The following is a 57,671-nucleotide window of genomic DNA, read 5'->3' as shown; positions in this document are numbered from 1 at the left end:
CAGCGTCGACCACGTCTCCACCGGCACCGGGGTCAGCGCCGCCGACCGCGCCGCGACGATGCGGGCCCTCGCCGACGAGACCACCGCCCCCGCCGATCTGCGGCGCCCCGGACACGTCTTTCCACTGCGCGCCCGCGAGGGCGGGGTCCTCGCCCGCGCCGGGCACACCGAGGCCGCCGTGGACCTGCTGCGCCTGGCCGGGGCCGGCGAGGTGGGGGTGATCGGCGAGATCGTCGCCGAGGACGGCTCCATGCGCCGCGGCGACGACCTGGCCGAGTTCGCCCGCATCCACGGGCTGCCGCTCCTGCGCATCGCCGACCTGGTGCACTACCGGGCAGCGACCGAACCGTTCGTCGAGTACGTCGCCGAGGCGCAGATGCCTACCGAGTTCGGGACGTTCCGCGCGGTGGCGTTCCGGTCGGTGCTCGACGACAGCGAACACCTGGCACTGGTGATGGGTGACATCGCCGCAGCCGGCCGCAGCCGCGAGGGGGTGCTGGTGCGGGTACACAGCGAATGCCTCACCGGCGACATCCTCGGCTCGCTGCGATGTGACTGCGGCGCCCAACTCGAACGCGCCCTCGAAGAGATTGCTCGCGAGGGCTGCGGGGTGCTGGTCTACCTCCGCGGCCACGAGGGGCGCGGTATCGGGCTCGCCCACAAGATCCGCGCCTACTCGCTTCAGGAGCAAGGCCTGGACACCGTCGATGCCAACCGCGCCCTGGGGCTGCCGGACGATTCGCGTAGCTACGGGGTGGGCGCCCGCATCCTCGCCGACCTGGGGGTACGGCGCATGCGGCTGATCACCAACAACCCGAGCAAGCTCGGCGGGCTGGAGGGCTACTCGATCGAAATCGTCGGCCGGGTGTCGCTGCCGACCGCCGTCACTGCCCATAACCTGCGCTATCTGCGGGCCAAGCGGGACCGGATGGGGCACGTGCTCGACACTTCTCTCCCCGATGTGATCGCGACCTGACCATCGACTATTTTGTGATGTTGCACAACATCGTGGATGCCGAGTGACCGCGACCACGACGAGGAGGCGAGAGGACGGCATGACCCTGCTGCCGAGCACCGGAACCGGAACCACCCCGCTCCGTCCTCCGGGCACGGCCACCGTCCCCCGTCACCGCGAACGCGACGTCATCACCGCCTTCGCCGAGATCACCGGGGAGGCGATCAAGGACACCGACCTCGAGGAACTACTGCGCGCAGTGTGCCTCAAGCTGTGCGAGGTGATCGGGGTCTGCCGCTCCTCCCTCTACCTCAAGCGCCCCGACGGACGCTTCCGCGGCGCCGCCGGGCACTGCGCCGAGCAGGGCGACATCACCGAAGCCGTCAAACGCCAGGAATCCGGGATCGAGGGCGACCGGTTCAGCCGGGAGATCATCGACACCGCCCGCCCGGTGCTCATCGAGGACGTGCGCAACGACCCGCGACCACACCGGCGCACCATGGAGCACTGGCAGGTACGGGCCATGCTCGGCGTCCCCCTGGTATTCGACGGCGAGGTCATCGGGCTGCTGTTCGTCGACGACCGCGACGGCGACCACGCCTACACCCAGGAAGACATCGAGATCGCCGAGATGTTCGCGCAACTCAGTGCGCTGTTCATCAGCCAGGCCATGCTCAACGTGCGGCTGCGCACCCAGGCCTCGGAGATCGCCCGCAGCCGCAACACCCTCGCCTATCTCGCCGACGTGCACCGCAAACTCACCAACGCCGTGCTCGAAGGCGCCGACATCCACACCGTCGTCGCGCTGCTGTCGGACCTGTCCGGCAAACCCGTCGTGCTCTACGACGAGGACTTCCGGGTCCTGGCCTGGTCCACGCCCGCCGCCCTCGGCCTCGACCGACCACCGGTGATCTCCGAGAAGATCCGGGGCATGCCATCGGTGAAGGCCGAACTCGCCGGTCTGAGCCCCGCGCGCCCGTCCGCAGTGGTGCCACCGACCCTGTCGGTCGGGCTCGGCCGCCGGCACCTGATGTGCCGGCTCGTCATCGAGGGCCGCCCCAACGGCTATCTCGGCATCGTCGAGGTCGGCCGGTCGCTCGAAGCGGTCGACGCGAACATCGCCGAGCACGGCGCGACCGTGCTGTCGCTGCAGATTCTGTCCGAACGCCGCCAGATCGAGACGCAAGGGCAGGCGCGCGACGACTACCTGTCCGACCTGCTGCGCAACACCCGCGACAAAGAACACCTGATCCGCCGCGGCCCGCAGTTCGGCATCGACCTGACCAACCCGCACGTGCTGGTGCGGTTCACCCTGTCCGCGAACCCGCGCCTGACCGCCTCGGCCGCGCAGCGCCTGGTCACCCGCCGTTTCCGGGAGATCTTCGGCATCGACGAGCCCGCCGCGGTGAAACTGCCCGGCCACATCATCGTGCTGGTCCCACTCCGCGAGGGCGGCTCCGCCGACGAGCTGGCGGCGGTGCGCGAGAAGGTGCAGCAGGTGCGCGCGTCGCTGCAATCTGATCTGGCCACCGGCGCCACCGTCATCTCCGGGGTGTGCCGGGAGGTCACCGACTTCCCGCACGCCTCGCGCGAGATGCGGGAGGTCGCCGAGATCGCCCACTCCTTCGACCGGTCCGAGGACGTCCTCGACGTCACCGAACTCGGTCTGCTGCGTGTCGTCGTGAGCTCCGGCCGGGTCAAGGAGGCCGTGCGGTTCGCGCACGAGTACGTGCACACCGTGCGCGCCACCGACGACGGGATCCTGCTGGCGACCTGGCGCGCCTTCGTCGCCGCGGAAGGGCGGGTCCAAGGCGCCGCCGCGATGCTGGACGTGCACGAGAACACCGTTCGCTACCGGATGGGCAAAATCAAGGAGCTGACCGGGCTGGACCCGAGCAGCCTCGACGCCCTGCTCTCGGCGCGCCTGGCCTTCCAGATCCTCGAATTCTCGGCCCGCTGACCAGCGCCGATCCCGGCCCATCAGGTGTTGTAGGAATCCACAATCGGTCCCGAAAACCGCAGTGCCCCCATAGGTGTCGGCCGATACGTTCGATACATGCCGACCGACACCACACCCAGCGACCTCCTCGGGGTCGATCTCACCGCCGTGCGGGACTGGATGGACACCCAGGGCCTCGGCTCCGGCGAGCCGACCGCAGTCTCCCCCATCGGCGGCGGGACCCAGAACATCATGATCGGCTTCGAACGCTCCGACGTCCGGTACGTGCTCCGACGCGGACCGAAACACCTTCGGCCTCAATCGAACCGAGTGATGCAGCGGGAGATGACGCTGCTGCGTGCATTGTCCGGGACCGCGGTGCCGCACCCGACCTTCGTTGCCGGCTGCGAAGACACCCACGTGCTCGGTGCGGTGTTCTACCTGATGCGCGCTGTGGACGGCTACAACGCCGCCGAGACCCTCACCCCCGCCCACGGCGCCGACCGAACCTTGCGCCACCGCATGGGCCTGAGCATGGTCGACGCCCTCACCGAACTGGCGCGCCTGGACCCGGCGGCGATCGGATTGAGCGACTTCGGTCGCCCCGAGGGTTTCCTCGAACGACAGGTAGGCCGCTGGCTGGGCGAACTCGAGTCCTTCACCCACCTGCCCGGTTACCCCACGGTGCTATTGCCGCAGGTCGAGAGGATCGCGTCCTGGCTCGACGACAACCGGCCGCCGCAGGGTGCACCCGGCATCCTGCACGGCGACTACCACGTCGCCAACGTCATGTTCGACCGCGTGGCCCCCACGGTCGTCGCGATGGTCGACTGGGAGATGGCTACCGTCGGTGACCCGCTGCTCGATCTGGGCTGGATGTTGGCGATGTGGCCGGACGCCGACGGCGAACCCGACCTACTCGAAAGCCGCCTCACCGCCGCCGGTGGCCTGCCGAGCCGCGCCGAGTTGATCGCCCGGTACGCCGCGAACAGCGACCGCGACCTCTCCGCGCTCGACTGGTACACCGCGCTCGCCGGGTTCAAGCTCGGCATCATCCTCGAGGGCACCTACGCCCGCTCCCTCTCCGGGCAGGCCCCCACCGACGTCGGTGACCGCCTGCACCGCTACGCCCTGCTCCTGTTCGAGCGCACCCTGCGCTCGATCGACTGACCCGCTCCCCACACACCCCGGAGGTACGACGACATGGCTTGGGAATTCTCCACCGAACCCGAGTTCCAGCAGAAACTGGACTGGATGACAAGCTTCGTCCGTGACGAGATCCGTCCGCTCGAGACCCTCGAGCTGACCTGGCCGCAGCTGCGCAAGGCGATCGCGCCGCTGCAGCAGGAGGTCAAGAAGCAGCAGCTGTGGGCCGCGCACCTCGACCCCGAACTCGGCGGCCAGGGCTACGGTCAGGTCAAACTCGGCCTCATGCACGAGATCCTCGGCTCCAGCCCCTACGGGCCGATCGTGTTCGGTTGCCAGGCACCGGATTCCGGAAACGCCGAGATCCTCGCCGCGGTCGGCACCGACGAGCAGAAGCGCCGCTGGCTCGACCCACTGCTCGCCGGTGAGATGTACTCGGCCTTCGCCCTGACCGAACCGGACAACGCCGGTGCCGATCCGACGAACCTGACCACCACCGCGGTCCGCGACGGTGACGGCTGGGTCATCAACGGTGCCAAGTGGTTTATCTCCAACGCCTCCACCGCCGACTTCGTTATCGTCGTCGCCGTCACCGATCCCGACGCCGAACGGCACCGCCGCGCCTCGCAGTTCATCGTCCCCATCGACGCCCCCGGCCTCGAGGTGCTGCGCGACATCGCCTCGATGGAGAATCCGTCGCCGCGGGAGAACACCTACGGGTCGCACTGCGAGGTCGTCTTCCGCGACGTGCAGGTCAGGGATGACGCCCTGCTCGGCAGTCCCGGTGACGGTTTCCTGATCTCGCAGAAGCGCCTCGGTCCGGGTCGTATCCACCACTGCATGCGCTGGATCGGCCAGGCCAACCGCGCCTTCGACATGATGTGCGAGCGCGCCACCTACCGGTTCGCCCACGGCAGCGTCCTCGGCGAGAAGCAGACCGTCCGCAACTGGATCGCCGATTCGGCCGCGGAGATGCAGGCGCTGCGGCTGATGACGCTGCAGGCGGCCTGGGTGATCGACACCCAGGGCACCAAGGCGGCTCGCAAGGAGATCGCCATGATCAAGTACTACGGCGCGAAGATCCTGCACGACGTCATCGACCGGTCCGTGCAGACGCACGGCTCCCTCGGCTACAGCTCCGACCTGCCGCTGGAGTTCATGTATCGCGCGGCTCGCGCCGCACGCTTGTACGACGGACCGGATGAGGTCCACCGCGACACCGTCGCCAAACTGATCCTGCGCAACTACCACGCTCCCGCGGACCGGGTGCCGAGCGAACATGTCCCGACCCGCCGACGCTCAGCGCTCGAGCGTTACCCCGCGCTGTTCGACGAGGTCCTTGCTTCGGTTTGAGCTCAACGAATGACCATGGCCTCTTAGAGCACGGCCCCGAAAGCCTGCTCCTCTGGCTCACACGGTGTGACAGGACAAGAGCATCCCTCTTCGTGGATGCGACCCCACCGTCGAGGGGTGTCGAGACAAGGGCGTCTTTCTGCGTCAAGGGGACGGGCCGAGAGTGCAATTGCAAGGTGGCGGGTCCGGGAAGTGACTGATCCGAAGTGTTGGTGCGGGATATCAGCCAGCTATGCAGGGTTCGAGCGTCCCCGATTGCCCTCCCGGGCCTGCCTCGCTTCTCCGAGCCGCGCCATTGATCAACTGTTGGTAGACGACGTCGGGCAACGCCCACCGGGGAAATCATGCCGATTGCAACTCACGGACCGTCTCGGCGGCATCGGCAGCCGGTAGGGGTGGCACCGTGAATCCTTCGGTTGCGGCGGCTGCAACGAACGAGCGCCACCGGCGACTGACGGTGGACTTGTCGACGTGCAACCGCCGCGCAACCTGGGTTTGCCGCAGGTGCGGCTCGTCGATGAGCATCGCCGCCACGCGTTTGACCGAGTCGGTGAAACTGCTGTCGGCGAGGAACTGCTGCAACCCGGCCGCGGTGTGCGGGTAACCGTTGCGCGTTGTATCGGCGCCGCGGTCGTTGACTACAACGTCGGCGTCCACCGTCGTCTCGGCGAGGGCAACACCCGCAACGCCGGACTCGCGTGAGGTGCCGGGTGATGCACCATCTGCTCGGTGGTGCACCTCGTGGGCATGGCCCGCATCGGTTGCGTTCTCTCGCGTTGCCACGGTGACGAGCGTGAAATCGTGCTCCGTTGTCTTCTCGGTCGCAGTGCGGGTCGGTGCAGCGGCGTTGCTTTCGCGTTGCACGACATGACCCACCGTTGCAGCATCACGGCGTTGGGTGCGTTCGTCGATGACAACCTGCAACATCATGGTGAACAGGTGAAACAGGGCCAGCCACAACAGCGGGAAGATCGCCGCAATGACCGCGGCAATGGCTGGGGGTTGCGGGATGAAGTCGAGCATCTCTCCCGCTGCAACGCGCGCGAGGTTGCGGGCAGCGAGTTGATACGAGTGGTACGAATTGCCCACCACACTCAACGCGACGGTGACGACCGCCAAGCTCATGCAGTAGCGCCGCGCCCAGGCGTGCCAGTTGGCAACGCGGAAGATGACGTAGCCGGCGGTTGCAGCGGCCTGTGCAACATCGATGGCAACCGGCGCCATCCACGCACGGCTCGGATGCACATTGATTTCGATGGCCAGTGCCCGCAACGCATCGAACGACAGCGTGAACGCCAGGCCGGCGAGGAACAGGGCCATGGTTGCCACTGCGGCGACACCGAGCATCTTCGAACGCACCGGCTGCGCATCGTGGCGCAACGGCGGTGCGGACTGAGTGGAGTCATCGGACACGACGAAAGCCTCTTTCTACGAAAATTTCTAGAGGGGTGCTGATTCGACTACTGACGCGGTCATCGCACCCGCTCCCTCTCGCCGGGGTGTGGACACGACCTCCGCGAGATGCACACCGCACGAACCACGCCGGGCACGACGGCTGGGCGGATCCGGTGGTCAGTTGAAGACGTCGACGAACCATTTGCCGTCGATCTGCGCGGTGGTGACGGTCTGGGTGATGCGGTGCACGCCGTCGGGGCGCAGTTCGGACAGATCGACGAGATACACATCCTGCGAGAGGGCTTTGGTGCGTATGCAGTAGTTGGTTCCGACCGGGATGGCGTCGATGAACGGCTGCAACTGTTCGGCCGGGACGACGGAGCTGTTCGGGGTGGCCAGGGCGCGGGCGGCGATTGCGTCGCGCCGCACGTAGTAGGCGTAGTTCCATGCGGCGATCACCCCGGCGCCGCTTCTCTGATCACCCCGGTCGGCGCGGCACTCGTCGTCGAGATCGGACACCGGCGCCGCAGGTGCATCGGAGAGTTCGAGTATCGGTGCGCCGGTGCCATGCACCTGCGTTGCATCAACAGCATTCTGGGAGTCATCACCGGCAACACCCCAGGTCACGGCTGCTACAACCGCGGCCGCGACCGTAGCAACGATGCGCGTGCGTTGCGGTGTGCGACGCCCGGATCGGTCTCGTGGAGTCACTGCAGGTGCAACCAATGCACCGTTCCTCGCATCGCCGGGTGCAACCGCATCAGGGGTTGCACCNCACCCGGCGACACGGTGGGTGCACCGCCGAGAAGGTCGACGACGGCCGGATGTCGGGAGGTGTTCTTGCCGAGTTTCATGGGTGCACCCACATCCTTTCCGTGCCGTCAGGCGGAGGTCGGGGCGCCGGCGCCCTGGCCGATGGCGGTCGAGATCATCTCGGCGGCGGTCCCGGCCGAGCCACCGAAGAACGTCTCGAGCGTGCTGTCGACAGCGGCGATCACACTGTCGCCGCCGGGCTGGGTCGTCACCCACTCGCGGGCCTGCGCATCGATCTGCGGGGCGCTCTGCACCGCGTCCTGCACCATCTCCGCGGCAGCGGCACCGACCGGTCCGGAGGACTGCCACTGCTCGACCGTCGTCGCGGCCTGCTCGGCGATCACGTCCTGGTCCACGTCGGGCAACTCGATCTCGATCGGCTGGCCTTCATCGTCCCCGGCACCGAAGGCGGTGCCGGCGGCCAACCCGACCGCGCCGCCGACGACGGCACCGGGCACTGCACCGATGGCGCCGCCGATCGCCGCACCCGCTGCGGTGCCCGCGACGCCGGTGGTGACTTCGGGCAGCACCGGGATCGGCAGCGGCACCACCCCTGCGAGGGCGGCACCGCCGATGCCGCTGATGGTCCCGCCGATCAACGCCCCCGGCACCGCACCGGCCACCGCACCCGCGGTCGCACCGGCGGCGACACCGCCGATCTGGGCGGCCGCGACACGGTCCGCGCGGTCGGCGTCGACACCGACGGACTTCCAGAACGTGGCCACCTGGGAGCGGGTCAGGCCGGCGGTGTTGTTGGTGCGCTCGCGGTCGGCGTCGGTGACCCAGTTCGGCTGGGTGACGTGGTAGTCGCCGACCATGATTTTCTCGGGCGGGGCGATGTAGATCGGGGCCTGCTCGACCTCGATCGGCGCGTGAAGCGTCGACAGGTCCAGCGGCGGAGTGTAGCCGGCCTGACGGTCGTAGCGGCCGGTGTCGTAGTCGTAGTTCGGCAACGGCGCATACTGCGGCGCTACTGCCGGTGGGGCGGACCAGTAGATCGGCTCGGACGGCGCCTCCGGCACAGACACGACGTCGGGTTCCGGAGCCGGGGCGGGCGCAGAGGTGGTGCCACCTTGGGTTGCGCCGCCAGTGGTTCCGCCCTGCGAGGGAGCCGCCCCGACCGTAGGGGTCAGCACCAGGCCTGCAGCGACCGCGGCGGACGCGACGAACGCGGCCGTGGCCTGACGCTGGACTGCGCGGCGGCGGTGAGCGCGGCGGGCCGCCCGGTTACCGATGGGAGTGTCGTTGTTCATTGGGGATTGCCTTTCGTGTGTCGGCCTCACAGGAGGCCGGGCCTGGTGGGAACAGGGAAGAGTCGGGGTGGAGCAGCTTGCGTCCGGTCCGAACGTGGGTCCGGGCCAGCGCATCAGTCCATGGCTTCGGCGATCAGGTCGATGACGGTGGCAGCAAGGACGGTCAACGCATCGCAGGTGTCGCGCCGCAACCCCCTGAGGGTGATGCGCTCACCGGAGGCGAACAGCGGCTCGAACGGCATCCGGCACACCGGCACCCCGAGCGCAGCGAACGCATCGACGGCGTCCGTTTCGACCATCGGCACATCACCGGGGCCATCGGTGATGACCACGACGGTGCGCGCGAGCACATCCGGGTGCACCGCGGACATCGCCGTCAAGGTGCGTTGCGCCGCCACCGCACTGTCGCGGCGCAGCGGCACCGGAACGATCACCGCGTGCGCGGACACGATCGCCCACCGCCAGCTACCGGCGTGACTGGAGTTGCCGGTGTCGGCAACCAGCAGGTCGTAGTGGCGTCCGAGTATCGACGCCAGTGTGGCGGCGTCGTCATAGGTCAACGGCGTTGCAGTGCCGGTCGGTCCGGCAGCCATGTATGAGCCGCACGGCTGGCGGGTCAGGTAGCGGGTGAGCGTGGACGGGCGCACCTGATGCGCCGTGTCGCTCAGCTCGGCGAGCAAGGTTGCCGCGTCCTGTCCCGTGGCCGGTGGGACCGCGATCCGGTCAGTGAAGCTGCCGCCGATCTCCCCGAGATCCAGGCACGCGATGGTGGCGGGCCCGCGGTGTTCGGCGATGGTTTCGGCCAGACCGATGGCCATCGGGGTCTTGCCGACGCCGCCTTTGACGTTCGCGACGGTCACGAGCGCGCCCTCCGGCAGGAGGCGACCAATCGATGTCTGCGCGCCGCGCAACCTCCTCTCACGCGAATCTGCCTTCGGTGCGAGCCGCAGCCCGAACATCGCATTGACGCGTCCGCGAACACCGCTGCGGGCAGGTGCACCGACCGCGGGATCCACACAGGGTGAGGACAGCGCAGACAACGCACCGAACGACGCGCTGAGCGGCTCTGTGACCGAGCGCGTACCCCGTGTGGACTTCGGTCCCGGGATGGGTGCCGGAGCGGGCTCTGCGGGCCTCTGGGAGGCCTTGGGAACATTCTGTGCAGGCGTCTCGAAGGTCATCGGGTCGGCCGCCACGGTCACCGGTCCCGTCGGTATCGTGGAAACCGGTTCCGCCGCTGCCGGTTCGGGTTCGGTCGTAACGACCGGGATGGGCACGCTCGGAGCGCTCTCGGTGAGCGTGCCGTCGAGACCGACCGTGAGAAACCGCGTGTCCTTGCCCGTCCGGTAGATCACCTCGACGGCGGACTGCTGCTTGACCGCCAGCGTGCACACGAACTCGTGCACCACAGCAGCCAGAGCCTTGTCCTCGCTCGCGGCCAGGTCCATCGGCGGTACATCGGCACCGGTGAGCGTCGCGCGTGCTGTGGTCGCGGAGGTCGCTTCGATCTCGACGGTCGGCGCCATCGTTAGTTGGTCCCGCCGAAGGCACCGGCGCCGGCCAGTGCGGTGTCCATCTCGTCGACAACAGCCTCGGTCTGCGCCAGCTCGTCGAGGGCCTTGTCGCGGGCCTTGCCGTCGGGCAGCGCTTCGATCACCACACGGCGCTTGGTGGCGGCGTCGCGGATCTCGGCGAGGCGTTCGCGCGTGAGTTCCTGTCGTTCGTCGAGTTTGGCCAGCCACACTGGCGAAGTCGCCTTGAAGTAGTCGCGCAGCGCTTTGATCACCGGATCGTTGGCGCCCTTGGACACGAACGGTCCCCGCAGCGCGGCAACGTCCTCGGCAGTGGGGGTGATCGACTGGGAAATGCGACGGGTCATCGGGCAGTCCTTCCAGGGAGTGGTTGCTGGGGCGATTCAAGGGGTGACGGACGGTAGGCCGGGGGTACTTCGGACGCGACTGTGCAGTGGCAATCCAGCGCTCGCGCACCGTGACGCTGGCTCATCACGCGGGTTGTTCGACGAGGTCGGGTTCGGGCAGGACGACGACACCGGTCGCATCGAAAGTGATGCGGGTTTTCACCCGGCCGGCGCCGACGGTCAGGACGGTCTCGACAACCTCACCCTTGGAGCCGCGGCGCACGTCGACCGCCGAGGCGGTGACCGGCACCAGCTCACCGTCCTCGTTGTCGATAAGCACGGTCTGCCCAGCGGTCACGCTCGACGCCGGGATGACATCGGCGAAATCGTCCTCCTCCGGCTCGGGTTCCGGTGCGACACCAGCGCCGGTCTTGGTCATCGACACCGCACCGCTCTCCACCGCCTCTGCGCCGCCGATCACGATCGGTTCGGGGACGCTGCCGTGGCTGCGCGCACGCCGCGCCAGCGCCCGTTCGGATTCGATGAAGTCGGCCAACTCCGGCGAGTAGCAGGTGAACTGCGGCGCCTCCGCCGGTATCAGGCCGTCGATGATTGCCTTCTCGCTCTGCGACAGTTGGTTCCACTTGTTCGGATGCCTATCGACGTTCGGGGTCCACCACATCTGCGCATCGACCGGCGATCCGTCGTCACCGAGGGCGATCCCGCGGCCCTTGACCGAGGTATCGACTTCCCTGCCGACGGTGGAGTCGCCCCACATCATCAGCGCGCCGTCCTGCGAGAGGTTGCCGAGCGAAATGCGGGTGCCGAAGTTGTCGCGCGCATTGCCCGAGGCGCCGCCGAACAGGGACGCATCCGGGCGCTGCACGCCGAGCAACAATCGGATGCCGGCCGAGCGCGCGAGCACCGCCAGATCCGCCCAGGCTCCGAGCGGATCGAGTTCTTTGAGCTGCGTCTTGGTTTCGTCGTCGCCGGTCTTGGCCAGGCGCTGCCATTTGCCGGAGAGGATGAAGAACTCGTCGAGCACCGCGATCATCAGCGGCAGCTGTGAGCCTTCGATCTTCATCTGATGGATGTAGGCGTTGCGCGCCATCATCTCGGTGTGCAGGGCGCGCACGAACATCGCCGCGCGCAGCGCGTCGTAGATGATCGCCCCGCACCCCGGATAGCCCTCGAGGCCGTCGAGTTCGATCATCTTCGGATCGACCCCGACGAACGGGATCCCGCGCCGCGCCGCCTCGGTGAGCAGGGTGCGGATCACCGAGGTCTTACCGCCCCCGGTGGGGCCGACGATCAGGCAGTGCGGTTTGTTGGAGCTGGTGGACACATCCCAGAACATGATCCGATCCGCCGCCCCGGTCGCATACGGCAGGTGCCGCAGGTTCTCATCGACCAGTTCCAGGGGATGGTCGACACGGTCGGGCATGGCGGTGACCAACCGCATCACCAGATAGCCCTTGTTCGGGTACCAATCACACGTCCAATGCCGACCGGATTCGTGCGGGCCGGCCAGCGAGGCGAGGGCTTCGTCGACCTTGGCCTGAAACGCGGGGGCGCCGGCGTTCATCGACTTGGCGAAGGCGATCCGGTAACCGGTCTCGATCCCGTCCTCATCGATGGTGTCGACGCTGACCTTCGGGCTCTTGAAAATCGTGGCCGCATCGAGCGCATCCTGCAGCACCTTCTGCCGTTCGCTGCGGGTATCCGGCGCGATCGCACTGCGCGTGAGGACCAGGCGGTCGCGGTGCGCGTCGTGCCGCACCGTCATCGCCCACCACTCGTCACCGAAGGCGGAGTCGACCGCATGGGAGAACTGCTCGAACTGCTTGGGCCGGATCACCGCACCTCGCGGCAGCGTGATCGTCGCGCGGCGCATCATATGTCCGCTCATGGGCAGCGGAACGGAGATCTTCGTGGGTGTGTGTCCGGTGCTCTGCTGGACCATCGCTTCGAGCATCTGTGACCATCGGCGAGCGCGGTGGCGCGAGATGTCGAGGCCGATCAGTGGTGCGGTCACCACTGTCAGTGGCCATCGGTAGTCGTGCAGCTGGGTCAGCATGTCGATCGCGGCCTGGTTGCCGGCTACGGAGGTAATGAGATGGGAGCTGGTGAAGGCGGCTGCGGCCGGTATCGCCGTGAACGGCGAGACGGGCACGAAGCGCGGCACACACGACGTGCCTTTGTCGTCACCGACGCGGCCGCCGCGAGCGGTCGTGGTGTCGCCGAACGTGTCGCGCCAGGCAGCGACAAGCCAGTCCTTGAGAGGGTCGGGAGTTCCGATCACTGCCTGTGCCTTTCGCTCGTCGTGGCGCTGATCCGGATGTCGTCCGGTGCGGTGTGTGCGAGCACCGTGGCAGAGGGCTCAGGTTTTCGCCAAGCAGGTGGCCCCTGTTCCACATCGGGTAAACGGTTCATGGTCCGGTGCGCGAAGGCACTGATCGGTCAGGCTGCGGTCCAGCATCTTCGAGGCGCGTGGAGAACGAGCCGGGTTCAGCACCGTGAACAGTGGTGAGCAGGCAGCTCGTACAGCACTGCGGTGAGCGCTCATTCCTGCGTCACATGCCGCGGTCGTGTACCGGTGTGATGGGCGCTCGACCGAGCGTGTGCATTCCTGCTCTCATGCGCTGTGTCGAGCGCTCCCAGAGCCGCTGAGCCGTGCGGTTGTCGAGGATGTTCATCACCGGCGCATCCAGCGCTCTGCATAGCGTTCGACGTGGGCGTCTGCGAATACCGTTGGCGTCGAGCGGAATTCTGGATTACACTCCCCCCAAGGAACGCCGGGGGGAGTGACCCCGTAAGGGGTAGGCGTCGCGAGCGCATTGTCGGGCACTCGGATCTATCGCTCGAATCCAACGCTGTTTTCCCGCGCTCATTCGAACGCTGTTGGAGCGCGCTCGCGCAACGCTCGTGCAGGGGGCTGTCTTCCGCGGTCCGATCACCGCCCGGTGAAACTGCTTTTCACACGGCGTGTGCCCGGCGTCGATCCATGCGTACCCGGCACCACTGTGAGCGCTCTTCCGCTCACCGTCGTATAGGCGCGACGCGCGCCGACGAACACATCACTATGTGAGAGCCGACGTCCAGTGCGTGAACCTCGCTGCCGCGCAACCTCAACCGAGTGTGCCGGCATTGTCCTGCAGCCTCCCTTGTCGAGGCGGGTTTCTCGCGCTCGATCTGTCCGCCGACCGCGGCGATCTGTGTCGGGTGTGCGGTCACCTGCTTGGCCGAGATCGGCTCCTCGTTTTACGTTCTCGGCCGTCGCCTTTCGGGCGTACGACCGAACCCGTCACTGGAGTGCTCATGTCTCTCGCGTCAAGCTTTGCCGAATTGGCGATCACGACCGTCCCGCGCGGTGACGTGCTGGCCCAGACCACCGAGGTCACTACGACCGGGGTGCGCGCCTGGATCGAAGACAACATCGTCTTCACGATCCTCGTGCTCATCGCGTGCGTGGTGTTGATGGGTGGTCTGCGCGGCAACTTGTCGAAGGTCGTCACCGTCGGCGGCCTGTCGCTGGTCGGCATGGCGTATCTGGGCATTGCTACGAACACCACCGCGGCGACCGGGATCGGCAACTGGCTCCTCGGCCTGATCGGCATCCAGGTCTGACCACCACCGCGTGAGCACCACACGGCCAAGGAAAGGGAGATCGTCCGTGATCGACAACGACGACATGCTGCACCGCGTGGACCGCCACTACCTCGGCCCGACCGGGTTCACGCTGCCGTTCCGGCTCCGCTACGGGGCGGTCGGGCTCGGCACGGTCATCACCGTCGCGGTGTTCGTCGTCGCCCGTGCGATCGTGCACGTGCCGCTCGGTTTCCAGTCCCTGGTGCTGATTCTCGGGATTGGTGTGGTGATCACCGCGCGGGTGACGAAGTACGTCAACGCGGACCGCCCACTGCGATCCGTAGCCACGGCGGCGTGGAACGACCTGATCGCCCCGCGCCCACCCAAGCCGGACCAGACCGTCGTGCTCCGCATCCCCGCCGCCTTCCACCCCTCGCGAAGCACCCATGTCGCCGCTACGTCGAATGAAGGGAACTCCACCGATGCCTGTGCAGCCTGACAACGACATCGCCGCGCTGTTCGACCCGAACTTCGACGACCCCGAACCGACCGTGGTGCCGCCGGGTGCGTTGCCACCGTCGTGGGCCGCCGCGATCGCCGCCCATCACACCCACTCCCCCACCACAGTGACCACTGCACCACCATCGGAGTTGGCGTGGTCCCAGGCGCTCGACAGCAGCATCACCGCACCCACTCAAGCGGCCACCCCGCCCACTCCAGTCGACGCAGACGCACCGGCCGACAAACGCCCCCGCCGACGCACGAAGCGCGGCAAGACAACCGGCACCGACGCGGAGTTCACCCGCCAGTCCAAGGCGGCGACCAAACGCGCGGATCGTGCCCGCAAGGCGGTGCGCCTGCAGCTGGTCGGTGTGGAAGGCAACATCACCCGTACCCGCACCCAGTCGACCGCATGGTTCGTCCAACCCCCAGGGCCGTGGAACATGCGCCCGGTCGCCCGGCAGCGCCGCTACATCCGCAACGAAGCGCTGGTGCTCGCGAACCTCGCCGAAGCCGGCGTCACCGGCCTGCACCGCCGGCTCGTGCGCACTCCGTGGCCGGTGCGCCACTGGGCGCAAGCACACGACGCGTGGGCCGAACCGATCCCGGATGTTCCGGGTGCGTTGTCGTGGTCGGACTACCTGCGTGGTCAGCAGCACGCGATGTTGTGGGGAAACCCCACCCTCAAAGGTCGTTATTGGGGCATCGAATTGCCGCCCCGTTCGACGCTCGCGGTCGGGCTCGACACCGTCTCCGAATGGCTGCTACCCGCCGTCGAGGTGCCGCTGGTCGGCCGCGTTGCACGACTGGTCCGCTCCTGGGCACACACCGCATTCCTGAACGAGCAGAAGGCGCTCACCGAGCACCTCGCCACCATCGAACGCATCCTCTCGGGACAGGGGGTGCGCGCCAAGCCCGCCACCGCCGCACAGATGGACTATCTGCTGCTGCGCTCGGCCTCGCTCGGATTGCCGCTCGATGCCGAGGGCGTGATCTCCGGCGGCGGCCACTGGGAACACTCCGATGTCGCCGCACTCGAAGACCTCACCGACCTCGAACTGACCCCCGGCGACGGGTACACCACCGTGCGCGGTCAGGTCGGCGGCCGCGACTACACCGGCTACGCCATCGTCCTCACCGTCGGGCGCATGGCACCGCTACCGATCCCGGAGAAGACGCTGCCCTGGCAGGTGATTGGCGACTCGTCCGGTGAACCGCTCGAATGGTCCGAGCGCATCCGTCTGAAAACCAAGAGTCAGACCGTCCGCAGTCTGCGCCGGCTCACCGCGCGCATCGAGGCGCAGTTCGACCACTACACCGTCGAACACGATCAGGTCCCGCCGAAGGAACTCGCCGAACAGCATGCGCTCGCGCAGCGGGTGATCTCCGATATCGAAGACGACCACTCGGGGCTGTCGGTGCGCACCGAGGGCTGGTACCGCGTCCTCGTCGTCGGCTCCACCCCGGAAGAAGCGAAGGAAAAGGTGTCGATGCTGCAGGAGATGTATGCCCCGCGCATCCGCCTCGAACAAGAACACGGCCAGTACCAGTTGCTGCGCGAGTTCCTCCCCGGTGAGCCACTCGCGAACATCGCGCACTGCCGGCGCATGAGTGTCGAAGCCGTCTCCGCCGGGATGGCCGCAGTCGGTGACCGTATCGGGGACCGCACCGGCGTGGTGATCGGCGAGACCGCTTCGATCGCACCCCGGCCGGCGGTATGGGATCTGTTCGCCGCGCACGAAAAGAAGCACAAGTCCGGTCTGACCCCGATCGTCGCGGTGCCCGGCTCGGGCAAAACGTTCCTCGCCGGGATGCTCGTCTACCAAGCAGTGCGTGCCGGGGCCTACGGGGTGGTGCTCGACCCGTCCGGGCCGCTCAAGAAACTCGCGCAGCTCCCCGAGTTCCGGGGTATCGCCGACGTCCAAGCATTGACCGGGCGCACCTCCCGGCCCGGCTCCTTGAATCCGTACCGGGTGATCGTCGATCCACGCCGCGACGACCCCGACTACGACCCGGCCAATCCCGACTACGCCGACGATGCCGATCCGGTCGCCGCCGCTCACTCCCAGTACGAAGCCGACCTACGAGCGGCGCAGGCCGAGCGGATCTCGGTGGCGGTGTCGGTGCTGAAGATGATGCTCTCCCCCGCCCGCCTCGAGCACGAGTGGACCGAAACGGTCCTGCAGACCGCGGCGAACACCGTCGGCGGCGGGCGGCACCACAACCTACGCGAAGTCCTCGACGCCATCGCCGCCCTCGGCAGCGACGACGAGAACCCTGATCTGCGCACCTGCGCGCGCAGCGTGCACCAGGAGTTGTCGATGATGGCCGACCTCGCCGAAGCCCGCGTGCTCTTCCCCGAAGCAGGCACCACCGCCGAGCCGGAGGACAGCGTCGACAACACCACTCGACTGACGGTGCTGACGATGCCCGGCTTACAGCTCCCACCCACCGGCACCGACCCGTCCCAGTGGACCCCGCAGCAACGCATGGCCGGCCCACTCATGCACATGGCAGCGTGGCTGGCGAACCGCCTCGTCTACGAACTGCCACGCTTCGAGCGCAAGGTGCTCTTCCTCGACGAGAACAAATACCTCGAACAGACCGGTGCCGGCCGCACCCTGAACCTGCGCATCGCCCGCGACAGCCGCAAATACAAAGTCCGCGCCCTGGTCTGCTCACAGCTGCCCGATGATTATCTCGGCGTCGACGGCAGCGACGACAAGTCCGCCCTGACCTACGAGGTCATCATCGGCGATCTCGGCGGCAACACCCACGCCATCGACGGCGCCCTCAAATTGCTCAACCTCCCCGCCGGGGAAGGCTACGAAGCGTTGTTAGCCGATCTCGGTGGCGGCGGAGAAGACACCCTCGACGAGGACACCGACACCGACCACCTCGATCAAGCCCGCCGGTTCATCGTGAAGATGGCCGACGACATCGAACTGATCCGCTCGGACTGGACCCACTTCGTCCACCTCGCCCACGTGTTCGCCGCACTCGATTCCCGCGCGACCCGAGCCGCAATGGGCACCCCGGCATGAGCGCGCAGCGAACCCACCGGACGCTCCCGGCCTTGTCACTGTCCGCCCCTTGCGCCGGGCGGCCTGCGCGCCTGGTAGCCCGTGTTCTGGTCGTGCTGATGCTCGCCGCGATCACACTGATCGGGATCGGCACCGGGATGGCTGCAGCCAGCGGCTTCGACTGCAAAGACGTACCGTCCCCGGAGTTCCCGAACGAGACCGTCGAGACGACCTTCGACTCGTCCAGCGCCAACCGGCCGCCGCTCGAGGGCGGGGGTGGCACGGGTTATGAAAGCTACGGCTGGGCCGGACTGAAATGGCACACCTACGATCTCGGCTGCGGCGAAGACCTGGTACGCGCTCCCGGCGCGGTCAACGACACCACCCTCGGCAACACCTTCCTCACGATCGGAAAGTCACTGGCGGCCGCAGCGTTTTGGCTCGACGACCAAACCAAGACCGGACGCGACGCACTCGACGCCGGGGTCGACTCAGCACTTGAGCAGTTCGACCGGATCGTCTACTCGATCAGCGACGGCATGCGCGGGGTCTACGGGCAATGGCTGGGGATCGCGCTGACCGTCGTCGCGGTGATCGTGCTGTGGAAATCCTTGAAGGCCGACACCGCGGGCGTCACCCGAACCTCGGCAATCGCAGCAGCCGGGCTCATGCTCGGAGCACTGATGGTCGGCGCACCACAGAAGGCAGTCCAGGTCGCCGACGACACGTTCGGCTCACTGATCACCGACACCCAGGACCAAATATTCTCGGTCCAGTTCGGGGACGGACCGGGCGGCGGCACACTCCTCGGTGGACCGACCGACCCACGCAACGTACTGATCGACCAGATTTTTCTCCCGGATTGGCGCACGGGGTGGTTCGGCACCAACTACGACCCCGCGGACACAGCCAAACTCGGTCCGAAGCTGCGTGATTCACTGGCCTTTTCGTACGAAGAACAAGAGCGCGTCAAGAACAACCCGGACGCGCAAGCTGAACTCGCCGAGCAGAAGGCCGACACGTTCCGCGAGATCGTCGCATCGCTGGAATCCGACCATCAGTTGTCCTACTACCAGTTCCAGGGCAAAGACTCCGGACGCACCTCCACCGGTTTCATCGGCATGATCAAACTCGCGATGCCGTCGATCCTGTGGATCGGCGCCTCGATCCTGAAGATCACCGCACTGCTCGCGATCCGATTCGCCATCCTGTTCGCGCCGCTGTGGGTGCCCTTCGCGATGATCGCCGGTGGCTGGCTCGCCCGCATCCTGCGCATGCTCGCCACCGCCTACCTGTGGGGCGTAGCCGGTTCGGTCATCGTCGCGCTGTATCTGATGGCGCTCGTGCAGCTCTACGTCGACGCCGACGGACAGGTGGACGGGTCCTGGCGGTTGTGGTTCATGGTGCTGCTCACCGTCGTGTGCTGGGCCATCATGCGCCCGTTCAAACGGGTAGGCCAGACGTTCACACAGAACAGCTCGAGCATGGTCAACCGCAAGGCTCGGGAGGCAAAGCGCTCCCTCAAAACGAAGGCATTCGGCGCGGCAGGGGCCGCCCTCGGCGGCCCGGGCGGGGCGATCGCAGCCAAGGCCGGCGAACGCGTGACACGAAAGAACCGCGGGCACGACGACGAGGTCGCGACGACGTCCACCGGTTTCCGGCCTGAAGGCCGCGGACTCAACAATCGTCGACAGCAAGCACTGGCCCAGGCACGAGCAGAAGCACGCACGAACAGAACTGAGCACCTGCGCCGCGGAGCGGACCGTGGAGCCGACCGGGACGCACGCATCGCCGATATCGCGGCCAGTGCCGGCCGCGATCTGGACCGGGGTAAGAAATCGTTGGGTGACAAGGACACCGAGCGGGCCGTCGCATCGGGCGCGGCCGTATGGAAACGGTTGGACAAAGACGAGGTCGAGGACCGACGTCGGGAGCGGCAGGCCCGCACGGAGCTGTTGACCGCCAGTGTCGGTCAGCGTTGGGATGGCGGGGATCGCTCGGCCATAGCACCGATGAAGGTTCACAGTCCGCCTCGCCATCGCGAGTCCGCACCCGCCACCACCAGCACCGGCACTCGTGAGTCACGGCATGCCACCCTCCGCGGTGAGCGTTCGACCGGGACCACGCCGTCCCGACCACGAGTCTGGAATGCGCCCGCCCCAGACGGTCCTACTCCGCGGGACAGGTACCTCTGATGTCTCGGTCCGGACCCAACCCCGTCTTGGCCCCTGTCCGCCGCTGGGTGCTCTATTCACGCACGAACCTGGCGGTATCGGTGGTCGGTGTCGTCGCGGTGTTGTCGCTCGTCGGCATGCTGTTCGGGGAAGATCCGCAGTCGCAGACCGCGGAGGACACGGCCACTGCAGCGCCCAAGACTCCACCTGCGGAAACGGCGAACGCGATCAGTTTCGAGCTCGACGAGGTGAGCGAGTCCCAGATGGCCGCCGCCACGGCGGCCCAGACCGCAGCCAGTGCACCGGCCACCGCGATGGCCTACGCCCACACCTTCGTCGACACCACACTCTCGGATACGCAGTGGACCTCCGCGCTCGGCCGCTACACCGTCTCCGAGCCCGAACAGGGCACCGTGGCGGCCCGGCCGCGCACTCCGGTGGTCATCACCGGACCCACGGTGAGCACTCTTGTCGCCGGCTCAGCAGGGACGCAGGGTGCACGGATCCTCGTTCCGACCCAGGCCGGAGAGATGACGGTTTCCGTCGTGGTCGAGGAGCTGTCCGATGGGACGCCACGCTGGGTGATCGACACTCCCCTGCCGACCCTCGACCTGTCCAACGTCGAGAACACTGCGCCGTCACCCACCACACCCGCGGCCCCTCAGACTTCGGCGGAGTCGACGGCACCCCGGCCGACGCCGACCTCGCCCCCGGCGTCTACACCTCAACCGAAGTCCGTCCCCAATGAGCCGGAGCAGGAACCCCTGCCGAGTCGCAACGCCGACTCTGCACCGGTGCCGGTGCCGGGCCCGATTCCGATTCCCGACCTCGACACCCCGATCCCGGGGCAGCTGTGACCATCAACGGCGCCGGCAAGGCGCTGCTGCTCAGCGGCGCAATCGCCGTCACGATCGGCCTATCTGCCTGTACGACAGGAACTCCGGTGATTCCCCACGATCCGTGCCGTACCGTCCCCACCCGCGACAGCAACTCGGAGGGGACATCGGATCTGCACATGCGTGTCTCCGGTCCGATGCAGCTACCGGTCCGCCCCGGAACCACTACCCACACATCAGGGTTCGGCCCCCGCTGGGGGACTCACCACCAAGGCGACGATCTGGCCGGACCGGTCGGAACGCCGATCCTTGCCGCGCTCGACGGCATCGTGGTCGCCGCAGGATCCACTGGTGAAGGACCGGGCGTCGGATTCGAGAACTGGGTGATCATCGACTCGAACGTCGGCGGCTCGCCTGTGAGCACCGTCTACGGACACATGTTCGCCGATGGCATTCGCGTCACTGCTGGCCAACAGGTCACCGCGGGCGAGCACATCGCCGACATCGGTAACGCCGGAAGCAGCACCGGAGCGCACCTGCACTTCGAGTACTGGCAGGGCGGAAGGTTGCAGGGCGGTACCCCGATCGACCCGGTGACCGTGCTACCCGAGATCGCCCGGCAGAACGGCGGAGCACCGTTATCCGTCGAGGACCATCACGACAGCGACAGTCACGACGATCAGGACAGCAACGTCCGGCTCGTCGCCGCGGCCCGCTCCACTGCCGACTGCTCGGGATTCGGCATGGCCAGCGGCGGCGGTCTGGCCTTCAAGACCGTACCGGCCGAGTTCGAGCCGTGGCTGCGCCGCGCGGGCGGGGTGTGCCCCGAGATCGACTCACCGCTACTGGCCGCGCAGCTCCAGCAGGAGAACAACTTCCGCTACGGCCCGAACGCCCCCGTTTCACCGTCCGGCGCGATCGGACCGGCGCAGTTCATGCCCGGCACTTGGGCCACCTGGGGCAAAGATCACGACGGCGACGGAACAGCGGACCCGAACTCGATCGGCGATGCGGTGATGTCGCAGGCGCACTTCATGTGCGCGCTCCGCCACGATATTTCCGAGATTCCGGGTGATCCCATCGAGCTGACGCTCGCGGCCTACAACGCCGGCCTCGGGGCGGTATTGCTGCATCGCGGTATCCCGCCCTACGCCGAAACACAGAACTACATCGCCAAGATCACCGCAGCCCGCGCAGCCTTCACCAACCCGCACTCGCGCGGCCGGTTCACGCCGAAGGCCTCAGGCGACAACAGCCAGGCCGTCGCGGCCGCGCGCGAATACCTGGGCACCCCGTACGTCTGGGGCGGTGGTGGCATCGGAGGTCCCTCTGGCGGAGGGTTCGATTGCTCCGGTCTGACGTCGTTCGCGGTTCACGCGGCCAGCGCCGGCACGGTCACGCTTCCTCGCACATCTGAGCAACAGTGGGACGTCGGAGTCGAGATCCCGATCGCACAGGCACAGCCCGGTGATCTCGTCTTCGGCAACTGGGGACCGAACGGGCCCGGCCACGTGGGGATCTACGTCGGCGACGGCCAGATGGTCCATGCCCCGACGACCGGAGGCGTGGTTGAGGAAGCACCCCTCCAAGCAGGGATGAAAGCCCGGCGGGTGATGTGAGGGGAAGTGTCGTTCGTGCTGGCCATCAAGCATTTTCAGGTGAATCGAAGGGATCCTTATGAAAGCAAGAAAGCTTGTCGTGGGGGTGCTGACTGTCCTGGCCGTCGGTTGGGGTGCGCATTCGTGTCTGTCGCCTCAGAAAGAAGTCGCACAATCGGTACCCGCCGACTCGGAGCCATCTATCTCCTCGACATCAGCTCCACCTACCACGACAGTGGCTTCTACTCCCGCAGCTGCGGCCCCGCCCCCGTCGCCCGCAACTCAGGCCGCCGAAGACGCAGCGAGGCAGGGTCTAGCCGTGGTGTTCACCTGGTACCCGGCCACCGACAGCACACAGAACGACGCCTACGGCCGCGCACGCGACTGGCTGACCGACTCCTTTGCCCAGCGCATGACCGTCAACGCTCGCACCGACCGCGGGCCAAGCGTGCAGTGGGCTCACTGGGCCGAGCAGCAGACGAAGGTCATCGCCGATGTCAGCATCGCATGCTCCGGCTGCCCCGAAGACACCGAGACCGTCATTCGCCGCGTAGCCACCATCAAACAGACAGCGGTGTCCGACAGCGGCACCGAGACCGTCCAGCCCGATACCACTGTGTGGGTCACGATCGTTCGCGAAGACGGCCGCTGGCTCATCGACGAAATCCGCTACTGAACCGGAGGACCTATGAAGCCCAAGAACCTTGTCGTCGCCCTGATCACCGCAGCGCTTGCAGCGGGTTTGGTCTCGTGCGGGAGCGACGAGCCGACCTCCTCTGCGCCGACCGTTGCCCTGAACACGATCGCACCACCGGCGGCCGTGTCGGTATTCGGCGGGGACACCACCGACCTGGTGTACAAAATCAACAAGCAGAACGCGACCGCCATAGTCGAGGCCGTGGAGGAACGCGGGGGCACGCCGGAGCAGGCGGTCGCAGCTCTTCTGGCAGGACAGGCCGAAACAGGCTGGACTTCCGGGTTATCTCTGCCTGCGCCAGCCACCGCGATCGCGGACATCTACGGATGGCGGTTCGCTTACAACATCGGGGCCGATTCCACGGACGCAGTGCGCGCGGCGACATACAGGTTCATGGACAACGCTGCTGGCGTGGACGTCGATCCGGGGGATCCGGTGGCGTACGCATTGGCGGTGCAGCAGGCCGATACGCGCCAGTACGTCGAGGACAAACGCATTTACACGAACGGCGAGACTGCCGCGTCGGAGTACGCAAAGGCCCAGCCCACCGCCGAGGCTGCATACGCGGAGCTGCGCAACGCTCAGTAGCGTGTTGTTCGCGATGCCAGGTCACTTCGATTGTCGTTCCTGCGAGAGCAGCCGGTCGCAACAACCTGGTGCATGTGTCACTCGGTTGGCTGGTCGGCTGACGGGCGGTGCGCGGTAGTGGCGCGCGAGGTGAAGCCCTAGGGGCGGTAGTCACGGCTGAACTGGGAGGGACTGTCATACCCCCGTGGTGGGCGACGGCGGATGTCGTCGGTGTCCGCGAGCAGCAACAGATGGACCTGCGTCAGACGCTCGCGACGTTGACCGTCGCACGCATATCGGTGGGCCTCACGGATTCATCTCTACGCGAAGTCCTCACTCCGAGGTAGATCCCACTCGCCAGCAGAGCCACACCTGCAACCGCAGCACCGATCGGCGCGTACACCGTTCCCCACAAAACGAGGCTTTTCGACGTTCGAGCGAAGGCTATTTGCTCGGCCTGGGTCTGCTCATCGAGTCTCGGAGTGACGTCGATGAGTGTGACGGCTTCCGGATCGTCGGCCTTGGCCGCGAAGAACTGCCTGTGGTGCTGCTCGACCTGGACCACGGCCCCCGAGACCGGCTCGACCCACAGATCCCGGGTGATGCTGTAGAACCGTGGCAGTTTCAGCGATCCGTTCCCTTCCCTGCCCCACACAGAGGCCGGCAGGGAGATGCCGCCTCCCACCTGCGTCGGTTCGACTTCTTGGCGGAACCGGTAGACCAGCAGACCATCCAGCTCGGTCTCCTCGACGAAATGTACGTCCCGGCTCTGCTTGAAGGTGGTGTCGAAGTAGGGATACGACTGCTTCTGTGTGTCGAATGGGAACTTGAACTGAAGACCGTCATGAACCACAGGTTCAGGTACTTTGCCCGTCTCGGTCTGGAGTGACCCCACGGGCTCATCCACCGGGAGTGCAGTCGTCCTGTCGAGGGTGGAGCGATCCACGCTGGCGTTGACGATCGCGGCAGTTCCGCTCCGATCGTCGCGCGTCATTCGAATGGCAGATTGCAGCGTAACGACGTCTTTGTCCGAGGGGTCCTCTACTGTGACTCGCTGGTTGACGGTGATTGGCACGTCATCTTCGAGGACGAGACGGCCCTGCATCAGTTCGGTCGAGTCGAGGAGCGTGGCGGTGCCCGTGGAGACTGTGTCAGCTTCAACGGTGAGAGGAATCTTCACCAACCGGTCAACTGCATACGTAGGGATCAGCACACTGACGGTCAGCAGGAAGGCTCCGATGAGGACCGCGAGGCTGGCGACGATACAAGGGGTAGGGCGGGCTCCGATAGACACTCGATGCAGCCTAACTGGCGGGTGAACACACCGACGGCCCGGGGCTGTTACAAGATCGTTATCTTTGCCTTTAGGGTGGGCAGAAGAGTTGAAGCGAGGGGAGTTCAAGCGTGGCACCGGACAGGACGGGAGTGATACGCGCCGTCGACCGGCTGTTTCGTATCGCATCCAGCGAAGAAGCACGATCACTGGAAGGTTTGGCAAACGCGCTTTCTCGGGATCGCGGCCGCCCTCTGACCATTAAGGAAAGCGCAGAACTACCCGTAGGAGTCTTCGGCCAGTGGAAGCGGAATCCTGACAACGATCAGATCCTCTATGCGAGCTGGGTTCACGCCAAAGAACGAACCATAGGACATGAGCTTGGCCACATCGTGTTAGGTCATATTGGAAGGCCCGCACTCGAACTCGCCACCGCTTTTCTTCCCGAGTCCTCACACGACCTCGCCACGCTCATGCTGGAGCGCAACTGCACGCACAAGCAGGAGCAAGAAGAGATAGACGCAGAAGCGTTCGCAAGCCTTCTCCTGCGGCGGATTTACAACAGCCGAACGGTGAACCACAGCCCGATCGTCCGGTCTCGTATCGACGAGGCCCTGGGATGATCAACGCGCTTGCTGCTGTAGCTCTATTCATCGCAGCCGTCACTCGATTCCACCGGTGGCGTGCCCGCCGTTCACTCGTTCTCGCGGGTTCTGTAGTCATCCTTGTCTGCATGTCGTTGCATATGGCCATCAATGTGCAGGTGGTTGAAGACGCAGTCCGATTTGCACTCAGCGACGGCACGCCCACCGCGGTGAAGATGCTGCTGGTGTGTGGGATCTGTGTCGGGACTGCCATCGTGTTCACAGATGTGACTGCGCAGCATGAGCGGCACAGGAGACTCCTGGTTTTTCACGTCACCACGTCAATCATGTTAGCCACGTTGGCTTTTGCCATCTTCTATCGCCAGCCGTGGCCCGACGGAGTGACCGATCGCGAGTTCGACAGAGACTACGCGTTTCTTCCGGGCTACGCCGATGGGTTGACAATCGGCATGGCATATCCGTTTCTGTTGTGCGCGATGGTCACAGTGGTCGCCATCGTCCAGGCCGACCGTCGCACGGTAACAGGACGCACTCTCCTTCTGATTGTGCCGGGTGCAGCGATCCTCACGACCTACGCTGGTCTGCGGATCGGCTACTTGGCCGCTGCACGGTTCGGAGTGGTAGAGCCGACGATCACTCCGTTGGCGATCACGAGGCTTCTCGCAGCCGCCGGCGTGTTCCTGCTCGCAGCAGGCGTGCTGACGGGCCTGGTTATGAACCATCGCCAAGCTCGGCGTGCGCTTCCGCAGTTCGCGAACCTGCATGGAGAGCTGTTGTCTCGTTGGCCCGGCGCGCAACGCGAATCCCGGCCGCACAGCTCTGATATGGAGAAGGTGGACGACCGGGCAGTCGAGGTGATGGATGCTCTCAGCCTGGAAGCAGATTTCAGTGGTGTGCCGTATCGAGATCAGCTCGACCCTGGCCGTGCTGCGGATCTAATCGCACGATGGTTGGTCACAGGGGAAGTCCCGACCGAACTCGGGCACGAGTCCATCTTATGCCCTCCGGGGGTCATCACCACCGATTGGGTGTGCTCGCTGGGACGAGCCTACGACCGAGCTACAGCCAACCAACGGAAGATGGTTTCATGACGGGCACGGATATACGTATGCGCAGCAGCACTGTTGATCGCGTTGCACGTGGGCTGACCGAGATCGGTGCACCCTGGGTAATCAACATCGTTACTTCCTTGATTCTCGGGACGGTGATCGGTGCACCGGGATGGGGTGCGTTCGTCGCTGTATGCGCGGGCGTTGTCCCGATGGGTGTCATTCTCATCGGCATGCGTGGATCTCGGATCGGTGACCACCATGTCACCAAGATCAATGAGCGTCACTTGCTGATTGCCGTGTTGCTGCTGGTTACGATTGGCGGACTGATCACTCTGGTGGTCACCGATGCTCCGCAGCAATTGGTCGGGTTCATGGCCGCCGGTCTGATCGCCTTGGCCGTCGCAGCGATTATCACCAGTATCTTCCGCTGGAAGGTCAGTTTTCATACTGGAGTCGCTGCCGGGGTGAGTGTCGTTCTGGCCATCGCCATTTCGCCTTGGTGGTTGCTGGGATGGGGTTTTACCGTGCTTGTCGGGTGGTCCCGCGTGCATCTCGGTGATCACACGAGGGGGCAGGTAATTGTCGGTGCATTACTAGGCGCGATCACGGCAGGTCTGAGTTACGCCATCATCGTTTAATCCGACTTGTTGTCCTGCTCGGTGAGACGCCGGAATGGGTCGTAGGTGCGAGCGGCGACCTGTTGCCCTTCCGAGTCGCGGAGCTGCTGGATCCAGATGATCTGTTGTTTGACTTCTTCGTAGGTTTCTTCGTCACCGAAGTAGTCCATCGGCACGCGAAAGACTCGGCAGATGTCGCGGACGACTTCGAGGCCAGGGGAGGTCCGCTTCCCACTGAGAAGCTGGGACATGTAGCCGGTGGTCATTCGGCTCCCACTGAATCGGAGCAAGTCGACCACTTCGGTTTGGGTGTAGGGACCACGGCTACGCGGATGGACGTTATCGAAGAGGAACCGGAGTCGCTCCGCGAAGGTGCTGCTCATCGAACGTTCACCTTTCATGTCGCCCCGACCTACAGAAGTCACCTAGCTTGCAATGTCTTCATGGTGTCAGCCTGTAGCGATCTAATGCAACTTGCTATTGAAAGTTGCAAACTTTAGGCTCAGCGCACACGACAGAATCGGGGGATACAAACGATGTCGGCGAACTGGAGCCGTGCTTGTCGCTTAGGCGGGCGTGCCCGCTGGGCGGCGACGCGCTCGTTCGTAGCTCGCCCGCAGTTCGCCCTCCGAGATGCCGAGCGCGGTCGACAACTTTTTCGCGAGGTTGTCGGACAAGGAGACCTCGCCGCGCTCAACACTTCCCACGAGTTGCGTGGATACTCCGGCAGCAGCGCCGAGCATCGGCTGCGTCATGCCTCGAACAACGCGCCAGTCGCCGGGGAATCGCTCGCCCTCCGGGATATCGACGAGATCAGCAATGGCGATGCCGAGGACGCCGGCGACGCGCGCAAGCAAATCGACCTGGGGAGACGCCGCGCCTTTCTCCCACCGGCGAACCGTCTCGGCTTTGATGTCCGCGAGGCGGGCGACTTCAGCTTGCGAGATACCCGCCGCCAGTCGCGCCTGTTCAAGTCTTTCGGGCCGGAACCCGCGCATTACCCGTCTACTCACCGATCGGGCCTTGGTCCTAACGCGAAGTTCGTCATCGGTAGACACTGTGCAGCCCTCTCACTACAGTATGCACGTACCGGATCGTATAGAAGTCTTGGTTTAGAAGTGGGTCAAGTGAAGGGAACGAGTTGAGACCTTGAGATGCGAACGGTCCCCCAGCTGTTAGCCCAGCTGAGGGACCGTCCAAGTAGCAAGCCGACTGTTAGCCGCAGTCGAACAAGCCAGAGGCGCACGGGTTAGCCGGCCGTGGCCTCGATGCAGATACGGAGCCTGCGATGAACAGGTTAGTTGGTGCTGGGCAGATACGCCTAGTAGCAGAGAGTCCCGCCCGTCCTGACGGAGAGACTCACGACACAATTCGTGGCAGCAAGGATCCCCACTACGTCCTCGCTGAGCACCTTCCGAATCCGGAGGGCACCGCATGCTCGTCGTGCGGGTTCACCTACTCCACGGACCGGCCGCTGTGCCTGCCCGTCGTCGAGGCGTTGCGCACGCTCACCGCACGCGCCAACACGCGCTCGTTCGGCGACTACTCGACGAACCAGCTCCGGGCGCTCGAGCGGGAACACTGCGGCACCGGCCGGTGCCGGCGATGCGGATTCGTCTACACCCCCGCCGCGCGCGTATGCCCCACTTCGCGGCGTATCGCCATCGAGCTCGAATCCCGCTTCAAAGCCCCGATGAGCGAGGTCCGCGCAGGTCAAGGTTTATGCTCCGGGAAAGGACAGGTGTGGACGGTCAGCGGGAACAAATCCGCCCCGTGGCGCCAGGCCGTCGCCGTCTGCGCACAGTGCCCGCTCCTCGCCTCATGCACCACGGAACTGGACCGCAGGCTGGCCAGCGGGGAGAAGATCTGCGATCAGATCCTTGCCGGGCGACTGTTCTCCGGTAAAGGCGACGAGATCGCTCCCGAGATGTTCGATGCCTATGCCGATCGGTGCGGAGCCAAGACCAAACGTCGAAAGCCCAAACCGAAGGCCCGACCTACCCGGCGTGCAGCGACCAAGAGGACTGCGCCCGCGTCCCCTCCCGCGCAGGATGTTCCAGCGTCCCCCGCCGACGGACAACTTGCGCTGTTCAAGGGAGCGGTGGCATGAACCCGAGCCCGCACCTGAACCTGTTCGAAGCTATCGCCCAGGGCGTTATCGAGGTCCCGGCCGGTGATGATCATCCCGCTGCGGACCGTTGGCAGTGGTTCGCCGACCTGTACAGCCACCGCACGTGGGGTCTGGTCGCTGCCATTGACGGGTTCGCCCGCCTTGCGGCCGAGCATATCGCCGCCGCCTGTCGGGACACTGCCACTGACACCGCGACAGTCGAGCAATGGCAGGCCATCGCGGAGATCACGCGCACAGCCCGAACTACCTCCCACTCCCCTGGTCTCGAGATCGCGTGGAGTGCCGTCGCCGACACCTGCACCGACGCCCTCGACCATCTCGCCGGCCGCACCTTCAGCGGTCTCGAAGCCATCCTCGGCGCACTCGATGCCATCGGGCACGAACACGAGCCCCCGATCGCGGTGTCCTTCGCCCGCGACGCGTACACCGCTTGGCAACACCGTGTAGCCCCGCCCGCGACGAGTGATCGGAATGTCGCGTGAACTCCCTGGTTGCGGTGGATCGAGACGGCCGCGAATGGGCAGTTCTTGCCGTCGATAGCGGGCTTAAAGCTCGACTCGTCCACGGGACCACCACGCCTGCCGTCCTGGACCTTGACGAGCTCGTGCACAGGTATGGACCAGTGGTTCTGTCCCCCACGTCTCTCCCGATCTCCGGCGGGTTCGTCGCGCTCGCCGACACGGTCGGTCTCGTAGCCTCCGATCCGGAAACAGCCTCGGTCGAGCAGATCAGGCAGGTCGCCGCATTCGCACAGTCGATCATCCTGCCGCACGGTTCGTAGAACCGCCTACCGGTTCCACACCCCGCGTCCCGTTCACGCGTACCTCATCCATCGAGAACTACGCACGCTCCGGCCCGGAGTCGTCACACGCACCTGAACGCCGAGGGGACTCTCCATGACTACGTAACCCGAATCCGCCGATCCGACAAATCAACAGCGCAGTGACTCAACCCAAAAGAGAAACCCACCCCCGAAAGGGTGGGTTTCACCAGGACTTCCACAGAAGGACTCGCAAGATCCTTCACCACTCGAGCGAGAACGTCTGGCAGGACGATCACGCTCTTGGGTGAGTCTCCGAAGTTTGCAGCTTCAAAGACTCTGAGTTACTGCTTCCCCGAAGGGACTTACCGTGCCAGGTACGTCTCAGGGTAGCGCACACCCTGAAACTCGCCCAACCACCTACACTTCCACCCTCGGTGCCTCCACCGACACCGATGACGTCGCCCTTCCACTTCCCCAGCCCTTTACCGACGCCGAATGGGACGCAATCGTTGCCGACGCCGTCGCGAACGTCGCCGCACTCGAAGCCTCCCAACCGCAGGACAACCCGGCCGAGGCAGCTGTGTGCGAGCTGCTCGACACCCAACCCGCACATACCCGTACCGCACTCTCGCTACCTGTCCCCGCAGGCGCGTGCGCCCGCGTCCCGACCTGGCACAGCCGCCGATACTGGCTGAGCTTGTGCGAGTGGATTGTCACCCACACCGAACGCGGGCGGACCGCCCTCACACGCCACGGCATCGCCGCACAGACATTCCTGCGGGTCTGCGCCGCACACGCCCAGTACGCCGAATCCACCACCGGACGCCACGTCTACGCATCCCTGGCCACCCTCGCCACCAAAGACAGCCTGTCGATCGACCAACTCAAACGCGGACGCCGCGTCCTCAAGGCCCTCGACCTCGGCGTCGAACTGGCCCGCGGCAAGAAACTCAACGCCGCCGAACGTGAAGCCGCTGTCCGCCTCTACACCCGTACCCACGGCCAACCCCCTGTTCGACTGCAGATCGGTGCTGCCAGCGTGTGGGCGTTGTCCGCACCTGCATGGGCTGTCGAGGCCATGCCCGCCCCGGAGAAACTGTCGAAGCGGCGGCGGCGCCGATCAACCCGCTCCACCCAAGACAGAGCCTCCGCCACCCGTCCTGTTTCACCACCCCACCACCGCTCGCCGAGTTCCGCACCCCAATCCCCTAGTGGTTCTTTATCGATGTGTCTTTCCGTCAGGAAAGATCACCAAGCGCGCACACGCGCAGGCGAACAGAACTCGACACCGACCACGCCTCGGCCGCTGGCCCTCCAGCGAGCAGCCGCCCAACTGATCGACCGCGTCCCCGCGCTACGCACGATCGTCGGCATCGACGACGCAACCGGCAGACGCCGAGGGCACATCGGATCGGTCTGCGACCTCCTACTCGACGCCGGCATCGACACCGACCGCTGGACAGGCGTCGACATCGCTCACGCCCTCAATCACGACGGCACCACTCGCGGATGGACATGGCCCACCGCACACGCAATCACCTCACCGCGACGGCTGGTGGCCTATCGACTCTCCCGCCTCGACTGGACCGGTCCCTCGCCCACCGAACTAAAGATCCACGACCGAACGCACAAGGGCGAAACCTCGACAGATGCAGCACACCGGATCATCAAGACCCGCCACCGTGCCCTCGTCGCCACCTCGATCCCCCAGGCTCGACCGGCAACCGGCGAACATCGGCGAGCAATGCGCGAACAGCTCGCGACGGACCTTGTGGCGAAGAGGATCGCTGCTGCACGTTGTGCTCGGTAAACGCGCCTACCCATTCATGCACAACAAGGAAGCGCTACCTCGGCATGCAGATACCCCTCAGCGGCAGACGGCAACCGCCTCGCGACGCGGAACCGACTGCCATACGTGCCCGCACCACACGTGCGTCGGCTCTCGGTTACCACCCTCGTCTCGACACCTCGAGCGCCCGGCGCGCACGACAGCACGCACACGACTCGTTGAAGCGGGCGTTTGCCGATATCACGGTCCTTACGTCAACCTATGCCGAGCCATCTGTGATCCGACCGAGACACGATCGGCGCACGAGATACGTCTTGAACCCATCGCTCCCACGCGCAGTAAAGCAGTAGCGGTGGGCCAAGACAGCCTTGAGCCCGTAGCGCTCGGGTGGATACCGTGGAGCGCTCCGATTCCGACCGTCCTCAACATCGACTCGGGACGGTCCTCCCGCGAGCGCCCATGCTGCCGTGCCATCGACATCGAAGACGTCAGTGAAGTGGTCGCCAGGGCGTTCATGACGGATCATTGCAACCGCCTACCGCGAGCCGTTCAACCCATTCCCGCGTCCGCTTGGTACGCGGTCAGCGACGCAGGATCAGATTTAGATGATGTCTCATTTGGTGAGCTTTTTCCAGCACGTCAGCGCGGCGGCGAGTTGGAGAGATCCGGCGAAGTGCTCGCCGTGACGTTCGTAGCGGATCGTCAGCCGGCGGTAGCCGCTAAGCCAGGCCAGGGTGCGTTCGATCTTCCACCGATAACGGCCGAGGCGCTCGCTGCTGTCGACGCCGCGACGGGCGATCCGCGGAACGATGCCCCGTGCCCGCAGCCACCGGCGGTGTACGGGGTAGTCGTAACCCTTGTCCGCCCGGACCCGGCCGGGTCGGCAGCGGCGCGGACCGCGACGCGAACGCACCGCGGGAATCGCAGCGACCATGGGTTGGAGCATGACGCTGTCGTGGGTATTTGACGAGGTCACCGCGGTGACCAGTGGGATACCATCGGCGTCGGAGAGGATGTGGATCTTCGAGCCGTTCTTGCCTCGATCGACCGGGCTGGGACCGGTCAAAGAGCCCCCCTTTTCGCCCGCACGTGCGCGGCGTCGAGGATCGCGGCGGACCAGTCCAGGTCCCCACCGGCGCCGAGCCGATCGAGGACCCGGCGGTGCAGCTCGTCGAATACCCCGGCCTTGGCCCAGGTGGTGAACCGTCTATGCGCGGTCGGAACACTGACTCCGAATGACGGCGGCAGGTGCCGCCAGGCGCAGCCGCTGGTGAGCACGTAGACCACGGCGGTGAACACCGCCCGATCGTCGAGCGCCGCCCGGCCGCCACCCTGGGGTCGGGTCCGGAAGCCGGGCAGCAGCGGTTCGACGATCTCCCACAACGCATCCGGCACCAACCGAGTAGACAACGCATCGACCACGCCATGCATCATGCCGTACACAGGATCCGATCCATACAAGACACGCTCTAAGATCCGGCCGATGGTCGAGTGGTCCAGGTCCGGGATGTCCTCGACCAGGGCGACGTGCTTCTCCAGCAGTCGCAGCGACCATCGGGCATGACCTTCTGGGGGCTGTGTGCACGCCAACGCAATCACTCTGGCCTCGATCTCGCCGGTGATCTGCGACGGCACCGGTGGGAGGTCGCGCCGCTTACGTCCGATCGTGGCTTTCACGTCTTGTCCGGTTTCAGCGAATCGCTTGGCCACCAGTCGCTCCGTCTCACCCGAGACGCCCAGTCGTGCCGCGATCAAGGACCTTAGCGCCACGGTGATTATCGACCGATTTGGGGACCCCAACAGTTTCCGGACATGTCAAGTCGCCGTGGCCGAAACAGCCACGGCGAAGCAATGAGGGTGACAATGATCGAACGGCGTTTCGGGTGGGTCGAGGGATCAACCCGTCGACCCACCCGAAGCGTGGTCAGTCGAGACCGAGAATTGTCACCACACCGGTAGCGCCGTCGACCTCGATCAGGGCACTGTCGGGGATACGTTTGGTCGCATCGGTCGCCGAAACGACGCACGGGATGCCGATTTCGCGGCTGACGATCGCTGCGTGCGAAAACGGAGCTCCCACATCGACGACCACTGCCGAGGCGGCGACGAACAGCGGCGTCCAGGACGGATCGGTGATCGGAGCGACGAGAATCTCACCGGGCTCGAGTGCGGACGGATCGTCGGGTGTGGTCAGCACGCGGGCGCGACCACGAACGGTTCCGGTGCACCCGGAGACGCCGGTGATGGTCTCCCCCACCGTCACTGTGGTGTTCGTTGCTGCCGAACGTCGCTCCCAGGTGCCGAGTGCCGGCACATCACCGGCCACGACGAAGGGAGGTTTGAAGTCGAACAGTTCCAGATAGCTGCGCTCGCGTTCGCGCACGATGTCGGTGTATTTGGCGGGATCGGCGAGATAGTCGTCGAGTTCGTCAGCGAAGAGCATGAAGATCTGTTCGATGCTGTCGAGCGCTCTCGATTCGACGCCACGTCGACCCAACTCGCGTGCGGGCAGTCGGATCTCGTGGATCACCATGGCCGCTGTGGTGCGTGCGCGCTCACGTCCGCGCTGCCAGAGGGCAGCAGCGTTGAGGGTCGCCTCGAACTGCGCCGAGGCCTCGGGGTCGGCGGAGAGGTTCTTGCGGATCGCAGCTGCCGCGCTCTCGCGTTCCTGGGCTCGGATCGCGTTCTTGCCGTCGGGGGCTTCGGCATCGTCGACCTGACGCATCCGGTCTATGGTGCCCAGCGCCAGTTCCGGTTTGACGCCCCAGGTCTGGGCCCGGATCTCCCACTCGGCCGGGCCACGGAAGTCCCAATCGGCGAGGAAATCGTCGAGGTCGGCCAGGAAGGAAGCTGCGACCGGATCGTCACTGTCCGCCAACCGGTTGTAGAGCCCGTTGATGCCCTGGTCGAACAGTGCAGCGACTTCGGGTGCCTGGGCGGCACGACTGAGGGTCCACATGCGCTTGGAGGGGACTGTCGAATCGACGTCGCCGATACCACTGACCAGGGTGAGTGCGAGTTCGGGCTTGCCGACCTCCGCGGCGACCTGGGCGATGGCCCCGAGGCCTACACCCGATTTGAGGCTGGCTTCGATGTGGTGCTTGAACAGTCGGCGCAGTAGGGGGTCGAAGGAGCAGATGCGCTCGCGTAGCTCCTGATCGGTCAGGGTTGTCATGTTTGGGCGTTCGGCGCGGAGCTTCAGGACCTCGTCGCGGTCTGCGTCGTATGCGGGCAGGCCGGTTGCCCCGATCACCTCTTCGAGCAGCCATGCGCCGGCTGTTTCTTCGAACGCGGAATCCTGGTCGAAATCGCGTTTTTCGCTGTCGTAGCTGGGGATTCCGGGCATGTCGCCGAAGTACTGCAGGTCGACCGCTTCGGGAGACATGCCGGGTACGCGGACACCGAACAGGCGCATGAGCGACATGTTGATGTAGAGGTAGCTGCCGAAGGCCGGGAGGATGTTCTTGTCGACGGTGGTGTCGTAGAGATCGTGATTCCACACCCGGCACGCGACGAAGGCATCCCGCCATCCGGGCTCGAGGCTGTGCTGGAAGCCTGCCGAAGCGTTGAGCGGGCTGATGGGGTCGGGAAAGATCTCGCCCACGTTCGCTCGCGAGTACAGCGGGAACACCTTCGAGACGGTGTCGTTGATGGGCCACTCAGCCATGCGATTCCTTCTTCCAGGACAGGAGTGTTGGGAGGGTTCGACCAGCGCCGGCACGTATGCCGACCTCAACTTTTAGCGACTCAGTATTCACATTCTTATGTGAGTCGAATCACGATGTCAAGACGTTCGATGTTGCGAGTACGCACACCGATACCGCGCTGCGCAATGCAGGCGCCTGCAACCGGAAGCGGCATGACCCGCACTCACCCCGATTCTTTCCTTCATGACCTCCAGCGCTTGCGGGCCATCCCGCATCATTCCCGAAACCCGACGGACGAGCGGGTATGGACAAAAGTGTGAACGGTCAGTCACAATCTTGGCAGTGCCGATTGCTGACGTCCGAGCGCGGAGGTCGGCGGGAAGGAGAGCGCTCGGATGCGCATTTTGGTGACCAACGATGACGGGATCGACGCGCCGGGGTTGCATGCGCTGGCTCAGGCCCTCGCCGCAGACGGACACGAACTGATGATCGCGGCACCGGACGTCGAGTACAGCGGAAGCGGCTCATCGCTCGGGACACTCGAACACGGTGCTGAGATTGCATACACCCAGCGCAACTTCGATGCACTTCCGAACGTCCCGGCGATCAGCCTCGAGGCACCTCCGGCCTTCGCCGTGTTCTGTGCCTGCGCCGGCATCTTCGGACCACCACCGGAACTGGTCGTCAGCGGAATCAACCCCGGTCACAACACGGGCAAGATGATCATGTATTCGAGCACGGTGGCCTCAGCGCTGAGCGCAGCGGGGTTCAACGTGCGCGGCCTTGCGGTCAGCTGCGGATTTCCCCCCGACCACCGCTTCGACACCGCCGCCACGATCGCGGTAGAAGCTGTGCGATGGATGATCGATCGCAGCGCGCCGCGGACCGTGCTCAACATCAACGTGCCGGATGTCGACCTCAGCGAGGTGAAGGGCGTGCGTATGGCCCCCCTGGCATCACGAGGTCTTCTCGGATTGTCCTTCGACAAGGGCCCGGATGTGATCCGGCTGCTGCGCTACGCCAATACCGAACGCCTGGGGACCGATACCGATTCTGCGCTGGTCCGGGACAGTTACGTCGCGGTCAGTGCACTCGGGACAATCGATGCGCTCGAGCCGATTCCGGATGTCGCCGCCTATCTCGAAGCCGGTTTGCCCATCGCATCGGCACTCGAGATCTGATCGGTGTGCTCGGCCGCGCAGGCGAAGGGTCTGCCGGACGGCCGCTCCGGCGCGGCGCCCGCAGCCAGCACCGTCCATCGCCCCTGCCGACCGCNGCACGCGGCGTCTTCGAGGTATCCCTCTTCCGGTGAACGAGAAGGTGCGGGGTCAGTCCCTTGCCGGACCGACCCCGCACCTTCTCGTAGCAGCTCAGCCTTCGTCCGCCGCCCCACGGACGCGGCCCGAACTCAGGATGAGATCTTCGTGCAGTTCCATCCAGATGTCGTGGTAGCTGTCATAGAGCGGGCGGGCGAACGCGGCGTTGTCCCCGCCACGGATCCGCTCGAGCGCAGCGGACAATCGCGGTAGGTATCGACCGAACCGAGGCAGAGATTCCGCCAGTTGCTGCAGCGGCGGACGCAGCGCCGCGTCGGTGGTGGCGAGCTGTTCGATGATCTGCGCGTCGTATGCCGCGTCGGTGTGATCGTTGGGCTGGTCGTCACTGCGCATCTGCCAGCGCTGGCACACCTGCTTGAACTCGGAATTGACCGGCAGGAAGACAGCATAGAACTCGTCGAGGGCATCCGCCGCCGAACGGGTCTCGTCGTTCTCAGCGAGGAGCCGGCGGTGTTCTTCCTTACCGGCGGGCGTGAGCATCGAACCGGCCATGCGACCTTCCCTGCGCACGACGAGACCCTGTTCGACCAAGGAAGTCAGCAACTCCGGCAGATCGCCGACGGGCACCCCGGACAGAGCGCTTAGAACAGCGTCGTTGGCCAGCCCTTTCACGCGCAGCGAGTGAACGATGTCGAACGTCGACGGCTGATGTTGGGTGTGGACCATCTCGAAGCTCCTGGTGATCGAAGGTGGTGGCCGGTCGGCACGATACGAGTCCGTGATTAGGAACCGACCAGATACAGCGAGCGAAGTGCTTTCTTGTTGAGTTTTCCTGTCGGGAGGCGGGGAAGATCGTCGACGAAGTCGATCGATTTCGGTGCCTTGTAGGCTGCCAGCACGCTCTTGCAGTGATCGATCAGGGCGGCGACGGTGTCGTCGTCTGCAGGCACGTTCTCGTGCAGCTCCACCACGGCCTTGACCTGTTCGCCGAATTCCGGATCCGGAACGCCGAATACTGCGGCGTCGGCGACTGCGGGGTGACGCAAGAGCGCCGCTTCGACCTCTTCCGGGTAAATGTTGACCCCGCCGGAGATGATCATGAAGCTCTCGCGGCCGACGAGGTAGAGATATCCGTCCTCGTCGAGGTATCCCCGATCGCCCATACTCTTCCAGGTGCTGGGCGCGGTAGCGTCCCGGTCGTTGACGTAGGCATTCGACGTCGGCGGTTCGAACCAGACCCGCCCGATTTCATCGGGTCCGAGCGGATTTCCGTCGTCGTCGGTGATATGAACCTGGGTCCCGCCCAGGGGACGGCCGACAGAGCCGGGGCGCTCGGCAGACTCCCGAGCGGAGATGTAGGTGTGCCCGTAGCCCTCGGAGGCGCCGTAGTACTCGTGCAAGATGGGTCCCCACCACTGGTTGATCCGGTCTTTGACGTCCACCGGGCAGGGAGCGCCGGAAGTGACCGCCGTCGTGTGGGTGGGTGAGAGTTCGATCGAGTCCCGCTCGGGTAGGCGCAACATGCGCAGCAGCATGGTTGGGACCCATTGCGAGTGGGTGACTCCATGCACCCTGATGGCCTCCAGGGCAGCAGCAGGATCGAACCGCTCCATGCACACGACCGTTCCGCCGGCTGCCATGGTCATCAGCTGGAAGGTGAAGGGGGCAGCGTGATAGTTCGGCGCGGGTGAGAGCAGTACCGTCGTGCCGCCGATACCCAACTCGGCGGCAAGCCCCGCGTGCCGCACCGGTGCCTGCGAGGGATGGACATCGAGGAGCTTCTGCCGAAACGCTTTGGGCCTACCGGTGGTGCCGCCGCTGTAGAGCACGCGGGCACCGAAGCGCTCGTCGGCGATCGGAGTGCGCGGGTGTTCCGCGAGCGCTGCGGCTACATGTTCAAAGTCGGTGCCGGGGTCTGTACACAACACCACTGTGTCGTGCCCGGCGGGCAAGGCGGTGGCCACGGTGTCCGCGAGCATCGCGCTGGTGACCACTACGGCCGGTGCCGCCTCCTCGAGGATCGCCGACAGCTCTCCTGCAGTCAGGTGCCAGTTGACCGGGGTCACGAACAGTCCGGAGCGCATTCCGGCGGCCACGACCACGGGCCATTCGATGCGGTTCTCCATCATGAGTACGACACTGTCCCCGGTACGCACGCCGCGCGTGCGTAACAGGTGGGCGAGCTGATTGGATTGCTCGTCGAGCTGGCGGTACGTCAGCGACGCACCCGAGCCGGCCATGACGAAGGCGAGCGAGTCTGGGTGCTCGGCTGCGATGGTGGGTGGATACACGGGGCCTCTTTTGCGAACGATTCGTCACATATTGATCTCAGGCTACAAGTGGATTCATAGTCTTACAAGGGGTGTTCTCAAACTGCTCGACTTGTGGTTTAGTGAAGTTGTCGTCACAAACCACGTGACCTCGGCCACGGGAGGTATCCACATGACCACCAGCAGCGACATCGACCTGATGAACCTGCAACCTTTCGCAACCGGATACGCCGACGAGATCTTCAAAGACCTCCGCGACCACGATCCGTTGCACTGGAACGCCGAACCGGACGGTCCCGGTTTCTGGTCGGTCACCCGCTATGCCGATGTCAAGGCCGTCGCCTCCGACTACGCCACCTTCACCGTCACCGAAGGCACTCAAATCGCCAGCCGCCGGGCCGAAGGCGAGGGAGCCCGCAGCATTCACCACGTCGATCCCCCGGAACACGGGCCGTTGCGCAAAATTGTCACCCCCTCCGTCCGTCCCGCGAAGGTCAAGAACCTGACCCCGGACATCGAAGCCGTCATCGACGAATTACTCGACAAGACCGTCGGCGCAGGTCCGCTCGACTTCGTCGCCGAAATCTCCTCCCAGCTCCCGCTGGTGATGATCGGCCGCCTGCTCGGCGCCCCCCTCGAGGACTGCCCACACCTGCTGCGCTGGACCAACCAGATGGCCTCGGAGGACCCCGACTATTCCGAGGGACCCGAAACGGCGGTGCGCGCCCGCGACGAAGTCTTCACCTACTTCCGAGGCCTCGAGCAACAGCGCCGAGCCTGCCCCGCCGATGACCTGGTCAGCATCCTGACCGCCGCCGAAATCGACGGCGTTCCCCTCTCCCGCGGCTACCTCGACGCCTACTACCTCATCCTGATGGTCGCCGGAAACGAAACCACCCGCAATCTGCTCTCCGGTGGTGTGCTCGCGTTGCACGAGAACCCCCAGTGGTGGCAGATGCTCCGCGAAAATCCCGGCAAGATCCGCACCGCCGTCGAGGAGATGGTGCGCTGGGTCTCCCCGGTGCTGTCGATGCGCCGCACCGCCACCCGAGACGTCGAGATGCACGGCAAGACCATCAAAGCCGGCGACAAGGTCGTCATGTGGTTCTGCTCGGCCAACCGCGACGAACGCGCCTTCGACGACCCCCACGTCTTCCGACCGGACCGATTCCCCAACGAGCACGTGGGATTCGGCTGGGGTGAACATGCCTGCCTCGGCGCCAACCTCGCCCGCCTCGAAGCCAAGCTGTTCTTCACCAAACTCGTCGAGCGCGGCATCGACATCTCGGTGATCGGCGAACCGAAACGACTGCAGAGCAACTTCTTCCGGGGCATCAAGACCCTGCCGGTAACCCTGGAGCAGACCCATGGCTGATACCTTCGCCCCTGCCCGTTGCCTGATCGACGGTCAATGGTCCACTCCCCCAGGACCAGTGGTCGAGGTGATCGACCCCTTCACCGAGACGGCCATCGGACAGGTCGCCGATGCCGGAGCCGAACTCGTGGACTCCGCGGTGCGCTCCGCCCAAGCGGCCCACCGGTTGTGGTGCCGCACCGACGTCGACGAACGCGCCGCCGTCCTCGAGCGGACCGCAGACCTGCTCGAACGCGACGCGGAAACGATCGCCGCGGTGGTGACCCGGGAGATGGGCATGCCGATCTCCCTGGCGCGTGTCACACAGGCCGAACTGCCGGCCGCGGTGCTACGCGCCACCGCCCGAGCAGCACGCACCCTCGACTGGAATACCGACATCGACGGTGCCACCCTGCTGCGCCGCGGCAGCGGCGTCGTCGGCGCCATCACCCCGTGGAACATGCCCGTCCACCAGATCGTCGCCAAAGTGTCCGCCACCCTGGCCGCCGGTTCGACCGTGGTGCTCAAGGCATCGGAGATGACCCCCTACGACGCCGAGATGCTGGCGGGACTGTTCCTCGAGGCAGGACTGCCCACCGGCGCGTTCAACCTCGTCACCGGCGTCGGGCCGACCACCGGTTCGGCGCTGGCCGGACACGACACCCTGGCACACATGTCGTTCACCGGCAGCGTCACCGCCGGCCGCGCCGTTGCCGCGCTCGCCGGGCAAGCATTGACCCGCTGCACCCTGGAACTCGGCGGCAAGTCCCCCGCCGTGATCCTGCCGGATGCAGACCTGCCCACGGCAATTCCCGGCTCCATCGCTTCCGGTCTGGTCAACTCCGGTCAGGCCTGCAATGCCCCCACACGTCTTCTGGTGCCGCAGTCTCTGGTCGCCGAGGTCACCGACCTCATCCGCACTGCGGTCGCCGAGCACACCCTCGGCGATCCCACCAATCCGGCGACCAAGCAAGGACCACTGGCCTCCGCCCGCCAACGAGACCAAGTCCTCGACTATGTCGCCGGCGCCGTCGACGCAGGCGGAGAACTACTCACCGGGACGGGCAAGCCCTACGACGGATCGGCCACCGGTTTCTTCGTCGAGCCGACCGTCATCACCGGCCTGGATGAGAACGCCCGGGCCGTCCGAGAAGAGATCTTCGGTCCCGTGATCGCACTGCAGACCTACACCGACATCGACGACGCCGTACGGATCGCCAACGACAGCGCGTACGGACTGTCCGCGGAAGTCTGGTCCGGTGATACCGACCGGGCCCGCGCCGTCGCGAGCCACCTCGACGTCGGCCAGGTCAAGATCAACGGCGTACGCACCCGCACACGCCCCGCGGTGCCGTTCGGCGGAGTCAAGAATTCCGGCTACGGCCGCGAACTCGGTGCCCTGGGAATCGAAGAGTTCACCGATGTCACGGCGGTGATGGCATGAACGCCCCCGTCGTCGTCACCGGAGCCGGCTCCGGGATCGGTCTCGCCGTGGCCGAACAACTGCACCGGGCCGGCACACCGGTCATCGGGCTGGATCGCCGTAGCTGCCCGCTCGACGGTGTCCACACCGTCGAGTGCGATCTTTCCGACCCGGCGTCGATCGATGCCGCAGCAGCAGAACTGCCCACGGTGATCGCAGCACTGGCGAACGTCGCGGGGGTACCCGGCACCGTTCCGGCGCAGACGGTACTTGCCGTCAATCTGCTCGGCGCCCGCCGATTGACCGAGACGCTGCTCCCGCGGATGGCCGGCGGTTCCGCCATCGTCAACGTCGCTTCGGTTGCAGCCAATCGCAATACCCAATCCCCCGAAGCGATCGACGAACTTCTGCGAGTACGGGACATCGAAGCGTTGGAACACTGGCTGCGCGCACATCCGCTCGACGGCCCCGCCGCCTATGACACCTCCAAACGGGCACTCGTCGACTGGACCCAACTCCTCGCCGCGAAACTGACCGGGCGCGGAATCCGCGCAGTGTCCGTCAGCCCCGGCCCCGTCGAAACACCCATCCTCGCCGACTTCGAGGTCAGCATGGGCACCGAAGCGATGCAACGATCCCAGGCCGCCGTGGGCCGACACGGATACCCCCACGAGATCGCGGCAGTCGTCGCGTTCGCGCTCTCCCCCGCCGCGTCCTGGCTCAACGGCATCGACATCCCCGTCGAAGGCGGCCTGTACGCCACGCGCGCCGCCGCCAATTCCCCCGTATTCGAAGGACTCACACCATGACTTCCTCCGCGCCGACCTCACCGGTGACTGCCGTGTCCGATGTGATCTTCCTCGACGGCACCTTCCCCGGCAGCCGAGACCTGCTCGGCGGCAAGGCATACAGCGTCAACAAGATGCAGGCGATGGGACTGCCCGTTCCTCCCGCCTTCGCATTGCCGACCCACGTGTGCGCGATCTACCACGACAACGGCCGGGCCCTGCCCGAACCGATCTGGCAGGACGTCCTCGAGCAGTTGCACCGGCTCGAAGCCGACACCGGACGTACCTTCGGGGCAGGACCGTCGCCTCTGCTGGTCTCCGTGCGCTCGGGTGCTGCCCAATCCATGCCCGGCATGATGGACACCGTCCTCAACCTCGGCCTGACCCCCCAGCTCTGCCGGGTCCTCGCCGACGAAACCGGCGACCGGCAGTGGGCCGACGACACCTGGCAGCGGTTCCGGCACAGTTACGCCTCCATCGTCGCCGGCGATCCCACCGCCGAACCACCGGCCGATCCATTCGAACAGCTGCGGGCTGCGATCGGCGCGGTATTCGACTCGTGGACCAACGACCGAGTCAAGGCCTACCGCGCCCGCCACAACCTCGGCAGTGGGGCCGGGACCGCAGTAACGGTGCAGGCCATGGTCTTCGGCAACCGTGACGAGCACTCCGGCACCGGCGTGATGTTCAGCCGCAACCCCGCCACCGGCGAGAACACGCTCTACGGCGAGTGGCTGAGCCGAGCACAAGGCGAAGACGTCGTCTCCGGCGAAAAGACCCCGTCCCCGCTTCCCACAGTCTCCGAAATCCTGCCGGAGATCTATCCGCAACTCGAACAGGTTGCCACGATCCTCGAGCATGAACACCGCGACCTGGTGGACATCGAATTCACGGTCGAAAGTGGCCGCCTGTATGTCCTGCAGTGCCGCGCCGGCAAGCGGTCTCCTCGCGCAGCTGTGCGTATCGCGGTCGATCTGGTGCGAGAAGGCGTCATCGAGCCCAAGGAGGCCCTCGCCCGTATCTCGCCGGAGCAGGCAGCCGCGCTGGCCGACAATCACGGTGTGCACGAGCACCACCTGGTACTCGCATCCGGTATCGGAGCAGGCCCGGGTGCCGCGGTCGGGCACGCCGTCACCGATGTCGACGAAGCACGCACCCTCGCCGAGGCCGGCACACCGGTCGTCCTGGTCCGGCCGTCGACAGCTCCCGACGACGTGCCCGCAATGTTCGAGTCCGTCGCCGTGGTCACCGAACTCGGCGGCAGCACCTCCCATGCAGCGCTGGTGTGCCGCGAGATCGGTCTTCCTTGTGTGGTCGGCGCCGGAGCAGGCACGATGACGGCGCTGGCCGGACGCGTGGTTACCGTCGACGGCGCCTCCGGAACCGTCTACGACGGTGATGCGCTGAACACCGACCACTCCGGCGCCCGGGACGAGCACCTCGACGAACTGCTGAGCTACCTGCCCGGCCCGGTGCCGGCCGAACACCCACTCGCCCCTTTGACCAACACGGATCAGGAGCGCGCCTAGGATCTGCGCGCGGGTCCATCACAGACGCGATGACCTGTTCACAATCGGGAAGACGAGGAAGCAACGATGGCCGCTACCACTCCGCCAGGCCGCAGCGAACCACGCACACTCACCGAGGCCTACACCCACGCGGGGTTGACCGACCGCGGTACCAGCAGCGGCAAAAGGCCGAACAAGCGCGGTGAGGCCACTCGCGAACGCATCGTGCAAGCGGCAATCGAATGCTTCAGCGAATACGGCTACACCCGTACCCGCATTTCCGATATCACGCATCGCGCCAAGACCGCACAAGGCAACTTCTACCGACATTTCAACGACCTCGACGACGTGTTCCTGGCAGCGTTGCACACTGGTCTGCAGGAGCTCGCCGAAGCTACCGGTCGGCGAACCAACAGCAGCGGCGAACTCGAGGCCCTGATCGACGTCAACATCACGTACCTGCACGCCTACTCCCGCCACCGGCACATCCTGCGTTTGTTGCGCGAAGCCGCCGCAGCCAGCGCCAACGAGGGCTTCCAGCAGCTGTGGCTGCAATTGCGCGGAGACTTCGTCGCTCGCACACGACGCTGGCTCCAGCGACTCTACGACCGCGGAGAGATCGGCGACACCGACTTCGATCTCCTGGCCGAAGCCCTAGGGTGCATGACCGAGCAGATGGCGTACGTGCACGTCGGCCTACCCGCCTCAACCCCCCGACGGGAACGTATCGACGAGCTCGGCCGTGCCCTCGGCGAATTCTGGTATCGATCTCTACCGCCCGCCATCAAGGACACCCAACTCGACTCGCGCTCCGCCGCCGCGCTCGAGTCGTAACTCGACAGCACTACCTCCCGCGGTAGTGCCAGCCGAAGGAACCACCATGACCTCTCTCGCGCCCGAACTCCTCGGACACACCGTCGGTGTGCGACAGGTAATTCAGGAAACACCCGACGCCTGTTCGTTCGTCCTGGACGTCCCGGCCGAGCTGACCGAACGATTCACCTACAAGCCGGGGCAGTTCGTCACCGTCCGTATTCCCAGTGAGCGAACCGGTTCCGTCGCGCGGTGTTACTCGATCGCCAGCACCCCCGCGACAGACCAGTACATCAAGATCACTGTCAAACGCACCGCCGACGGTTACGGGTCGAACTGGCTCTGCGATCACATCACCGCCGGGGACACCCTCCACCTGCTTCCGCCCTCCGGAACGTTCGTACCCGATCGGCTCGACGGCCCCCTTCGGCTGTTCGCAGCCGGCAGTGGAATCACTCCGGTGATGTCGATCCTCAAGTCCGCGCTGGCCACCTCGACCGGCACAATTGCGTTGTACTACGCCAACCGCGACCGGGATTCGATCATCTTCGACACCGAATTGACCGAACTGGCACAGCGTTACCCGCACCGCCTCACTATCGAGCACCGACTCGAGGACGAGCACGGCCTGCCCACCAAGGACAGCATCGCGTCCTTCACCGCTGACACGGTCGACGGTGAGGTATTCATCTGCGGTCCGGCCCCGTTCATGTCGTTGGTCAAGAACACCCTCGTCACCTGCGGATACGACCGACACAGTATCCACATCGAGGAATTCCGCTCCCTCGACGGCGACCCCTTCGCTCCCATCGCACAACTGGCGACCACGGACCCAAACGCCTCCACGGTCGACGTCACGCTCGACGGAGATACTCACACCTTGGACTGGCCCGCCGATGCCACCTTGATCGACGTCATGGTCAATGCCGGCATCGATGCCCCCTATTCCTGCCGCGAAGGAGAATGCGGTTCCTGTGCCTGCACCCTCGTCGAGGGCACCGTGAACCCGGGCAACACTGAAGCGCTCGACCCCGACGACGTCGCCGACGGTTACATCCTCGGATGCCAGGCGAGGCCAACCAGCCCCACTTTGCGAGTCGAGTTCTGAGACGCGAGACAGCCTTTCGCGGACCGTCNTGGTTCGGGTCATCGACACGATTGTCCGGTTGTCAGCTCTTCGTGGGAGGCGCCAGGCCATCGGGAAGCGACGACGGGAGGTGTGGTCCCATCGCAATGTGTTCGAAGATGCCGATGCCTTCGATGCCGTCCGAGCGTCTTACCACGCAGAGTTGTTGTGCATGGACGTTTTCCCGCGCTATCGGATCGAGGTCTGCGATTCTCCATTGCTCGCGGAGCACGGATTCGCGTCCATGATCTCGACCCTGCCCGCGTTGCGGATGGTAGTAACCCAGACCCTTCATCTGGAACACGGACCGCGGTTCGACCTCGACAGTGAAGTCCATCGGCCCGCGGGGTCCGACTTTGATGGAAGCGTTCGACGGGCGACGGGTCCCTGGGACATAGTCGATATCGACCCGTACGTCATCGGTACGGCACACCTCGCTGTTCGGCTCGACTTCCTGGGGGTGCACACGCGGGGCACTCATAGCCAGACGCACATGGCTTACGCCATCAGGCGCTTCATGAACCGTGGTCTGAAGGAACGAGTCAGGAAAGTGCAAGACGCTCCACACGGCGTAGATCGGTTTGACTGCGCTGTTCATCATGTCTTCAGCTGTCGCTTGCCGGCGGATGCCCCAGGAACGGTCTCGCACGCCGTGCCAGCTCGAGATCTCGGACCGGATCCCGTGCAGTGTCAGCCATCCGTGCCACGAGCCGAACTGCACGAATCGTGAGCGGTCCGACGCCGTCGATGCCCCTCTCGTCCGGATCAACCGTTGCTCCGCCAACGGAGCGCTCTCCGCCGTGAAGATCAGATCGGCCGCAAGACCATCCGTCTCCTCCAGCACCACCTGGAACCGGCGCAGAGGCTCGATCACCTCGAGGCGCAGGGGTCCGACCTGCGGGGTTCGTTGCTCGTCGATCGTCTTCGTCGAGGCGAATACCGAGTCCTGGACGCCGTCCCGTGAAACGCTCAGCGCCGCATCTATGATTCCCGTATTAGGGTAGATGCTCAGGCCGAACCCCAGATGCGCCGACGCATCGGGCGCGAACGCTGTGGCGTAGTAGCGCTCGTAGAAGGCGGCGTCTCCGTTCGCTGGGTGTAGAACCGGCGACGAAGTTTGATGGATCGGATAGTCGTCATACGTGCTGAGCACAGCGTCTCCTCAATTCAAGTGGCAGCTAAGAATTCGCGTGAGTCGAGGTCTTGTACCATTGCTGCTGCGCGATTCCACATCGCGATGAACATTTTTCGCGCACGCGTTTCCGAGCGGAGTTCACCAGCGGCGGGCACGGTCAGTAGGAATGTGCTGTACGCCATCTGTCGGTAGTGGTCCCATGCGGTCGCATCGGACCACGAGCCGATCCATCTCTCACGTAGTTGTCTCGCGTGCAGTTCGACAAGAGTCGCTTCGAACTGCCGGCGCTTCTCGATCGGCATCGAAGACCCCATGAAGTACGCCAGATCCCACGCCGGCGGTCCCCATCCCAGGGTCTGCCAGTCGAGCACCCAGATCTCTCCTCTTCCGAAAAGCATGTTGTCAAGCCGGAAGTCATGATGCGCAAGGGTCAACGGTCCATCGTATGCCTGGGACCACGAATCGCAGTGCTCGCCGAACTCTTCGATGATCTCAGCGGCGCCGGGAACGAGGTCGTCGAGCACCCAGTCCTTGACCTTCTCCCAGCTGGCGAGGTACCGGCGTTGCCGATCGGGGATGGGGGCGCCGGCACGTCGCTGCAGCCACTGCTGCGCTCCGAACTCGTCGTCGTTCCACCAGCGCCCCTGAAGTTTGGCCAGTTGGGTGACCGCAAGGACGGCTTGGTTCCTCGTGCCACCGATGATCTGGTCACCTTGTGAAGCACTCTGGACATCCTCCAGAACGAGTGCAGGCTGGTCCCGATATCGAAGGTGCCGTAGAACTTCGGGCACCTCAGCCCAGGCAACTCCGGACGGAGCTTCTCGTAGAATCGCAGTTCACGCTCATACACCGCTGCATGTCTGGCCGTTTCGGCTGTCTGCCCTTCACGAATCGGCAGCTTGACGACACACGAGGACGGTAGGCCGGAGGCCATGGCATCCTGAAACCGACAGCGCACAGTGTCGGCCATCTGCCCTGTTCCGATCGGCTCGACAAGGATGTCCCCTAACTCGTCCGGTCGGCGCACAAGACCCGCATCACGAAAAACACCGAACAGTTGCTCGACTCCCACGAGCACCGATGTCTGTACTCGAGAACCAGTCACTGTCACTTGCCTCCTCGACGAATGTTTCGCAAACTGAGCCCCCAAAAATCACGTTCGGTCCCGCGGCAAAAAACCGCCTCGCCTCGCGGAAGAAGGTGCAGCGCACCCGACTCACGGCAACAAGCTGCGCTACGTATCTGCAGCAGCACAATCTCACGACAGGGCGGGAGGTCACACGATATTTAGTGACTGGATGTTCGCATAAAGGCATCGATTAGTCCATATGAGCTCAAGCATGGCGTCATCTCCCGGCTGTAGCGCGATCCTGCCTTTGCACAGAAGCCAAAGGCTCGGTTTTCGAGATATTTTGGGAGTTGCGCAGCCTCAGGACACGTCCCCCTTCCGCTAGCCAACTGCCGCCTATAGCGGTCGACGCAGGGGCAGTTGACGCGCACCCCGCCTGCGTCTAATGTGATCGACCACACACGCTTTGTGACTACAAGTTCACAGTTCGGGTTCTCTCAAGCACCTGCACCCAGGAGACTCCATGCACGCCAGCGACCTCACTTCCTCATGGATCCACAAAGCACTCGGACTCGATTCCGAGTCGACGAACCGCCTAGAAGGCATCGATCTCACGCGGATCGGCACTGGTCAAGTTGCCGACAGTTACCGCGTGTCCTTGACGTACACCCAACCCACCACCGCGCAAACACCCACATCTCTCGTCGCGAAGTTCACATCGGATTCGGAGCAGAGCCGAAGCGCCGGCCGTAGTGAACTGAACTACCTGCGAGAGGTTCGTTTCTACGAGCAAATCGCTCACCATCTGCATGCACGCATCCCACATTGCTACTACTCGGAGATCGACTCCAACGACACCGAGTTCATCCTCCTCCTCGAGGACCTCACTCCTGCCCGCGCCGGAAATCAGCTCGTCGGGTGCACAGTCCAAGAGACCGCACGCGCGCTGGAGCAGGCAGCCGGCTTCCACGCCCCCTACTGGGGCGGAGACGAGCTCCGGGGTCTCGGCTGGCTGGACATCTCGGAGACCTACTGGAAGCGGTTCGAGGAGATGATGCCCGTCTGGTTCGACGGATTCGTGAAACGCTACGAAGCCCGCATCGCCGCTGACGACCTCGAGTTCGCCGGCAAGTTCGTGGCAAACATCGACCGATACTATGCCCGACTGCGCCAGGCGCCCTACACCATTCAGCACGGCGATTTTCGACCCGACAACATCTTGTTCGACGTACAGGGCGAAGAGGGAACGCTGGCAGTGGTCGATTGGCAAACGGTGATCCTCGGCCCCGCCGCCATCGACGTTGCCTACTTCATCGGTGGTGCGCTCGACATCACCACGCGCCGCACACACGAGGACGAACTACTGCGCGGCTACCACACGAGATTGGTCGAGCTCGGCGTGAAGGACTATTCGCTCGAGCAACTCACCAGTGATTACGCGGCCGCCACATTTGCAAATCTCATCATCGGCGTAGCAGCGGCGATGCTGGTTGAGAGATCCGAACGTGGAGACGAACTGTTCGTTTCCATGGTCATCAACGCTGTCGAACATGCACGCGACCGCAAAGGCCTGGCAGCTATCGGTGTCACCGAGGAGGAATCCGATGCCTGAGCAGAACGACAGAGTTACCAAGGGAGTGGAAGCTCTCGGTTTCTACACCCTTGCCGGACATATCGAATCACCAGCGGACATGCTAGAGGAACTCCGGTTGGCCGAGGAGCTGGGACTCGGCAATGCCTTCATCTCGGAACGATTCAACGTCAAGGAAGCGTGCGCCCTATCAGGTGCAGCCGGAGCCGCAACTCGCACAATCGATATCACCACCGCTGCGACGAACATCAACACTCGCCATCCTCTGGTGACCGCGGCCTTCGCTACGACGATGCATCGCCTGACGAACGGACGCTTCACCCTGGGAATCGGCCGAGGCCTGCGCCCTCAGATTGCCTCCATGGGACTCAACCAAACGACGACGGCACAGATGGAGGAATTCGCACACCTGATGCGTCGGTTGTGGAGGGGCGAGACAATCGTGGACTACGAAGGTCCACTGGGTCGCTTTCCCAAGCTCGCTCTCGGACCGGACTTCAATGAGGAGATCCGTCTCGGTACCACCGCGTTCGGTCCCGCCACTCTCGCCTTGGCAGGCCGAGCCTTCGATGTGGTTGTTCTTCACACTTTCTTCGCCGACGAAACCGTCGAACGGTGCGTGAAGACAATCAAGGAAGCAGCAGAACGCGCGGGACGAGATCCTGACAGTGTCAAGATCTGGTCCTGTTACGCCACCGTCGTCGAGGACGTCGGAGAACAGGCATTCGTCAAGAAAACGGTAGGACGTCTGGCAACCTACCTTCAGGTGTACGGCGACCTTCTGGTCTCGACGAATCAATGGGATCCCGCTTCGCTTGAGAAATTCCGAGCTTCGAAGGTAGTCAACGAACTCGACGGTTGGGCCGATGCCGTCGCCACTCCCGAACAGCTCGAACGCCTACGCGCCGTTCTGCCCGCCGAATGGTTGGACTGCGCCGCTGCCGGCAGTGCCCGACAGTGCGCACAGAAGGTTCGTCACCAGTTCGACCTCGGGGTCGACGGAGTCATCATGCACGGCGCAACTCCTAGCGAATTGGCGTCAGTAATCGAGTCCTACACCCAGATGCCGGCCACCGGCTCACCGTCCGGGTCGGAGAGGGTGTTGACCCACTGAGAGATCGCTGGGTGAGGCGCGGGTGGCCATCGCGGATCACCGCCGTGTTTAGGTCGAGGAGACCGTGCCGGACCTCGTGGGGCCGGAACGTGGTCCGCAAGGTCGCCTCCGACGCGGCGTCCCCGGGCACGACGAACCACCCATCGATGGCATCGCTGCCGGTGCCCCCTGGTCGACATCCGCGACCTCGGGACACGGCCCGGCGCGATGGTGGGGAATCGCCTCCGTCATCGTCGACGATCTCGTCGAGCGCGGCGCTGAGCTTCTCGCTCGTGCGCGTGTAGGCGAGGACCTCGAGGTAACAGGCCAGGCGGGTCGCGCCGACGTACAGGGTTCGCCACACCCCCGCCGGATCATCCCAGCGGCCGGTGAAGCGCCCGTCGGCGGCGAACTCCCACAGTGTTCACTCCACAAGGTCGGTGGGTAGCCGACACGGTAGACGGCAGCGCCAGGCAGGCCTCGGGAGGTTCGACGGTGCTCAGATCGGGTCGGTGCCATGGCCTGATCCTGCCCAACCACCACGATGGACTGCAGGATCCGCTGCCGGTGTCCCCGGGCTGTGGCCTACGGGCGACTGCGCGGCGTCCGTCCACGCTCCGCGATCGTGGGGTGTGAATCGTCTGTAAGTGTTTGTGTTGGCCAGCCCGCGGCTAGCTGACAGGATCGGTGTCGTCGCCGGGATCGGTGTGACTCATGAATCGTGTTGCTCCTGATGGGATGCACTTCCCGGGATCTGTCCACTGGTCGTGGCGGCGACGCCGACCCGGTCTTGCTTCGGTGGCTTGATCAGAAGCCTGCCCGACCCGTTGCCTCGGGTCGTGGCCCGTTACAGGCCTGCCTCGAAGTGCTCTTTCCGGGCCGACGCCGACACGCGACGCCGCCTATGGGAAAGGACAACCCGCCGCAATGACCATCGTTGCAGATCAGTACGAGTTAGTCATCGGAGTCGACACCCACGCCGCAAGCCACACCTTGTCGATCATCACGACGGCAACCGGCGCCGTCGATGCGCAAGTGAGCTTTCCCGCGAACCCTGCGGGGCTGGACCGCGCGCGTGCGTGGATCACACGCCGCGCCGCGTCCCGACCGTCATTGGTCGTAGTCGAAGGTATCGGCTCGTACGGGGCCGGCTTGGCTGACCGTGTGCTCGCTGCGGGGTTGCCGGTGGTCGAACCTGCAGCGATGGCTGCCGCAGATCGACGGGGAGTGGGTAAGACCGATGCTCTCGATTCCGTCCGCATTGCGCGATCGGTGCTGGCCGTCGAGATCGATCGACTCCGCAGACCGCGGACCGAAGGCCCGCGTGTGGCGATGCGGGTTCTCGTCGTGGCCAGGGAACAGATGACGTGCGAACGCACCCGAGCGATCAACGCCCTGACCGCATTGGTACGCACTGTTGAGCTCGGTGTGGATGCACGAACGTCATTGACCAGCACTCAAATAACGACAATCGCATCCTGGCGCACGCGAGGTGAGAGCAGCACGCTGCAAACGTGCCGAGCCGAAGCGGTCCGTCTGGCGGGCAGAATCAAGGCGCTCGACAGCGAGTTGCAGGGCAACCGCAAGAGTCTCGACGCCGCTGTGAAGACCACCGCGCCGGAGCTGTCTGCACTCAAGGGAGTTGGTGCGGTGGTCGCGGCATCCGTTCTCATCGCCTGGTCACACGCGGGACGTGTCCGTAGCGAGGCTGCATTCGCCGCCCTCGCCGGCACCTGCCCAATTCCTGCATCATCGGGGAACACGGTGCGCCACAGACTCAACCGGGGCGGAGACCGTCGACTGAACCGCGCACTAACCACCATCGTGATCGTCCGGATGAGAAAAGATTCCGACACCAGAGCCTACGTTGCCCGCCGACGAGCCGAGGGTCGCACGACGATGGAGATCATGCGATGCCTCAAACGCTACGTCACCAGGCAACTCTTCCGAACCCTCTCCGCAGCTCACCCGAATCTCGGCAACGCTTGACAGATATAGAAGCATCCTGAATGCGGTAGAGACTTCGTTCAGGCCACCTCGAGGATCGAGGCGACGATGGGGCGCTGTTCACGGTAGCGCGTCTCGTACTCGATCGGCGGGAGATAGTCGATCGACGAATGCAACCGGTCCGCGTTGAACCAGCGGACCCACTCGGCGGTCTCCCGCTCGACCTCGGCTCGGCCGGACCAGGATCGGGCCGGATCGATCAGCTCGGTTTTGTAGAGCCCGATCGTCGATTCCATGAGGGCATTGTCGAGGGCGTCGCCGACACTGCCGATGGAACCGGCGATCCCCGACTCGACCAGAGTCTCGGTGAACGCCAGTGAAGTGTATTGGGCGGATTCAACCGGTCGATGCAACACCGCGTTGTTCGAGCAACTGTAGCTGCTCGGTAAATACTTCAGCCGGGGTCTTCCAATCCAGCACTTTTCGTGGTCGGTTGTTGACAGCCAGCGCTACTGCCTTGAGGTCCTCGGCGGTCCAGCGGGACAGGTCGGTCCCCTTCGGGAAGTACTGGCGCAACATGCCATTCGTGTTCTCGTTCGTCGGTCGCTGCCAGGGCGAGTGCGGGTCGGCGAAGAACACTCTCGTGCCGGTCTCGACAGCGAACTGGGCATGGCCGGACAGTTCCTTCCCGCGGTCCCAGGTCAGGGTTTTGTGGAGTTGCTCCGGCAGCGTCGTCATCGATGCCTTCAGCGCAGCGTTCATCGCGACGGCGCCGTAGCCACCGAGGGACGGGCCGCTCTTCACGGGTGGCTTCTCGCCCCAGCCCTCCAGACGGGGTAGGTGGACGAGGATCGTCGATCGGCTGCTGCGCTCGACGAGGGTTCCGATCGCGGACCGGCCGGTACCGATCATGAGATCGCCCTCCGTAAGACTGTTGGTGGCCCGGGAGGGCCGGGTGTGGCTGAGATCGCCTTGCGCTGTGGTCGCTGATTGGGAATTTCCGCCCGGTCCTCCGGGACGCCTCGACCGCTGATTGAGATCTGCGCTCGGTCGCTGGTTACGGATGCGTCGGCGGGGTGTTCCACGGGGCGACTGTCAGCACCGGGTCGACGGACGGAGACACCCATGACGGTAGTTCGGGACAAGGCATGGATCGGCATCGATGTCGGCAAGAGCCATCACTGGGCGTGCATCATCGACGGCGACGGGCGCACCTTGTCATCGGTCAAGCTCGCCAACGACGAAACCGACCTCGTCGCGTTCGTGGAGCGAGCAGGTTCGCTGGCGCAGCAGCTGATCTGGGCGGTCGACATCATCGGCGCCCCGTCGGCGCTGCTCCTCGGCGTGCTGGCTCGGGCCGGTCACACGGTCCGCTATGCATCGGGTCGGGTGGTGGCAGCGATGAGCGCCGGGTACACCGGCGAAGGAAAAACCGACGCCAAGGACGCCTACGTGATTGCCGAGACCGCTCGGCTGCGCCGGGATCTGACGGTGATCGATACCGACACCGATCTGGTGCGTAACCTCGCCGTGTTGACCGGGCATCGGGCGGATCTGATCGCCGATCGCGTCCGGATGATCAACCGGCTACGTGACCTGTTGACCAGTGTGTTTCCGAGCCTGGAGCGGGCATTCGACTACTCCGCTCATAAGGGAGCGCTGGTGCTGCTCACCCGATACGCCAGTCCCGAGCGGATCCGGCGCCTCGGCCGTGCCCGGCTGACGCAGTGGTTGCGGCACCGGAAGGTGCGCGGTGCCGACGATGTGGCAGACCGGGCGCTCACCGCAGCCGAAGCACAGTCGATCGTGCTGCCCGGACAAGAGCTCACCGCAACGATCGTCTCCGAACTCGCCGCGGCGATCCTTGCTCTCGACGATCGAGTCAAGGCGCTGGACGAGAAGATCCACCACGAGTTCACGCAGCATCCGCACGCCGAGATCATCGAGTCGATGCCGGGATTCGGGCCGTTCCTCGGCGCCGCACTACTGGTCGGTGCCGGGGATCTGCGAGCATTTCCGACCGCCGGTCATCTTGCCGCGGCGGCTGGGCTCGTGCCGGTGCCGAACGACTCCGGTCGGCGCACCGGCAATCTGCACCGCCCGTTGCGGTACAGCCGGCCACTACGTCACGTGTTCTATCTTTCGGCGCAGACCAGCATGATGCGTGCCGGCCCGAACCGCGACTACTACCTCAAAAAGCGTGCCCGTGGCGCCACCCACACCCAGGCGGTCATCGCGCTGGCTCGACGCCGTATCGATGTGTTGTGGGCGCTGTTGCGGGAGAACCGGACGTGGACAGCGACGCCTCCACCGGCCGCTCAGGCGGCTTGACAACATCATTGAGATTCCCAATGCCCTGGAACAGCACGATCCTCGGCTTCGGCGGGACGCTCGCTGATCACCACGTCCGCGGTGACATGCCCCTGTGCCTTGTTCCGTGATCGGGCTCAGGGCACCCGCAGTGCCCGACCGGTGCGCAGGCATGTCACCAGCTCCCGCTTCAGCGCACCCCTGCCCTCGATGTACAACGACTGGTAGATCGCCTCATGGCTGATACGCATGGACTCATCCTCCGGAAAATCGATGAGAAGTCGATGTGAGATCTGTTCCGGGCTCCACGCGGTCGACCACCGCCGGTCCTGCCGATGCGGCTTGCGTCGGCCCTTCCATTCCGGCACCACCGGACCGGTCACGATCGCACCGTCCGGACCTCGGATGACACCGCTCAGCCGGTCCTGAACATAGTCGCGCAGAAGCGGGTTCGCCACCATCTTCGCGGTCTTGGGCCGTCGGGCCATCAGCTCGGCCTTCCACTGAGCGACCGACGCCCGGTACTCGAGCATGCCGCTGCGGGTAGCGACATTGCGCCGCAGTTCACGTGAGATCGTGGACGGGGCGCGACCGAGCCTGCGCGCGATTTCCCGCACACCGACGTCCTGCGCCCGCAGGACCGCGATCTCCTCCCGCTCGGAAAACGACAGGTACCGCCCACCGGGTTCGGTCAGTTCGATCGTCGACATCCCGCCACCTTGGCGGAACCAACGGCTCCCCACCGCCGACGACACACCCACCGATTCGGCCGCGTCCTCCGAGGACAGTCCCTCCGCGATCTTTCTCCAGAACTCGCGTTCGATGCTGCGCCGAGTTGCCGGCGCACCCGGTGAGATCATCGCCGATCGACCCGTCAGCTCTTTCAACCATCCGGCCGGTCGCCCCATGCACACCTCCTGGTCAGGGGTGTTGCGACGACCGGTTGAATCCGCCTTGACTTCCGGCATCCGAGTGATGCACCAATCCTGTTGAGGTGAAACGGAAATCGGTTCTTCGTCTGTCACAGGCTGACTCGAGCGCAGACCTGACCTGTCGAGAAACTCGTATCCGCTGACGCCGAAGGAGACCGTGAGCTCACCAGAATCCGAGCCACCATGATTGCGAAGGTGACGACCGCCCGACCGCGGACGTCGAGTGCATGGGCACGCTTGAGGTAGTGGCACATGCCGAGTGAACGGCGGAGCCTCACCGCGTTAAGTCGCCGATACCGGAACGGACCGCCGCGGTTCGCACCGATTCGCCGGGAGGTCATGCTGACTTCTGCCGGACAGCTATCGTCAGTGGAGCGCCCATGTCCACATCCTCCGGAAGCCGTGAGTCCGGACCGATCGGAGTTCCGAAACGGTGAATCCCACCCGTGGTGTCCCAGGGTGCCCATCCGGGGTCGCCGTGGTGCGCGAACGACGCCCACGCGCGCATCATGTCCCGCGATACGGCGTGTCGCTCGAGGGAGCGTCCGGTCAGCGGAATGCGGTCGACCGTACCGAACGCGAAGGAGATGTCCATCGAGTGGGTCGCGCCCAGCAATCCGTCCAGGACCTCGGTGGGCTGCGCGAACTCGTACGCCCAGACGCCGTCTGCCTTCGCCGCCGCGAGATCGGCGATCCTCCGGGTGGGATTCTCGTACACGAGCGTGGTCATCCTTCTGCCGAAGAGCAGATGGGGCGGCTCATGGGGATACTGCGCCGACAGTTCCGCGTACGTGACGCCGTCGACCTCCGCGAACGCGTCGACCCGGGATGCGGCCTCCGCCGCAGACATGTCGGCAACGAAGGTCGGGTCTGCTACCAGCAGAGTCGACGCGTCGTGGGACGTCCAGCCGAGCAGCAGCTGCTTTCCCCGAACCCCCTCTGTCGCCTCCTCCCTGAACGAGTTCACCGGCAGATCCACCGGATCCAGTGACGGACCGAAACCCAGCGCGGAATCCAGCTCCAGACTGCGGGCGCCGCTCCCCGTCATCGAGGCCACCTCTCGCTGCGCCGCCGACTGCGCGTCCAGGAGCGTCTCCACCGACGCCGCCCGCAGCTCGTCGACCGACTCCAGCCCGACTGCCTTCATCACCCGCTCACGGAGCTTCGCCGTCTCCTCCGGAGGATGCGACCGCCCGAACGGACCGCTCATCATGATCGACCGCGCGAACAGGTCCCGAGCCGCAGGCATCGCATTCAGCGCCGCCACCTTGCCACCACCACCGGACTGACCGCAGATCGTGACCCGCGCCGGATCACCACCGAAGGCCGCGATGTTGCGCTGCACCCACTCCAGCGCGGCGACGAGATCGAGCAGACCCGCGTTCGCAGACCCCGCCTCACCCAGTTCACGCAGGTCCAGGAACCCCAACAGACCGAGCCGGTGCGTCACCGACACCACCAC

At 65.2% G+C, this 57,671-nt stretch carries 46 protein-coding genes and 4 pseudogenes (1 of these 50 running past the window's edge); 30 read left to right on the top strand and 20 right to left on the bottom strand.

All coding sequences use genetic code 11. The features are described from left to right. From ACLBYD_RS22745 to ACLBYD_RS22730, 4 genes are all read left to right on the top strand, one after another. Positions 1-976, top strand: the 3' portion of a protein-coding gene (locus tag ACLBYD_RS22745) for a bifunctional 3,4-dihydroxy-2-butanone-4-phosphate synthase/GTP cyclohydrolase II (protein WP_447818245.1). It extends 269 nt beyond the left edge of the window; 976 of the gene's 1,245 nt are visible here — the last part of the coding sequence; the start codon falls outside the window, past its left edge; the stop codon is at positions 974-976. Between the two features lie 79 nt (positions 977-1,055). Beyond that, entirely contained in the window at positions 1,056-2,915 is a 1,860-nt protein-coding gene (locus ACLBYD_RS22740; RefSeq protein ID WP_447818244.1) for a GAF domain-containing protein, read from the top strand. 96 nt (positions 2,916-3,011) lie between these two features. Further along, complete coding sequence (locus ACLBYD_RS22735) at positions 3,012-4,064, top strand: phosphotransferase family protein (protein ID WP_447818243.1); 1,053 nt, start codon at positions 3,012-3,014, stop codon at positions 4,062-4,064. A 33-nt stretch (positions 4,065-4,097) separates the two neighbouring features. Further along, positions 4,098-5,393: an acyl-CoA dehydrogenase family protein gene (locus ACLBYD_RS22730; RefSeq protein ID WP_447818242.1), complete on the top strand. Its 1,296-nt coding sequence runs from the start codon at positions 4,098-4,100 to the stop codon at positions 5,391-5,393. Positions 5,394-5,735: 342 nt separating this feature from the next. On the opposite strand, the gene ACLBYD_RS22725 is transcribed toward ACLBYD_RS22730, so the two are convergent. From ACLBYD_RS22725 to ACLBYD_RS22700, 6 genes are all read right to left on the bottom strand, one after another. Then, the gene (locus ACLBYD_RS22725; RefSeq protein WP_447818241.1) at positions 5,736-6,713 is read right to left on the bottom strand and encodes a DUF2637 domain-containing protein; all 978 of its coding nucleotides are present in this window, start codon (positions 6,711-6,713) and stop codon (positions 5,736-5,738) included. A 252-nt stretch (positions 6,714-6,965) separates the two neighbouring features. After that, a complete protein-coding gene (locus ACLBYD_RS22720; RefSeq protein WP_447818240.1) occupies positions 6,966-7,361 on the bottom strand; it encodes a hypothetical protein in 396 nt (131 codons plus the stop codon). A 308-nt stretch (positions 7,362-7,669) separates the two neighbouring features. Then, positions 7,670-8,854 carry an insoluble domain protein gene (locus tag ACLBYD_RS22715; protein ID WP_447818239.1) on the bottom strand — a complete coding sequence of 395 codons (1,185 nt, stop codon included), beginning with the start codon at positions 8,852-8,854 and terminating at the stop codon, positions 7,670-7,672. A 113-nt stretch (positions 8,855-8,967) separates the two neighbouring features. Next, complete coding sequence (locus tag ACLBYD_RS22710; protein WP_447818238.1) at positions 8,968-10,380, bottom strand: ParA family protein; 1,413 nt, start codon at positions 10,378-10,380, stop codon at positions 8,968-8,970. A 2-nt stretch (positions 10,381-10,382) separates the two neighbouring features. Next, positions 10,383-10,733: a hypothetical protein gene (locus ACLBYD_RS22705; RefSeq protein ID WP_120284471.1), complete on the bottom strand. Its 351-nt coding sequence runs from the start codon at positions 10,731-10,733 to the stop codon at positions 10,383-10,385. A 124-nt stretch (positions 10,734-10,857) separates the two neighbouring features. Next, positions 10,858-13,014, bottom strand: coding sequence for a type IV secretory system conjugative DNA transfer family protein (locus ACLBYD_RS22700; protein WP_447818237.1), 2,157 nt, complete (start codon positions 13,012-13,014; stop codon positions 10,858-10,860). Positions 13,015-14,030: 1,016 nt separating this feature from the next. Between ACLBYD_RS22700 and ACLBYD_RS22695 the strand changes: the two genes are divergently transcribed. From ACLBYD_RS22695 to ACLBYD_RS22660, 8 genes are all read left to right on the top strand, one after another. Continuing rightward, positions 14,031-14,339, top strand: coding sequence for a hypothetical protein (locus tag ACLBYD_RS22695; protein ID WP_447818236.1), 309 nt, complete (start codon positions 14,031-14,033; stop codon positions 14,337-14,339). Positions 14,340-14,385: 46 nt separating this feature from the next. Continuing rightward, the gene (locus ACLBYD_RS22690; RefSeq protein WP_447818235.1) at positions 14,386-14,799 is read left to right on the top strand and encodes a hypothetical protein; all 414 of its coding nucleotides are present in this window, start codon (positions 14,386-14,388) and stop codon (positions 14,797-14,799) included. Further along, on the top strand, positions 14,783-17,845 hold the full coding sequence (locus ACLBYD_RS22685; RefSeq protein ID WP_447818234.1) for an ATP-binding protein: 3,063 nt from the start codon (positions 14,783-14,785) through the stop codon (positions 17,843-17,845). The genes ACLBYD_RS22690 and ACLBYD_RS22685 overlap by 17 nt, the downstream gene beginning before the upstream one ends. A 98-nt stretch (positions 17,846-17,943) precedes the next feature. Continuing rightward, positions 17,944-20,019: a hypothetical protein gene (locus ACLBYD_RS22680; RefSeq protein ID WP_447818233.1), complete on the top strand. Its 2,076-nt coding sequence runs from the start codon at positions 17,944-17,946 to the stop codon at positions 20,017-20,019. After that, a complete protein-coding gene (locus tag ACLBYD_RS22675) occupies positions 20,019-20,855 on the top strand; it encodes a hypothetical protein (protein ID WP_447818232.1) in 837 nt (278 codons plus the stop codon). Before ACLBYD_RS22680 ends, ACLBYD_RS22675 begins: the two co-directional genes overlap by 1 nt. Further along, positions 20,852-22,453, top strand: a complete 1,602-nt coding sequence (locus ACLBYD_RS22670; RefSeq protein ID WP_447818231.1) for an NlpC/P60 family protein — start codon at positions 20,852-20,854, stop codon at positions 22,451-22,453. Before ACLBYD_RS22675 ends, ACLBYD_RS22670 begins: the two co-directional genes overlap by 4 nt. 298 nt (positions 22,454-22,751) lie before the next feature. Then, on the top strand, positions 22,752-23,108 hold the full coding sequence (locus ACLBYD_RS22665) for a hypothetical protein (RefSeq protein ID WP_447818230.1): 357 nt from the start codon (positions 22,752-22,754) through the stop codon (positions 23,106-23,108). A gap of 12 nt (positions 23,109-23,120) precedes the next feature. Beyond that, a complete protein-coding gene (locus tag ACLBYD_RS22660; RefSeq protein WP_447818229.1) occupies positions 23,121-23,717 on the top strand; it encodes a hypothetical protein in 597 nt (198 codons plus the stop codon). A 241-nt stretch (positions 23,718-23,958) separates the two neighbouring features. Here ACLBYD_RS22660 and ACLBYD_RS22655 read toward each other — a convergent pair whose 3' ends face one another. Then, entirely contained in the window at positions 23,959-24,990 is a 1,032-nt protein-coding gene (locus ACLBYD_RS22655) for a DUF3068 domain-containing protein (protein ID WP_447818228.1), read from the bottom strand. 110 nt (positions 24,991-25,100) lie between these two features. On the opposite strand from ACLBYD_RS22655, the gene ACLBYD_RS22650 reads away from it, so the two are divergent. The 3 genes from ACLBYD_RS22650 (at position 25,101) to ACLBYD_RS22640 (ending at position 27,264) form a co-directional block, all read left to right on the top strand. Continuing rightward, positions 25,101-25,592 carry a hypothetical protein gene (locus tag ACLBYD_RS22650; RefSeq protein ID WP_447818227.1) on the top strand — a complete coding sequence of 164 codons (492 nt, stop codon included), beginning with the start codon at positions 25,101-25,103 and terminating at the stop codon, positions 25,590-25,592. Between the two features lie 110 nt (positions 25,593-25,702). Beyond that, positions 25,703-26,665: a hypothetical protein gene (locus ACLBYD_RS22645; RefSeq protein ID WP_447818226.1), complete on the top strand. Its 963-nt coding sequence runs from the start codon at positions 25,703-25,705 to the stop codon at positions 26,663-26,665. After that, positions 26,662-27,264 (top strand): hypothetical protein, encoded by a 603-nt coding sequence (locus ACLBYD_RS22640; protein ID WP_447818225.1) that lies wholly within the window; start codon positions 26,662-26,664, stop codon positions 27,262-27,264. The genes ACLBYD_RS22645 and ACLBYD_RS22640 overlap by 4 nt, the downstream gene beginning before the upstream one ends. Here the strand turns inward: ACLBYD_RS22640 and ACLBYD_RS22635 are convergent. After that, entirely contained in the window at positions 27,261-27,626 is a 366-nt protein-coding gene (locus ACLBYD_RS22635; protein ID WP_081314910.1) for a helix-turn-helix domain-containing protein, read from the bottom strand. The genes ACLBYD_RS22640 and ACLBYD_RS22635 overlap by 4 nt on opposite strands. A gap of 183 nt (positions 27,627-27,809) precedes the next feature. Beyond that, positions 27,810-28,241, bottom strand: coding sequence for a helix-turn-helix domain-containing protein (locus ACLBYD_RS22630; RefSeq protein ID WP_447818224.1), 432 nt, complete (start codon positions 28,239-28,241; stop codon positions 27,810-27,812). Between the two features lie 290 nt (positions 28,242-28,531). On the opposite strand from ACLBYD_RS22630, the gene ACLBYD_RS22625 reads away from it, so the two are divergent. The 4 genes from ACLBYD_RS22625 (at position 28,532) to ACLBYD_RS22610 (ending at position 31,947) form a co-directional block, all read left to right on the top strand. After that, complete coding sequence (locus ACLBYD_RS22625; RefSeq protein WP_447818223.1) at positions 28,532-29,353, top strand: hypothetical protein; 822 nt, start codon at positions 28,532-28,534, stop codon at positions 29,351-29,353. Further along, a complete protein-coding gene (locus ACLBYD_RS22620) occupies positions 29,350-29,856 on the top strand; it encodes a hypothetical protein (protein WP_447818222.1) in 507 nt (168 codons plus the stop codon). The genes ACLBYD_RS22625 and ACLBYD_RS22620 overlap by 4 nt, the downstream gene beginning before the upstream one ends. Before the next feature lie 140 nt (positions 29,857-29,996). After that, positions 29,997-30,155 (top strand): hypothetical protein, encoded by a 159-nt coding sequence (locus ACLBYD_RS22615; protein WP_447818221.1) that lies wholly within the window; start codon positions 29,997-29,999, stop codon positions 30,153-30,155. A gap of 349 nt (positions 30,156-30,504) precedes the next feature. Then, a complete protein-coding gene (locus tag ACLBYD_RS22610) occupies positions 30,505-31,947 on the top strand; it encodes a hypothetical protein (protein ID WP_447818220.1) in 1,443 nt (480 codons plus the stop codon). 592 nt (positions 31,948-32,539) lie between these two features. Here the strand turns inward: ACLBYD_RS22610 and ACLBYD_RS22605 are convergent. The 3 genes and pseudogenes from ACLBYD_RS22605 to ACLBYD_RS22595 all read right to left on the bottom strand — a co-directional run bounded on the left by ACLBYD_RS22605 (position 32,540) and on the right by ACLBYD_RS22595 (position 35,593). After that, positions 32,540-33,357 (bottom strand): IS5 family transposase gene (locus tag ACLBYD_RS22605; RefSeq protein WP_447818258.1). Its coding sequence is split into 2 segments (ribosomal slippage): positions 32,540-32,998 and positions 33,001-33,357, totalling 816 coding nucleotides; the frame shifts between segments, so codons are not numbered across the junction. A 51-nt stretch (positions 33,358-33,408) separates the two neighbouring features. Then, positions 33,409-33,636: pseudogene (locus ACLBYD_RS22600) on the bottom strand (helix-turn-helix domain-containing protein); the annotation flags it as partial. Positions 33,637-33,850: 214 nt separating this feature from the next. Next, positions 33,851-35,593, bottom strand: coding sequence for a PEP-utilizing enzyme (locus ACLBYD_RS22595; RefSeq protein WP_447818219.1), 1,743 nt, complete (start codon positions 35,591-35,593; stop codon positions 33,851-33,853). 375 nt (positions 35,594-35,968) lie between these two features. On the opposite strand from ACLBYD_RS22595, the gene surE reads away from it, so the two are divergent. Next, a complete protein-coding gene (surE, locus tag ACLBYD_RS22590; RefSeq protein ID WP_447818218.1) occupies positions 35,969-36,754 on the top strand; it encodes a 5'/3'-nucleotidase SurE in 786 nt (261 codons plus the stop codon). 189 nt (positions 36,755-36,943) lie between these two features. On the opposite strand, the gene ACLBYD_RS22585 is transcribed toward surE, so the two are convergent. Next, positions 36,944-37,402, bottom strand: coding sequence for a MarR family transcriptional regulator (locus ACLBYD_RS22585; RefSeq protein WP_447818217.1), 459 nt, complete (start codon positions 37,400-37,402; stop codon positions 36,944-36,946). Between the two features lie 230 nt (positions 37,403-37,632). Continuing rightward, positions 37,633-39,141, bottom strand: a complete 1,509-nt coding sequence (locus ACLBYD_RS22580; RefSeq protein ID WP_447818216.1) for an AMP-binding protein — start codon at positions 39,139-39,141, stop codon at positions 37,633-37,635. A gap of 151 nt (positions 39,142-39,292) precedes the next feature. On the opposite strand from ACLBYD_RS22580, the gene ACLBYD_RS22575 reads away from it, so the two are divergent. The 6 genes from ACLBYD_RS22575 (at position 39,293) to ACLBYD_RS22550 (ending at position 46,114) form a co-directional block, all read left to right on the top strand. Beyond that, positions 39,293-40,495: a cytochrome P450 gene (locus ACLBYD_RS22575; protein WP_447818215.1), complete on the top strand. Its 1,203-nt coding sequence runs from the start codon at positions 39,293-39,295 to the stop codon at positions 40,493-40,495. Continuing rightward, entirely contained in the window at positions 40,488-41,918 is a 1,431-nt protein-coding gene (locus tag ACLBYD_RS22570; RefSeq protein ID WP_447818214.1) for an aldehyde dehydrogenase family protein, read from the top strand. Before ACLBYD_RS22575 ends, ACLBYD_RS22570 begins: the two co-directional genes overlap by 8 nt. Then, complete coding sequence (locus ACLBYD_RS22565) at positions 41,915-42,706, top strand: coniferyl-alcohol dehydrogenase (protein WP_447818213.1); 792 nt, start codon at positions 41,915-41,917, stop codon at positions 42,704-42,706. The genes ACLBYD_RS22570 and ACLBYD_RS22565 overlap by 4 nt, the downstream gene beginning before the upstream one ends. Next, on the top strand, positions 42,703-44,214 hold the full coding sequence (locus tag ACLBYD_RS22560) for a pyruvate, phosphate dikinase (protein ID WP_447818212.1): 1,512 nt from the start codon (positions 42,703-42,705) through the stop codon (positions 44,212-44,214). Before ACLBYD_RS22565 ends, ACLBYD_RS22560 begins: the two co-directional genes overlap by 4 nt. A 66-nt stretch (positions 44,215-44,280) precedes the next feature. Further along, the gene (locus tag ACLBYD_RS22555; RefSeq protein WP_447818211.1) at positions 44,281-45,027 is read left to right on the top strand and encodes a TetR/AcrR family transcriptional regulator; all 747 of its coding nucleotides are present in this window, start codon (positions 44,281-44,283) and stop codon (positions 45,025-45,027) included. A 46-nt stretch (positions 45,028-45,073) separates the two neighbouring features. Further along, the gene (locus ACLBYD_RS22550) at positions 45,074-46,114 is read left to right on the top strand and encodes a 2Fe-2S iron-sulfur cluster-binding protein (protein ID WP_447818210.1); all 1,041 of its coding nucleotides are present in this window, start codon (positions 45,074-45,076) and stop codon (positions 46,112-46,114) included. Between the two features lie 61 nt (positions 46,115-46,175). Here ACLBYD_RS22550 and ACLBYD_RS22545 read toward each other — a convergent pair whose 3' ends face one another. Together ACLBYD_RS22545 and ACLBYD_RS22540 are read right to left on the bottom strand one after the other, a co-directional pair. Then, positions 46,176-47,285 (bottom strand): hypothetical protein, encoded by a 1,110-nt coding sequence (locus ACLBYD_RS22545; RefSeq protein WP_447818209.1) that lies wholly within the window; start codon positions 47,283-47,285, stop codon positions 46,176-46,178. 14 nt (positions 47,286-47,299) lie between these two features. After that, positions 47,300-48,058, bottom strand: coding sequence for a phosphotransferase family protein (locus tag ACLBYD_RS22540; protein ID WP_447818208.1), 759 nt, complete (start codon positions 48,056-48,058; stop codon positions 47,300-47,302). Between the two features lie 801 nt (positions 48,059-48,859). Here ACLBYD_RS22540 and ACLBYD_RS22535 point away from each other — a divergent pair. From ACLBYD_RS22535 to ACLBYD_RS22525, 3 genes are all read left to right on the top strand, one after another. Further along, positions 48,860-49,948, top strand: coding sequence for a phosphotransferase (locus ACLBYD_RS22535; RefSeq protein WP_447818207.1), 1,089 nt, complete (start codon positions 48,860-48,862; stop codon positions 49,946-49,948). Further along, positions 49,941-51,041 (top strand): TIGR03857 family LLM class F420-dependent oxidoreductase, encoded by a 1,101-nt coding sequence (locus ACLBYD_RS22530; protein WP_447818206.1) that lies wholly within the window; start codon positions 49,941-49,943, stop codon positions 51,039-51,041. The genes ACLBYD_RS22535 and ACLBYD_RS22530 overlap by 8 nt, the downstream gene beginning before the upstream one ends. A gap of 906 nt (positions 51,042-51,947) precedes the next feature. Next, the gene (locus tag ACLBYD_RS22525) at positions 51,948-53,009 is read left to right on the top strand and encodes an IS110 family transposase (protein WP_447818205.1); all 1,062 of its coding nucleotides are present in this window, start codon (positions 51,948-51,950) and stop codon (positions 53,007-53,009) included. A 38-nt stretch (positions 53,010-53,047) separates the two neighbouring features. On the opposite strand, the pseudogene ACLBYD_RS22520 reads toward ACLBYD_RS22525, so the two are convergent. Together ACLBYD_RS22520 and ACLBYD_RS22515 are read right to left on the bottom strand one after the other, a co-directional pair. After that, a pseudogene (locus tag ACLBYD_RS22520) lies at positions 53,048-53,359 on the bottom strand (transposase); the annotation flags it as partial. A 4-nt stretch (positions 53,360-53,363) separates the two neighbouring features. Then, a pseudogene (locus tag ACLBYD_RS22515) lies at positions 53,364-53,894 on the bottom strand (IS30 family transposase); the annotation flags it as partial. Between the two features lie 198 nt (positions 53,895-54,092). Between ACLBYD_RS22515 and ACLBYD_RS22510 the strand changes: the two are divergent. Beyond that, positions 54,093-55,298 (top strand): IS110 family transposase, encoded by a 1,206-nt coding sequence (locus ACLBYD_RS22510; RefSeq protein ID WP_447818204.1) that lies wholly within the window; start codon positions 54,093-54,095, stop codon positions 55,296-55,298. 14 nt (positions 55,299-55,312) lie between these two features. Here the strand turns inward: ACLBYD_RS22510 and ACLBYD_RS22505 are convergent. Together ACLBYD_RS22505 and ACLBYD_RS22500 are read right to left on the bottom strand one after the other, a co-directional pair. Next, positions 55,313-56,185 (bottom strand): annotated as a pseudogene (locus ACLBYD_RS22505) (transposase); the annotation flags it as partial. A gap of 361 nt (positions 56,186-56,546) precedes the next feature. Then, on the bottom strand, positions 56,547-57,671 hold a 1,125-nt coding region (locus ACLBYD_RS22500), incomplete at its 5' end, for a carboxylesterase family protein (RefSeq protein WP_447818203.1).

Source organism: Rhodococcus sp. C26F (genome assembly GCF_053345925.1).
The sequence above is the reverse complement of the archived record's forward strand: the minus strand, read 5'-3'. Positions and strand labels throughout refer to the sequence as shown.

Bases quoted from the DNA above. Each gene is read 5' to 3' on its own strand.
- ACLBYD_RS22740 (WP_447818244.1), top strand. From the start codon at position 1,056: ATGACCCTGCTGCCGAGCACCGGAACCGGAACCACCCCGCTCCGTCCT.
- ACLBYD_RS22595 (WP_447818219.1), bottom strand. From the start codon at position 35,593: ATGGCTGAGTGGCCCATCAACGACACCGTCTCGAAGGTGTTCCCGCTG.
- ACLBYD_RS22640 (WP_447818225.1), top strand. From the start codon at position 26,662: ATGACGGGCACGGATATACGTATGCGCAGCAGCACTGTTGATCGCGTT.
- ACLBYD_RS22570 (WP_447818214.1), top strand. From the start codon at position 40,488: ATGGCTGATACCTTCGCCCCTGCCCGTTGCCTGATCGACGGTCAATGG.
- ACLBYD_RS22625 (WP_447818223.1), top strand. From the start codon at position 28,532: ATGAACAGGTTAGTTGGTGCTGGGCAGATACGCCTAGTAGCAGAGAGT.
- ACLBYD_RS22730 (WP_447818242.1), top strand. From the start codon at position 4,098: ATGGCTTGGGAATTCTCCACCGAACCCGAGTTCCAGCAGAAACTGGAC.
- ACLBYD_RS22535 (WP_447818207.1), top strand. From the start codon at position 48,860: ATGCACGCCAGCGACCTCACTTCCTCATGGATCCACAAAGCACTCGGA.
- ACLBYD_RS22725 (WP_447818241.1), bottom strand. From the start codon at position 6,713: ATGGCCCTGTTCCTCGCCGGCCTGGCGTTCACGCTGTCGTTCGATGCG.
- ACLBYD_RS22710 (WP_447818238.1), bottom strand. From the start codon at position 10,380: ATGGCGCCGACCGTCGAGATCGAAGCGACCTCCGCGACCACAGCACGC.
- ACLBYD_RS22645 (WP_447818226.1), top strand. From the start codon at position 25,703: ATGTCGTTGCATATGGCCATCAATGTGCAGGTGGTTGAAGACGCAGTC.
- ACLBYD_RS22565 (WP_447818213.1), top strand. From the start codon at position 41,915: ATGAACGCCCCCGTCGTCGTCACCGGAGCCGGCTCCGGGATCGGTCTC.
- ACLBYD_RS22695 (WP_447818236.1), top strand. From the start codon at position 14,031: ATGTCTCTCGCGTCAAGCTTTGCCGAATTGGCGATCACGACCGTCCCG.
- ACLBYD_RS22560 (WP_447818212.1), top strand. From the start codon at position 42,703: ATGACTTCCTCCGCGCCGACCTCACCGGTGACTGCCGTGTCCGATGTG.
- ACLBYD_RS22510 (WP_447818204.1), top strand. From the start codon at position 54,093: ATGACGGTAGTTCGGGACAAGGCATGGATCGGCATCGATGTCGGCAAG.
- ACLBYD_RS22705 (WP_120284471.1), bottom strand. From the start codon at position 10,733: ATGACCCGTCGCATTTCCCAGTCGATCACCCCCACTGCCGAGGACGTT.
- ACLBYD_RS22735 (WP_447818243.1), top strand. From the start codon at position 3,012: ATGCCGACCGACACCACACCCAGCGACCTCCTCGGGGTCGATCTCACC.
- ACLBYD_RS22715 (WP_447818239.1), bottom strand. From the start codon at position 8,854: ATGAACAACGACACTCCCATCGGTAACCGGGCGGCCCGCCGCGCTCAC.
- ACLBYD_RS22635 (WP_081314910.1), bottom strand. From the start codon at position 27,626: ATGAGCAGCACCTTCGCGGAGCGACTCCGGTTCCTCTTCGATAACGTC.
- ACLBYD_RS22525 (WP_447818205.1), top strand. From the start codon at position 51,948: ATGACCATCGTTGCAGATCAGTACGAGTTAGTCATCGGAGTCGACACC.
- ACLBYD_RS22685 (WP_447818234.1), top strand. From the start codon at position 14,783: ATGCCTGTGCAGCCTGACAACGACATCGCCGCGCTGTTCGACCCGAAC.
- ACLBYD_RS22555 (WP_447818211.1), top strand. From the start codon at position 44,281: ATGGCCGCTACCACTCCGCCAGGCCGCAGCGAACCACGCACACTCACC.
- surE (WP_447818218.1), top strand. From the start codon at position 35,969: ATGCGCATTTTGGTGACCAACGATGACGGGATCGACGCGCCGGGGTTG.
- ACLBYD_RS22550 (WP_447818210.1), top strand. From the start codon at position 45,074: ATGACCTCTCTCGCGCCCGAACTCCTCGGACACACCGTCGGTGTGCGA.
- ACLBYD_RS22680 (WP_447818233.1), top strand. From the start codon at position 17,944: ATGCTCGCCGCGATCACACTGATCGGGATCGGCACCGGGATGGCTGCA.
- ACLBYD_RS22620 (WP_447818222.1), top strand. From the start codon at position 29,350: ATGAACCCGAGCCCGCACCTGAACCTGTTCGAAGCTATCGCCCAGGGC.
- ACLBYD_RS22675 (WP_447818232.1), top strand. From the start codon at position 20,019: ATGTCTCGGTCCGGACCCAACCCCGTCTTGGCCCCTGTCCGCCGCTGG.
- ACLBYD_RS22575 (WP_447818215.1), top strand. From the start codon at position 39,293: ATGACCACCAGCAGCGACATCGACCTGATGAACCTGCAACCTTTCGCA.
- ACLBYD_RS22585 (WP_447818217.1), bottom strand. From the start codon at position 37,402: ATGGCCGGTTCGATGCTCACGCCCGCCGGTAAGGAAGAACACCGCCGG.
- ACLBYD_RS22660 (WP_447818229.1), top strand. From the start codon at position 23,121: ATGAAGCCCAAGAACCTTGTCGTCGCCCTGATCACCGCAGCGCTTGCA.
- ACLBYD_RS22530 (WP_447818206.1), top strand. From the start codon at position 49,941: ATGCCTGAGCAGAACGACAGAGTTACCAAGGGAGTGGAAGCTCTCGGT.
- ACLBYD_RS22630 (WP_447818224.1), bottom strand. From the start codon at position 28,241: ATGCGCGGGTTCCGGCCCGAAAGACTTGAACAGGCGCGACTGGCGGCG.